At 72.4% G+C, this 56,209-nt stretch carries 52 protein-coding genes and 1 pseudogene (1 of these 53 cut by a window edge); 25 read left to right on the top strand and 28 right to left on the bottom strand.

Features of this window, described 5'->3' with window-relative positions; all coding sequences use genetic code 11:
- Both JF597_RS10370 and ligD read right to left on the bottom strand, forming a co-directional pair.
- A protein-coding gene (locus tag JF597_RS10370) for a LacI family DNA-binding transcriptional regulator (RefSeq protein WP_293992107.1) crosses the window boundary here: on the bottom strand, window positions 1–227 show its 5' end (the start). It extends 802 nt beyond the left edge of the window; 227 of the gene's 1,029 nt are visible here — the first part of the coding sequence; its start codon is at window positions 225–227; its stop codon lies off the left edge, out of view.
- 88 nt (window positions 228–315) lie between these two features.
- Window positions 316–1,335: a non-homologous end-joining DNA ligase gene (gene ligD / locus JF597_RS10365; RefSeq protein ID WP_293992105.1), complete on the bottom strand. Its 1,020-nt coding sequence runs from the start codon at window positions 1,333–1,335 to the stop codon at window positions 316–318.
- Between the two features lie 118 nt (window positions 1,336–1,453).
- Between ligD and JF597_RS10360 the strand changes: the two genes are divergently transcribed.
- Both JF597_RS10360 and JF597_RS10355 read left to right on the top strand, forming a co-directional pair.
- On the top strand, window positions 1,454–2,518 hold the full coding sequence (locus JF597_RS10360) for an ATP-dependent DNA ligase (protein WP_293992103.1): 1,065 nt from the start codon (window positions 1,454–1,456) through the stop codon (window positions 2,516–2,518).
- A 105-nt stretch (window positions 2,519–2,623) separates the two neighbouring features.
- A complete protein-coding gene (locus tag JF597_RS10355) occupies window positions 2,624–3,616 on the top strand; it encodes a DUF3048 domain-containing protein (RefSeq protein ID WP_293992244.1) in 993 nt (330 codons plus the stop codon).
- On the opposite strand, the gene JF597_RS10350 is transcribed toward JF597_RS10355, so the two are convergent.
- Window positions 3,613–4,077, bottom strand: a complete 465-nt coding sequence (locus JF597_RS10350) for a MarR family transcriptional regulator (RefSeq protein ID WP_293992101.1) — start codon at window positions 4,075–4,077, stop codon at window positions 3,613–3,615. The two genes, JF597_RS10355 and JF597_RS10350, sit on opposite strands and share 4 nt — an antisense overlap.
- A 184-nt stretch (window positions 4,078–4,261) precedes the next feature.
- On the opposite strand from JF597_RS10350, the gene JF597_RS10345 reads away from it, so the two are divergent.
- The 8 genes from JF597_RS10345 to JF597_RS10310 all read left to right on the top strand — a co-directional run bounded on the left by JF597_RS10345 (window position 4,262) and on the right by JF597_RS10310 (window position 11,650).
- On the top strand, window positions 4,262–5,017 hold the full coding sequence (locus JF597_RS10345; RefSeq protein WP_293992099.1) for a CoA transferase subunit A: 756 nt from the start codon (window positions 4,262–4,264) through the stop codon (window positions 5,015–5,017).
- The gene (locus tag JF597_RS10340) at window positions 5,017–5,661 is read left to right on the top strand and encodes a CoA transferase subunit B (protein ID WP_293992097.1); all 645 of its coding nucleotides are present in this window, start codon (window positions 5,017–5,019) and stop codon (window positions 5,659–5,661) included. The genes JF597_RS10345 and JF597_RS10340 overlap by 1 nt, the downstream gene beginning before the upstream one ends.
- Window positions 5,658–6,860 (top strand): thiolase family protein, encoded by a 1,203-nt coding sequence (locus JF597_RS10335; RefSeq protein WP_293992095.1) that lies wholly within the window; start codon window positions 5,658–5,660, stop codon window positions 6,858–6,860. Before JF597_RS10340 ends, JF597_RS10335 begins: the two co-directional genes overlap by 4 nt.
- A gap of 114 nt (window positions 6,861–6,974) precedes the next feature.
- Window positions 6,975–7,748 (top strand): protocatechuate 3,4-dioxygenase subunit beta, encoded by a 774-nt coding sequence (pcaH, locus tag JF597_RS10330; protein ID WP_293992094.1) that lies wholly within the window; start codon window positions 6,975–6,977, stop codon window positions 7,746–7,748.
- Between the two features lie 6 nt (window positions 7,749–7,754).
- Window positions 7,755–8,357: a protocatechuate 3,4-dioxygenase subunit alpha gene (gene pcaG, locus JF597_RS10325; protein ID WP_293992092.1), complete on the top strand. Its 603-nt coding sequence runs from the start codon at window positions 7,755–7,757 to the stop codon at window positions 8,355–8,357.
- Window positions 8,354–9,694 (top strand): 3-carboxy-cis,cis-muconate cycloisomerase, encoded by a 1,341-nt coding sequence (gene pcaB / locus JF597_RS10320; RefSeq protein WP_293992090.1) that lies wholly within the window; start codon window positions 8,354–8,356, stop codon window positions 9,692–9,694. Before pcaG ends, pcaB begins: the two co-directional genes overlap by 4 nt.
- A complete protein-coding gene (gene pcaD / locus JF597_RS10315; protein WP_293992088.1) occupies window positions 9,691–10,809 on the top strand; it encodes a 3-oxoadipate enol-lactonase in 1,119 nt (372 codons plus the stop codon). Before pcaB ends, pcaD begins: the two co-directional genes overlap by 4 nt.
- Before the next feature lie 49 nt (window positions 10,810–10,858).
- On the top strand, window positions 10,859–11,650 hold the full coding sequence (locus JF597_RS10310) for an SDR family NAD(P)-dependent oxidoreductase (protein WP_293992086.1): 792 nt from the start codon (window positions 10,859–10,861) through the stop codon (window positions 11,648–11,650).
- Window positions 11,651–11,745: 95 nt separating this feature from the next.
- Here JF597_RS10310 and JF597_RS10305 read toward each other — a convergent pair whose 3' ends face one another.
- Window positions 11,746–14,427 carry an AAA family ATPase gene (locus JF597_RS10305; protein WP_293992084.1) on the bottom strand — a complete coding sequence of 894 codons (2,682 nt, stop codon included), beginning with the start codon at window positions 14,425–14,427 and terminating at the stop codon, window positions 11,746–11,748.
- Between the two features lie 181 nt (window positions 14,428–14,608).
- Here JF597_RS10305 and JF597_RS10300 point away from each other — a divergent pair, with 181 nt between their 5' ends.
- The 3 genes from JF597_RS10300 (at window position 14,609) to JF597_RS10290 (ending at window position 18,441) form a co-directional block, all read left to right on the top strand.
- Window positions 14,609–15,889, top strand: a complete 1,281-nt coding sequence (locus JF597_RS10300) for an MFS transporter (protein WP_293992082.1) — start codon at window positions 14,609–14,611, stop codon at window positions 15,887–15,889.
- Between the two features lie 16 nt (window positions 15,890–15,905).
- Window positions 15,906–17,048 carry an anhydro-N-acetylmuramic acid kinase gene (locus JF597_RS10295; protein WP_293992242.1) on the top strand — a complete coding sequence of 381 codons (1,143 nt, stop codon included), beginning with the start codon at window positions 15,906–15,908 and terminating at the stop codon, window positions 17,046–17,048.
- Between the two features lie 310 nt (window positions 17,049–17,358).
- Window positions 17,359–18,441 (top strand): DUF2510 domain-containing protein, encoded by a 1,083-nt coding sequence (locus JF597_RS10290; protein ID WP_293992080.1) that lies wholly within the window; start codon window positions 17,359–17,361, stop codon window positions 18,439–18,441.
- A 163-nt stretch (window positions 18,442–18,604) separates the two neighbouring features.
- On the opposite strand, the gene JF597_RS10285 is transcribed toward JF597_RS10290, so the two are convergent.
- The gene (locus tag JF597_RS10285; RefSeq protein WP_293992078.1) at window positions 18,605–19,219 is read right to left on the bottom strand and encodes a TetR/AcrR family transcriptional regulator; all 615 of its coding nucleotides are present in this window, start codon (window positions 19,217–19,219) and stop codon (window positions 18,605–18,607) included.
- Window positions 19,220–19,442: 223 nt separating this feature from the next.
- On the opposite strand from JF597_RS10285, the gene JF597_RS10280 reads away from it, so the two are divergent.
- Both JF597_RS10280 and JF597_RS10275 read left to right on the top strand, forming a co-directional pair.
- Window positions 19,443–20,276 (top strand): phosphatase PAP2 family protein, encoded by an 834-nt coding sequence (locus tag JF597_RS10280; protein ID WP_293992076.1) that lies wholly within the window; start codon window positions 19,443–19,445, stop codon window positions 20,274–20,276.
- The gene (locus JF597_RS10275) at window positions 20,273–21,205 is read left to right on the top strand and encodes a hypothetical protein (protein WP_293992074.1); all 933 of its coding nucleotides are present in this window, start codon (window positions 20,273–20,275) and stop codon (window positions 21,203–21,205) included. Before JF597_RS10280 ends, JF597_RS10275 begins: the two co-directional genes overlap by 4 nt.
- A 122-nt stretch (window positions 21,206–21,327) precedes the next feature.
- Here the strand turns inward: JF597_RS10275 and JF597_RS10270 are convergent, their stop codons facing one another.
- The 3 genes from JF597_RS10270 to JF597_RS10260 all read right to left on the bottom strand — a co-directional run bounded on the left by JF597_RS10270 (window position 21,328) and on the right by JF597_RS10260 (window position 25,056).
- A complete protein-coding gene (locus JF597_RS10270) occupies window positions 21,328–23,376 on the bottom strand; it encodes a phosphocholine-specific phospholipase C (protein ID WP_293992072.1) in 2,049 nt (682 codons plus the stop codon).
- 202 nt (window positions 23,377–23,578) lie between these two features.
- Window positions 23,579–24,034: a hypothetical protein gene (locus JF597_RS10265; RefSeq protein WP_293992070.1), complete on the bottom strand. Its 456-nt coding sequence runs from the start codon at window positions 24,032–24,034 to the stop codon at window positions 23,579–23,581.
- Between the two features lie 86 nt (window positions 24,035–24,120).
- On the bottom strand, window positions 24,121–25,056 hold the full coding sequence (locus tag JF597_RS10260; protein WP_293992068.1) for a hypothetical protein: 936 nt from the start codon (window positions 25,054–25,056) through the stop codon (window positions 24,121–24,123).
- Window positions 25,057–25,451: 395 nt separating this feature from the next.
- Between JF597_RS10260 and JF597_RS10255 the strand changes: the two genes are divergently transcribed.
- From JF597_RS10255 to JF597_RS10240, 4 genes are all read left to right on the top strand, one after another.
- Entirely contained in the window at window positions 25,452–28,502 is a 3,051-nt protein-coding gene (locus JF597_RS10255) for a BTAD domain-containing putative transcriptional regulator (protein ID WP_293992066.1), read from the top strand.
- Window positions 28,503–28,681: 179 nt separating this feature from the next.
- Window positions 28,682–29,347: a M15 family metallopeptidase gene (locus JF597_RS10250; protein ID WP_293992064.1), complete on the top strand. Its 666-nt coding sequence runs from the start codon at window positions 28,682–28,684 to the stop codon at window positions 29,345–29,347.
- 118 nt (window positions 29,348–29,465) lie between these two features.
- On the top strand, window positions 29,466–29,948 hold the full coding sequence (locus JF597_RS10245) for a sigma-70 family RNA polymerase sigma factor (RefSeq protein ID WP_293992062.1): 483 nt from the start codon (window positions 29,466–29,468) through the stop codon (window positions 29,946–29,948).
- 87 nt (window positions 29,949–30,035) lie between these two features.
- Entirely contained in the window at window positions 30,036–31,172 is a 1,137-nt protein-coding gene (locus JF597_RS10240) for an NlpC/P60 family protein (protein WP_293992060.1), read from the top strand.
- Window positions 31,173–31,220: 48 nt separating this feature from the next.
- Here the strand turns inward: JF597_RS10240 and JF597_RS10235 are convergent, their stop codons facing one another.
- Window positions 31,221–31,799 (bottom strand): PadR family transcriptional regulator, encoded by a 579-nt coding sequence (locus JF597_RS10235; RefSeq protein WP_293992058.1) that lies wholly within the window; start codon window positions 31,797–31,799, stop codon window positions 31,221–31,223.
- A gap of 70 nt (window positions 31,800–31,869) precedes the next feature.
- On the opposite strand from JF597_RS10235, the gene JF597_RS10230 reads away from it, so the two are divergent.
- Window positions 31,870–32,265 (top strand): nuclear transport factor 2 family protein, encoded by a 396-nt coding sequence (locus tag JF597_RS10230; RefSeq protein WP_293992240.1) that lies wholly within the window; start codon window positions 31,870–31,872, stop codon window positions 32,263–32,265.
- A gap of 27 nt (window positions 32,266–32,292) precedes the next feature.
- Here JF597_RS10230 and JF597_RS10225 read toward each other — a convergent pair whose 3' ends face one another.
- On the bottom strand, window positions 32,293–32,733 hold the full coding sequence (locus JF597_RS10225; protein ID WP_293992056.1) for a pyridoxamine 5'-phosphate oxidase family protein: 441 nt from the start codon (window positions 32,731–32,733) through the stop codon (window positions 32,293–32,295).
- Between the two features lie 317 nt (window positions 32,734–33,050).
- Between JF597_RS10225 and JF597_RS10220 the strand changes: the two genes are divergently transcribed.
- Window positions 33,051–33,431 carry an STAS domain-containing protein gene (locus JF597_RS10220; RefSeq protein ID WP_293992054.1) on the top strand — a complete coding sequence of 127 codons (381 nt, stop codon included), beginning with the start codon at window positions 33,051–33,053 and terminating at the stop codon, window positions 33,429–33,431.
- A gap of 27 nt (window positions 33,432–33,458) precedes the next feature.
- Here the strand turns inward: JF597_RS10220 and JF597_RS10215 are convergent, their stop codons facing one another.
- The gene (locus tag JF597_RS10215; RefSeq protein WP_293992052.1) at window positions 33,459–35,843 is read right to left on the bottom strand and encodes a phosphoketolase; all 2,385 of its coding nucleotides are present in this window, start codon (window positions 35,841–35,843) and stop codon (window positions 33,459–33,461) included.
- A 41-nt stretch (window positions 35,844–35,884) separates the two neighbouring features.
- Between JF597_RS10215 and ppk2 the strand changes: the two genes are divergently transcribed.
- From ppk2 to JF597_RS10200, 3 genes are all read left to right on the top strand, one after another.
- A complete protein-coding gene (gene ppk2 / locus JF597_RS10210) occupies window positions 35,885–36,688 on the top strand; it encodes a polyphosphate kinase 2 (protein ID WP_293992050.1) in 804 nt (267 codons plus the stop codon).
- Between the two features lie 327 nt (window positions 36,689–37,015).
- A complete protein-coding gene (sulP, locus tag JF597_RS10205) occupies window positions 37,016–38,737 on the top strand; it encodes a SulP family inorganic anion transporter (protein ID WP_293992048.1) in 1,722 nt (573 codons plus the stop codon).
- A gap of 168 nt (window positions 38,738–38,905) precedes the next feature.
- Window positions 38,906–39,370, top strand: coding sequence for a cyclic nucleotide-binding domain-containing protein (locus tag JF597_RS10200; RefSeq protein WP_293992046.1), 465 nt, complete (start codon window positions 38,906–38,908; stop codon window positions 39,368–39,370).
- Window positions 39,371–39,734: 364 nt separating this feature from the next.
- Here JF597_RS10200 and JF597_RS10195 read toward each other — a convergent pair whose 3' ends face one another.
- Window positions 39,735–39,929 (bottom strand): hypothetical protein, encoded by a 195-nt coding sequence (locus JF597_RS10195; RefSeq protein WP_293992044.1) that lies wholly within the window; start codon window positions 39,927–39,929, stop codon window positions 39,735–39,737.
- Between JF597_RS10195 and JF597_RS10190 the strand changes: the two genes are divergently transcribed.
- Complete coding sequence (locus JF597_RS10190; protein WP_293992260.1) at window positions 39,844–40,167, top strand: hypothetical protein; 324 nt, start codon at window positions 39,844–39,846, stop codon at window positions 40,165–40,167. The two genes, JF597_RS10195 and JF597_RS10190, sit on opposite strands and share 86 nt — an antisense overlap.
- Here JF597_RS10190 and JF597_RS10185 read toward each other — a convergent pair.
- The 16 genes and pseudogenes from JF597_RS10185 to JF597_RS10110 all read right to left on the bottom strand — a co-directional run.
- Window positions 40,157–40,533 (bottom strand): annotated as a pseudogene (locus JF597_RS10185) (diaminobutyrate--2-oxoglutarate transaminase); the annotation flags it as partial. The gene JF597_RS10190 and the pseudogene JF597_RS10185 sit on opposite strands and share 11 nt — an antisense overlap.
- A gap of 51 nt (window positions 40,534–40,584) precedes the next feature.
- Window positions 40,585–41,085 carry a flavin reductase family protein gene (locus tag JF597_RS10180; RefSeq protein ID WP_293992042.1) on the bottom strand — a complete coding sequence of 167 codons (501 nt, stop codon included), beginning with the start codon at window positions 41,083–41,085 and terminating at the stop codon, window positions 40,585–40,587.
- The gene (locus tag JF597_RS10175) at window positions 41,082–41,585 is read right to left on the bottom strand and encodes a hypothetical protein (RefSeq protein ID WP_293992040.1); all 504 of its coding nucleotides are present in this window, start codon (window positions 41,583–41,585) and stop codon (window positions 41,082–41,084) included. Before JF597_RS10175 ends, JF597_RS10180 begins: the two co-directional genes overlap by 4 nt.
- A 134-nt stretch (window positions 41,586–41,719) precedes the next feature.
- Window positions 41,720–41,932 (bottom strand): alpha-hydroxy-acid oxidizing protein, encoded by a 213-nt coding sequence (locus JF597_RS10170; protein ID WP_293992238.1) that lies wholly within the window; start codon window positions 41,930–41,932, stop codon window positions 41,720–41,722.
- A gap of 96 nt (window positions 41,933–42,028) precedes the next feature.
- Window positions 42,029–43,060: a 4-hydroxyphenylpyruvate dioxygenase gene (gene hppD, locus JF597_RS10165; protein WP_293992038.1), complete on the bottom strand. Its 1,032-nt coding sequence runs from the start codon at window positions 43,058–43,060 to the stop codon at window positions 42,029–42,031.
- A 221-nt stretch (window positions 43,061–43,281) separates the two neighbouring features.
- Window positions 43,282–44,154: a hypothetical protein gene (locus JF597_RS10160; RefSeq protein WP_293992036.1), complete on the bottom strand. Its 873-nt coding sequence runs from the start codon at window positions 44,152–44,154 to the stop codon at window positions 43,282–43,284.
- A gap of 199 nt (window positions 44,155–44,353) precedes the next feature.
- Window positions 44,354–44,785 (bottom strand): cold-shock protein, encoded by a 432-nt coding sequence (locus JF597_RS10155; protein WP_293992034.1) that lies wholly within the window; start codon window positions 44,783–44,785, stop codon window positions 44,354–44,356.
- Window positions 44,786–44,808: 23 nt separating this feature from the next.
- The gene (locus JF597_RS10150; RefSeq protein ID WP_293992031.1) at window positions 44,809–45,639 is read right to left on the bottom strand and encodes a transcriptional regulator; all 831 of its coding nucleotides are present in this window, start codon (window positions 45,637–45,639) and stop codon (window positions 44,809–44,811) included.
- A 740-nt stretch (window positions 45,640–46,379) separates the two neighbouring features.
- The gene (locus JF597_RS10145; RefSeq protein WP_293992028.1) at window positions 46,380–46,913 is read right to left on the bottom strand and encodes a hypothetical protein; all 534 of its coding nucleotides are present in this window, start codon (window positions 46,911–46,913) and stop codon (window positions 46,380–46,382) included.
- A gap of 368 nt (window positions 46,914–47,281) precedes the next feature.
- Entirely contained in the window at window positions 47,282–48,364 is a 1,083-nt protein-coding gene (locus tag JF597_RS10140) for a prephenate dehydrogenase (RefSeq protein ID WP_293992026.1), read from the bottom strand.
- 57 nt (window positions 48,365–48,421) lie between these two features.
- Window positions 48,422–49,267, bottom strand: a complete 846-nt coding sequence (locus JF597_RS10135; RefSeq protein ID WP_293992023.1) for a 4-hydroxyphenylpyruvate dioxygenase — start codon at window positions 49,265–49,267, stop codon at window positions 48,422–48,424.
- 65 nt (window positions 49,268–49,332) lie between these two features.
- Window positions 49,333–51,306 (bottom strand): ABC transporter ATP-binding protein, encoded by a 1,974-nt coding sequence (locus JF597_RS10130; RefSeq protein WP_293992021.1) that lies wholly within the window; start codon window positions 51,304–51,306, stop codon window positions 49,333–49,335.
- Between the two features lie 45 nt (window positions 51,307–51,351).
- Entirely contained in the window at window positions 51,352–52,155 is an 804-nt protein-coding gene (locus tag JF597_RS10125; protein ID WP_293992018.1) for an alpha/beta fold hydrolase, read from the bottom strand.
- A complete protein-coding gene (locus tag JF597_RS10120) occupies window positions 52,143–53,096 on the bottom strand; it encodes a condensation domain-containing protein (RefSeq protein ID WP_293992016.1) in 954 nt (317 codons plus the stop codon). Before JF597_RS10120 ends, JF597_RS10125 begins: the two co-directional genes overlap by 13 nt.
- 171 nt (window positions 53,097–53,267) lie before the next feature.
- Entirely contained in the window at window positions 53,268–55,049 is a 1,782-nt protein-coding gene (locus JF597_RS10115; protein ID WP_293992014.1) for a fatty acyl-AMP ligase, read from the bottom strand.
- A gap of 609 nt (window positions 55,050–55,658) precedes the next feature.
- On the bottom strand, window positions 55,659–55,817 hold the full coding sequence (locus JF597_RS10110) for a hypothetical protein (RefSeq protein ID WP_293992012.1): 159 nt from the start codon (window positions 55,815–55,817) through the stop codon (window positions 55,659–55,661).
- Window positions 55,818–56,209 lie beyond the last annotated feature (392 nt).

Genomic DNA, 56,209 nt, shown 5'->3' with positions numbered 1-56,209 from the left:
TCCGGTTCGGCGATGACGACGGCGACGGCGTCGTGCCGTTTGGTGACAAGGCTGCGGGCGGCCTGGTTGGGGACGTAGCCGAGTTCCTCGACCGCCCGCCGCACCCGTTGGACGAGGGGCTCGCGCACGCCGTCCCCGCCGTTGACGACCCGGGACACGGTGGCCCGGGACACTCCGGCCCGCGCGGCCACGGCCTCCAGCGTGGGGCGCGACACTGCCTCGGACACCTCGGCCCTCCTCCTCGGCGGCTGGCGATCAGCATAGTCCCGGGCGCCGGCGGCCGGCCCCCGGCGAGGGCGTGACCGAGTGCCGCCGTCAGGAGGACTGTTCGGGCCGGGCCCGGCTCGGCTGGACGCGCTTGGGCTCGCCCGGCATCTTCGGGTACTCCGGCGGATAGGGCAGGTCGCCGAGACCGTGCTCGTCCTCGTCGCGGCGGGCGAGTTCGAGGAGGGCGTCGAGGGAGTAGGCGTGGTCGTCCATGTCGGCGTGCACGTCGCCGGCTTCGGCGAACCGGGCCGGCATCGTGGCCAGGTCGAAGTCCGCCGGCTGCACGTGGTCGAGCTCCTCCCAGCGCAGCGGTGCGGAGACGGGGGCGTTCGGGAGGGGCCGCAGGGAGTAGGCGGAGGCGATGGTGCGGTCGCGGGCCGTCTGGTTGTAGTCGATGAAGATGCGCTCGCCGCGCTCCTCCTTCCACCACCTGGTGGTCACCCGGTCCGGCATCCGGCGTTCCAGCTCGCGGCCCACGGCGATCGCCGCGCGCCGGACCTGGGTGAAGGTCCAGCGGGGTTCGACGGGCACGAAGACGTGCAGCCCGCGGCCGCCGGAGGTCTTGGGCCAGCCCCGCAGTCCGCCGAACTCGTCGAGGACGGCCCGCAGTTCGTGGGCGGCGCGGACCGCGTCGGCGAAGTCGGTGCCGGGCTGCGGGTCGAGGTCGATCCGGAGCTCGTCGGGATGGTCGACGTCCCCGCGCCGCACCGGCCAGGGGTGGAAGGTGAGCGTGCCGTACTGCGCGGCCCACACCACGGCCGCCTCCTCCGTGGGGCACATCTCGTCGGCGGTGCGGCCGCTGGGGAAGGTGATGTGGGCGGTGGGGATCCAGTCGGGCATGCCCTTGGGGGCGCGCTTCTGGTAGAACCACTCGCCCTCGACACCGTCCGGGTAGCGCTGGAGGGTCGTGGGGCGGTCGCGCAGGGCGCGCAGGATGCCGGGGGCGACGGCCGCGTAGTAGCGAGCGACGTCGAGCTTGGTGAAACCGCGCTCCGGGTAGAACACCTTGTCCGGGCTGGACAGCCGTACGGTCCGGCCGGCCACCTCCAGTTGCACCGCATCGCCCATGCGGCCACGGTAGGCGCACCACCCCCGCCTCGCATATCGGCTCGACACGGTCGCCGGGCCCGTAGCGGAGCGTGCCGCGTGACGAGCGGACGCCGGGGAGCGCTCGTAGAGTCATGGCATGGATCTGCCGGTGATGCCGCCCGTGAAGCCGATGCTCGCCAAGTCGGTGGCGACGATCCCGCCGGACATGCAGTACGAGGCGAAGTGGGACGGCTTCCGCGCGATCGTGTTCCGGGACGGCGCCGAGGTGGAGCTGGGCAGTCGTACCGGGAAGCCGCTGACCCGGTACTTCCCCGAGCTGGTGGTGGCGCTGAAGGAGCGGGTGCCCGAGCGGTGCGTGCTGGACGGGGAGATCGTGATCGCGCGGGAGGGCCGGCTGGACTTCGACGCGCTGACCGAGCGGATCCATCCGGCGGCCTCCAGGGTGCGCACGCTGGCGGAGCGGACGCCCGCCTCCTTCGTCGCCTTCGACCTGCTGGCGCTGGACGACGAGTCCCTCCTCGACGTCCCGCTGACCGACCGCCGCGCCCTGCTCACGAGGGCACTGGACGGGGTCACCCCGCCCGTGCATCTGGCGCCGGCCACGACCGATGTCGAGGTGGCCCGGCAGTGGTTCGAGCAGTACGAGGGGGCCGGCCTCGACGGGGTCATCGCCAAGCCGCTCACCCTGCGCTACCGGCAGGACGAGCGTGCCATGTACAAGGTCAAGCACGAGCGGACGGCCGACGTCGTGGTCGCCGGTTACCGCTTCCACAAGAGCGGCCCGGTGGTGGGCTCGCTGCTGCTGGGCCTGTACGACGACCGGGGTGCCCTCCAGCACGTGGGCGTGTCGGCCGCGTTCCCGATGAAGCGGCGGGCCGAGCTGGTCGAGGAGCTGGAGCCGCTGCGCATGGACGACGTCTCCGGTCACCCGTGGGCGGCCTGGGCGGAGGAGGCCGCGCACGAGTCGGCCCGGCTGCCCGGTGCGCCGAGCCGCTGGTCGGGCAAGAAGGACCTGTCCTGGGTACCGGTGCGGCCGGAGCGGGTGGCCGAGGTGGCGTACGACCACATGGAGAACGGGGCCCGTTTCCGGCACACGGCCCGGTTCCGCCGCTGGCGCCCGGACCGCACGCCGGAGAGCTGCACCTACGCCCAGCTGGAGGAGCCGGTGCGCTACGACCTCACGGAGATCCTCGGGTCCTGACCGTCCCCGATCTGGTTCGACCGGGTATGGCACCCGATGACCTGTTGAGTACACAATCAAGCAACAGCGTGAACGGGGTGGGACGAACGGGGGGCCGCGGTGGACATGCGACACGAGGCGCCGACACGCCGGACCGTACTGACGGCAGCACTGGCGGCGGTCGCGACGACGGCTTCCCTGACCGCGGGCTGCACCCGGCACGGCACGGCGGACGACGGCCGCCCACCACAGGCCACCCCGACGCCGGGCGAGGGGACCCCCGCGCCGAGCGGGCAGCGGGCCACCGGATCCGTCCTGGCCGTGAAGATCGACAACGTGGCCGCGGCCCGCCCGCAGACCGGACTGGACTCGGCGGACGTGGTGTACGCCGAACAGGTGGAGGGCGGACTCAGCCGGCTGATGGCGGTGTACGCCACCGGGCTCCCCGCGGTCATCGGCCCGGTCCGCAGCGTCCGTGAGTCCGACCTGGAACTGCTGCGTCAGTTCGACCGGCCGACGCTCGCCTTCTCCGGCGCCCAGAGGAAACTGCTCCCCCTGATCGGCCGGGCACCCCTGCGGCCGGAGTCGCCGGCGGAGACGTCCCGCGCCTACTACCGGGGCAGCGGCAGACCGGCCCCGCACAACCTGTACCTGCGTCCGGCCGCTGTGCTGCCGGACGGCGCGCCCGGCAGGGCGGCGCTCACCACCGGTTTCCGCTACGGTCCGGCCCCGGCCGGCGGCATGGCCACCGCCGCCCGCACCGTGCGGTACCCGGCGGCCCGCTTCACCTTCACCTGGTCCGGCGACCACAACCGCTGGCTGGTCTCGATGGACGGCACACCGGCCCGGACGACGGCCGGGACGCGACTCACGGCCCCGACGGTCGTGGTGCAGTACGTCAAGGTGACCAGGTCCGGATTTCACGACGTGCTCGGCAACTACACGCCGTACACGCACACGGTCGGGTCGGGACGGGCCGACGTGCTGCGGGACGGGCGAACGTTCCGGACCACGTGGTCACGTCCGGCGGCCACCGACGGCACGGCGTTCACGGGTGCCGACGGCGCTCCGGTGGACTTCGCCGACGGCCCGGTATGGGTGGTGTTCGTGAAGGCCTAGGTCCTGGAGGCGAGGGGCTCCGCGGGATTGCGCAGGTCCTCCGCCGCGTCCGAGACCCGGCGGATCAGATCGAAGAACTGCCTCTGCTCCTCGGCCGAGAGCGGGGCCAGGAAGACCTGGTTCATCCGCGCGGTGCGCACGCTGAGCTTGCGGTGGGTGCGCAGGCCGTCGTCGGTGAGGCGCAGCAGGAAGCGGCGGCCGTCCTGCGGGTCGCGCACCTTGTCGAGGAGCCCGCGCCGGCCCAGCCGGCTGATGACCTCGGCGACGGTCGACCGGTCCAGGCCCACCCGCTCCCCCACGGTCCGTTGGTCCAGTCCCGGCTCGGCGACGAGCGCGTTCAGTACCGCGAACTGCGGCGAGGTGATCTCTTCCGAGACCATCGTGTTCCACAGCAGGTAGTGGGCCTGCTGAAGCCGCCGGGCCAGGTGCCCGGGGTGGGTGGTGAGGTCCACCGCGGCCATATGCGCTCCCAGGGTCCGAATTCGTTGGTGCACTGAACGATACCCGCGGTCTTCCGTCCTGTCTGTACACCTGACCGCCAGCGGCCATGGTCTTGACTGGTGCCGACGCCAGTGGCAGCGTGGCAGATATCTCGCTGAAATACTCAGTGCCCTGATTAATTCGCTGAGAGATGAGGCTGCACGGATGGACAAGGTGGTCGCCACGGCCGCGGAGGCGGTGGCCGACGTGCCGGAGGGCGCGTCGCTGGCGGTGGGCGGGTTCGGGCTGAGCGGTGTCCCGAGCGCACTGATCGAGGCGTTGTACCGGCGGGGGGTGGGTGGCCTCGCGGTGGTCTCGAACAACTGCGGGGCGATGGACACGGGACTCGCCGTCCTGCTCGCCGCCGGACGGATCACCCGGGTGACCGGTTCCTACATCGGGGGGAACAAGGAGTTCGCGCGCCAGTATCTGGCGGGTGAGCTGGAGCTGGAGCTGATCCCGCAGGGCACCCTGGCCGAGCGGCTGCGGGCGGGCGGTGCCGGGATCCCCGCGTTCTACACCCCCGCGGGGGTGGGCACGCAGGTGGCGGACGGCGGACTGCCCTGGCGCTACGACGGCTCCGGCGGGGTGGCACTGGCGTCGCCCGCGAAGGAGGTGCGGGAGTTCGACGGCACCGAGTACGTGCTGGAGCGGGGCATCCGCACCGACTTCGCGCTCGTGCGGGCGGCGAAGGGCGACCGGCACGGGAACCTGGTCTTCAACAAGTCCACCCGGAACTTCAACCCGCTCGCGGCGATGGCCGGGAAGGTCGCGATCGCAGAGGTGGAGGAGCTGGTGGAGCCCGGGGAGATCGATCCGGACGCGGTGCACCTGCCGGGGATCTTCGTGCAGCGGGTGGTGGCGCTCACTCCCGAGCAGGCGGCGGACAAGAAGATCGAGCAGCGGACGGTGAGCAGCTGATGGCCTGGACGCGCCAGGAGATGGCCGCCCGGGCGGCCCGTGAACTGGAAGACGGGCAGTACGTGAATCTCGGGATCGGGCTGCCGACGCTGATCCCGAACTACCTGCCCGAGGGGGTGGAGGTGGTCCTGGAGTCGGAGAACGGCATTCTGGGCACCGGCCCCTACCCGAGCGAGGACGCCGTCGACCCGGACCTGATCAACGCCGGGAAGGAGACCGTGACCGTCCTGCCGGGCGCCTCCTTCTTCGATTCGGCGCTGTCCTTCTCCATGATCCGCGGCGGCCACATCGACGTCGCCGTGCTGGGCGCGATGCAGGTCTCCGCGGGCGGGGACCTGGCCAACTGGGCGATCCCCGGCAAGCTCGTCACCGGGATCGGCGGGGCGATGGACCTCGTCCACGGCGCCCGCCGGGTGATCGTGGTGATGACGCACACCGCGAAGGACGGCTCGGCGAAGATCCTCACGGAGTGCGCGCTGCCGCTGACCGGCAAGGCGTGCGTGGACCGGATCATCACCGACCTGGGCGTCCTGGACGTCACCGGTGACGGACTCGTCCTCGTCGAGGCCGCTCCCGGGGTCGGCGTCGAGGAGATCATCGCCAAGACCGACGCCAAGCTCACCGTCCCGGAGGATCTGCTGTGAACACGGTGTACATCGTCGACGCCGTCCGCACGCCGATCGGCCGCTACAACGGCGGTCTGGCCGGCGTACGCCCGGACGACCTGGCCGCCCACGCCGTCCGCGAACTCCTCGCCCGCACCCCCGACCTGGACCCGGCCCGGATCGAGGACGTCTACTTCGGCAACGCCAACGGCGCAGGCGAGGAGAACCGCAACGTCGGCCGGATGGCCGCGCTGCTGGCGGGCCTGCCGACGTCCGTGCCGGGCGTCACGGTCAACCGGCTGTGCGGCTCGGGGCTGGAGGCGGTCATCCAGGCCGCGCGTGCCATCGCCGTCGGGGACGCCTCCATCGCCGTGGCGGGCGGTGTCGAGTCGATGACCCGGGCGCCGTACGTGCTGCCCAAGAACGACCGGCCGTTCCCCGCCGGGCACGCCGAGCTGTACTCGACCACGCTGGGCTGGCGCATGGTCAACCCGCAGATGGACCCGCAGTGGACCATCCCGCTGGGCGAGTCGGCCGAACGCATCGCCGACAAACACAAGATCAGCCGCGAGCAGCAGGACGAGTTCGCCCTCGCCTCGCACCAGAAGGCCGCCGCCGCACGGGAACGCGGCCTGTTCGAGGCCGAGTTGGCCCCGGTGTCCATTCCGCAGCGCAAGGGCGAGCCGGTGGTGTTCGGTGCGGACGAATGTGTGCGTCCGGACGCCTCCCTCGCCGCGATGGCCAAGCTCAAGCCGTCCTTCCGTACGGAGGGCGGGACGGTGACCGCGGGGAACGCGTCGCCGCTCAACGACGGTGCGGCGGCGCTGCTGCTCACCGATGAGGAGGGGCTGCGGTCGCTCGGGCGGGAGCCGCTGGCCCGGGTCTCCGCGACCGGGGTCCACGCGCTGGACCCCGACTACTTCGGGCTCGCGCCCGTGGAAGCGGTGAACCGGGCACTCGCCAAGGCGGGCAGAGGCTTTGGCGACCTGTCGGTCCTGGAGCTGAACGAGGCCTTCGCCGCCCAGGTTCTCGGATGCGTCGCCGAGTGGCCCGAGTTCGATCCGGCGATCCTCAATCCGCAGGGTGGGGCGATCGCGTTGGGGCATCCGCTCGGTGCCTCGGGGGCGCGGCTCGCGGGGACCGTGGCGCACCAGCTGGCGCGGCGTGGCAGCGGTACCGGTGTTGCCGGCCTTTGCATCGGCGTTGGCCAAGGGCTCGCGCTTGTTCTTGAGCGGTAGACGAGCCGTGCGCACCTGCTGGTGCGTTGTGGCTGGTCGCGCAGTTCCTCCCCCAGCCTCCGGCCGGGGGCACCCCCAGTGCCCCTGACGGGGCGCTCACACCTAGGACTTTGTATGACACTCACCCAGGCTGATATCGACCTTGAGGTCGCCGCCGAGCACGCCGCCTATGAGAAGCGGGTGGCCGAAGGCGCCCCCGTCGAGCACCACCCCCGCCGGGACTACGCCCCCTACCGGTCGTCCGTTCTGCGGCATCCGAAGCAGCCGCTGGTCGGCATCGACACCAGCAAGGACCCGGAGCTGGTGGAGCTGCACTCCCCCGCGTTCGGGGAGCGGGACATCACCGGGATAGACAATGACCTGACCCGGCAGCACAGCGGAGAGCCCGTCGGCGAGCGGATCACGGTCTCCGGGCGGCTGCTGGACCGGGACGGCCGGCCGGTCCGGGGCCAGCTGATCGAGATCTGGCAGGCCAACTCGGCGGGCCGCTACGCCCACCAGCGCGAGCAGCACGACGCCCCGCTGGACCCGAACTTCACCGGGGTCGGCCGCACGATCACCGACGCCGACGGCGGCTACCACTTCACCACCATCCAGCCGGGCCCCTACCCCTGGCGCAACCACCTCAACGCGTGGCGCCCGGCCCACATCCACTTCTCGATGTTCGGTACGGCGTTCACGCAGCGGCTGGTGACGCAGATGTACTTCCCGAGCGACCCGCTGTTCCCGTACGACCCGATCATCCAGTCGGTGACGGACGACGCGGCCCGGCAGCGTCTGGTCGCGACCTACGACCACGGCCTGTCCGCGCCGGAGTTCTCGATGGGCTACCACTGGGACATCGTGCTGGACGGCCCCGCCGCCACCTGGATCGAAGAAGGACGCTGACCTGCCATGACGAAGATCGACACGAGCAGCCCGGAGAACGTCCTGCCCACCCCGTCGCACACGGTCGGCCCGTTCTACGGGTACGCGCTGCCGTTCCGCGGCGGGGAGGACATCGCGCCCCTGGGGCACCCTGACACGATCACGGTCCACGGATACGTCTTCGACGGCGCGGGCGACCCGCTTCCCGACGCGCTCGTGGAGGTGTGGGGTGCCGACCCGGACGGGAACGTGTCCACGACCGACGGTTCGCTCCGCCGCGACCCGGCGACCGGTGACCACCTCGGCCGCAACGGTGTGGAGTTCACCGGCTGGGGCCGGATCCAGACGGACACGAACGGACACTGGTACGCGCGGACGCTGCGGCCCGGCGCCCGCGGCGGCAGCGCGCCCTACCTCAGCGTGTGCGTGTTCGCGCGCGGGCTGCTGGTGCACCTCTTCACCCGGATCTACCTGCCGGGCGACGACGCGGCGCTCGCCGCCGACCCGCTGCTCACCCGGGTGGGCGAGCGACGCGACACGCTGATCGCCGCCGACGAGGGCAGCGGGACCTACCGTTTCGACATCCGCCTTCAGGGCGAGGGCGAGACGGTCTTCCTGGAGTTCCAGTGAGTTCAGTGGAGTACGGCGGTGGTGACGCCGGGCTGCTCGGTCCCGGGTGGTCCGGCTCCCCTGCCGCGTCCGCGACCGGCGACCGCGCCTGGCTGCGGGCGCTCCTCGACGCGGAGGCGGCCCTCACCCGCGCCCAGGCGGCCCTCGGGCAGGCCCCGGCCGGGGCCGCGACGGCCGCGACCGAGGCGGCCGATCCCGACCGGTTCGACGTCGGCGCCCTCGCGGAGCGCGGCCGCGGCGGCGGCAACCCGGTCATCCCGCTGGTCGCCGAGCTCACCAAGGCGGTCGGCGCGGAGTACGGGCCGTACGTGCACCGGGGCGCGACCAGCCAGGACATCATGGACACGGCGACGATGCTGGTAGCCGCCCGCACCCTGGACCTCGTGCTCGCCGACCTCGGGCGCACCGCACAGGCCCTGTCCCGGCTCGCCGCCGAGCACCGCGACACGCCGATGCCGGGCCGCACGCTCACCCAGCACGCCGTACCGACGACGTTCGGGCTGAAGGCGGCCGGCTGGCGCTCGCTGGTCCTCGACGCCCGGGACCGCGTGGCCCGGGTCCGGGAGTCGCTGCCCGCCCAACTCGGCGGCGCGGCAGGCACGCTGGCCGCCTTCGGGGCGTACGGCGCGGAGCACCCCGAGGAGCTTCCGGCGGCGTACGCCCGTGAACTCGGCCTCTGCGTACCCCCGTTGCCCTGGCACACGCTGCGCACGCCGGTCGCCGACCTCGCCGGGTGCCTCGCCTTCACGGCGGGCGCGCTGGGGAAGGCCGCCGCGGACGTGCTGATCCTGTCCCGTACCGAGATCGGCGAGGTCTCCGAGGGCAGCGGGGGCGGTTCCTCGGCGATGCCGCACAAGGCCAACCCGGTGCGCGCCACGCTGGTCGCGGCGGCCGCCCGGCGGGCCCCGCAGCTCGCGGCCGTCCTGTACGGCTCGATGGCCGCGGAGGACGAGCGGCCTGCCGGCGCCTGGCACGCCGAGTGGGAACCCCTGCGCGATCTGCTGCGGACCGTCGGCGGCGCGGCACGGGACGCGGCGGAGCTGGCGGAGGGGCTGCGGGTGCATCCGGAGGCGATGCTCAGGAACCTCGGCCTCACCAACGGGCTGATCGTCTCGGAGCGGCTCTCCGCCGGACTGGCCCCCGTGCTCGGCCGGGCCCGGGCCAAGGAACTGCTCACCGAGCTGGCCCGCCGCACCCACACCGAGCACCGGACGCTGCGCGAACTCCTCGCCGAGGAGCCCGGCCTTAAGGACGTCGACCTCGACGACCTGACCGACCCCGCCCGCTACACCGGATCAGCCGGTGTGCTCACCGACCGTGCTCTGGAGCGACGTTGACCGAGAATCTCCTCAACCACCGTGTCGAGGGCCCCGCTTCGGCTCCCCCGCTGCTCCTCGGACCCTCGCTCGGCACCTCGTACGCCCTGTGGGACGCCGTGGCGCCCGAACTGTCCACCGCCCACCGGGTGGTGCGCTGGAACCTCCCGGGCCACGGCGGCTCGGCGCCCGGCCTGATCAAGGCCGGGGCGACCGTGGGTGACCTCGCCGACCTGGTGCTCGCGCTGGCCGACTCACTCGGCATCGGGCGGTTCGCGTACGCGGGGGTGTCACTGGGCGGTGCCGTGGGACTGCACCTGGCCGTCCACCACCCGGACCGGCTGGAGAACCTGGCGGTGATCTGCTCCTCGGCCCACTTCGGCGGCTCCAAGTCCTGGGAGGAGCGGGCCGAGCGGGTGCGCCGGGAGGGCGTGGAGTGGCTCGCGGAGAACGCCCCCGGCCGCTGGTTCACCCCCGGCTTCACCGCACCGCGGCTGGTCGAGGACCAGCGGTCGGCCGACCCGGAGGCGTACGCCGCCTGCTGCGACGCGCTGGCCGCCTTCGACCTGCGCGACCGCCTCGGCGAGATCGCCGTCCGCACCCTGCTGATCGCCGGCCGGCAGGATCCCGCGACGCCGCCGCCGCACCTGCGGGAGATCGCGGACGCGGTCGCCGCGTCCACACTGGTCGAGCTGCCGGGCGCCGCGCACCTGGCGCCCGCACAGTGCCCGGAGGCCGTCCTGACCGCGCTCCGCTCCCACCTCGGCGGGGGCGCCAGGCGCGGGATGGCGGTACGGCGTGACGTACTCGGCGACGCGCACGTGGACCGTGCCCAGGCCCGGCAGACCCCGTTCACGGCCCGCTTCCAGGACTTCATCTCGCGCTACGCGTGGGGCGAGATCTGGACCGACCCCACGCTCTCCCGCCGCGAACGCAGCATGATCACCCTGACCGCGCTGGTCGCCCACGGCCACTACGACGAGCTGGCCATGCACGTGCGGGCGGCCCGGCGCAACGGGCTCACGCCGGAGGAGATCGGCGCGGTGCTGCTGCAGACGGCCGTGTACTGCGGGGTCCCGGCGGCGAACTCGGCGTTCGCGACGGCCCAGCGGGTGCTGGCGGAAGAGGAAGGGTGACCCTGCCGGGGACAGGCACAGGAGCGGGCGCTGTGCCTACGGTGGGGGCATGTCGACCATCCTGATCACGGGTGCCACCTCCGGACTGGGCCGGTACGTCGCCTTCGAACTGGTCCGCGCGGGCCACGTCGTCCTCGCGCACGGCCGGGATCCGGGCCGTACCGAGCGCCTGGTCGAGGAACTGCGCACCGAGGGCGACGCCGAGGGCTTCGTCGCGGACCTGGCCTCGCTGTCCCAGGTCCGCGAACTGGGCGCACGGGTCGCCCACGCCCACCCCGACCTGGACGTACTGATCAACAACGCAGGCGTCGGCGCCGGTACCCCCGGCTCGGGCCGCGAACTGAGCACGGACGGCCACGAGCTACGCCTGGCCGTCAACTATCTGGCCCCGGTGGCCCTCACCCGTGTCCTCCTGCCGGTGCTGCGCGCGAACACTCCCGCCCGCATCGTCGACGTCGGCTCGGCGGGCCAGGAGCCCCTCGATTTCGACGACCCCGAGTTCACCCGCGGCTACCAGGGCTTCGCGGCGTACTGCAGGGCCAAGTTCGCGCTGGCAGCCCACACCTTCACCCTGGCGGAGGAGCTGGCGGGCACGGGCATCGCCGTGAATGTCCTCCACCCGGCCACTTTCATGGACACGGCGATGGTGAGAGAGGGCGGAGTAGCGCCCTGGAGCACGGTGGCAGACGGCGCCCCGGGGGTACTGGCCCTGGCGACGCAGGACCGGGGCACGGGGGGCTACTTCGACGGCACGAATCCGGCAAGAGCACACGAGGCAACATACGACAAGGACGTACGAAAACGACTGTCAGCGGTAACTGACCAACTCCTGGCCCTCTAGCGCCCCTTTAGGGGCGCTGGGGGTGCCCCCGGCCGGAGGCTGGGGGAGGAACTGCGCGATCAACCCCCACCCACCCGCACCCCGCAACGCACCCGTCAACGCAGCCCTCTCCCGGTATCCAGCACCTCCCGAGCCTGCGCAACCAACCCATCCGCCCCACACGACCGAGCCAACGCCAGCCCCCTGTTCAACTCGGCCACCGACCGCGCAGCGATCCCGTACTCCACCCGCGCCGCCGCATGCTCGTACTGGCACGGCGAGGCCTCCAGATACGCCACCGCCTGCGAGGCCAGCCGCACCTGCCGCTGTCCGGTCTCCAGCGCGGCGGCGCACCGCAACGCCTCGCCGATCGCCGTGTCCGTGCCGAACCGCTCGGCCTGCCGCCGCGCGTCACCCGCCAGCTGGGCCGCCCGCACCGGGTCCTCGCTCGCGAGCGCCCGGGCGAGGTCGAGCGCCCAGGGCACGACCACGGGGTTGAAGTGGCCGCGCGCGGCGGCCGCCTTCTCCGCCGCCTCCAGTTCGTTCACCGCCTCGTCCGTGCGCCCGACGGCGAGCAGCAGCCGGCCGCGTACCGACCGCGGGTCGGGCATGACGATCGTGGAGGGGTACGGCGGTGCGAAACCGTACTGTTCGGCGGTCTCCCAGGCCTGCTGGACGTGGCCGCGGGCGAGCAGCGTGTCGACGAGGTTGCAGGTGGCGGTCCAGTACAGGGGCAGTCGGCGGCCGACCCGCTCGGCGATCCGCAGGGACTCCCGCAGCGAAGTCTCCGCGTCCCGGAGCCGGCCGCGCCTGCGGTGGCCGAGGCCGACGTAGGCATGGGCGAGGGCGAGGTGACCGCCGCTCCAGCCGGACGACTCGTAGGCGCGCAGGGCCTCGTTGTACAGGCTCTCCGCGCGGTCGAGGCGGTCGGTGTAGACGTAGGAGTTGGCGAGCATCAGCAGGAGTTCGATGCCCCACTCGGTGTCGGTCCAGCCGAGGCCGGGCGCGAGCCGGCCGTTGACGAGGGCGCGGTCGCACAACTCGACGACCTCCTCGGCGCTCTCGCCCTGGATCAGCAGGTCGAAGCCGCGCAGCATCAGCAGGGCGCGCTCGGAGTTGTCGCGGCCGGTACAGGTGGCGGCGAGGTCGGCGAGCCGTTCGGAGCGCCGCGGGGAGACGGCCTCGCCGGCGATGCCCTCCCACATGAACTGGACGGCCTGGAGCCGGAGCTTGGCGGGTCCTTCCTCGTGCCGGGCGGCCTCCGCCTCGACCGTGCGGACGGCTTCCTCCAGCTGGTCGTTGTGGAGGAGTGCCTGGGAGAGCCGGAAGACGGCGTCGACGCGTTCGGGGCCGGTGAGGCCGGCCATGCCGAGGGCGCTCCGCAGGTGGCCGATGGTGACGGCGGGTTTGGTGAGGAGGGTGGCGCAGCCCAGTTCGTAGAGGACGCGTGCGTGGACGTCGGGGAGGGGCGGTTCGCGCAGGGCGCGTTCGAGGCAGCGGCGGGCCGCGTCCGGGGCGCCGACGGCGAGGTGTTCCTTGGCCGCGTCCCGCAGCTGTTCGACGAGCTCCTCGTCGTCGTCCGGGTGCACCTTCAGCAGATGGCGGGAGGCCTCGGCTATGCCCCGGCCGTCGTCGATGACGATCTGGGCGGCGATGCCGTGCATGGCGGTGCACATCGCGGGCGGGATGGAGTTGTAGACGGCGGTGGCGATCAGCGGGTGGACGAACTCCAGGTCGCCCGTGTGGGACCGGGAGCCGGCCGGGTCGGGCTCGGTGAGGATACGGGCGTTGCACAGGAGTTCGGCGCAGCGCTCGGCGTCGTCCACGGCCATGCTGGCGAGCTGGGCGACGAGACCGACGGAGATGCCGGCGCCGAGGATGGCGGCGGCCCAGGCGAACCGGGTGGCGTCGACGCCGAGGCCTTCGAGGCGGGTGACGAGACCGCCGCCCCTGGCCGACCGGTTGAGGGCGCGCAGTTCGCCGGCCCGGGCCTCTACGGGTTCGACCTCGCTGTCCTGGACCTTGGCGAGGAGTTCGACGGTCTCGTAGGGGTTGCCGCCGGTGACGGCCCAGACCTCGCGGCAGAACGGGGCGTCGGCGTGCTCGCCGAGGGTGGCGCGGGTCAGGCCGGCGGTGGCGTCCGGGGTGAGGGGGCTGACGGTGCGGACGGGGCGGCCGGCCGCGGCGGCCACGGCGTCGAGGTGGCGGGCGCTGTCGCCGGTGACCTCGCCGGGGCGGCGGGCCACCAGGACCAGGACGGACAGGTCGTCGAGGCGCTCGACGAACGCGGCGAGCCAGGCCAGCGTCTCCTGGTCGGCCCAGTGCGCGTCGTCGATCAGCAGGACCAGCGGCCAGTAGCGCTTGGCGAGCCGGCGGACGGCGGCGACCAGGCCGTCGCAGACGCCCTGTGGGTCGGCCTGGCGGTCTCCGGGGTCGGTGATGCCGAGGGCGGGGCCGGCGACCTCGTACCAGTCGCCGAGGTACTCGCGGGCCTCCTCGGGCAGCAGGGAGACCAGGGCCGACTGTAACAGCTGCCGTACCACGTGGAAGGGCACGCTGCGCAGGGTCTCGACGCCGCGGGTGGACCAGACGGTGCAGCCCCGGCGTTCGGCGATGCGGCGGGTCTCGGCCAGCAGCGCGGTCTTGCCGAGCCCGGCCTCGCCGCGGATCACCAGCAGGTTCCCGGAGGTGGAACGATCGGCGCACAGGACGTCGAGCGCCTCTTCGACGGCGGCGATCTCCTCCTCGCGCTCCCAGAGGGGAGCCGAGGCGCCTCCCGGGGGCTGCTCCTCCGTCATCCTGCTACCTCCCCAAGTCGCCCGAACGACGTACAGACTACGAGCGTAGCCGTCCTGTTGGCTGTCCGGAGGCGGGTCCGGGCGGCTGTTGCCGTGACGGGTGAAAGCGGGTGCGCCCGGGCGACGCGGGACGGCTCCGACCTGCCGCTGTACAGCGAACGGACCGTCAACGGGCAGGGACATGAGGCTGACTTTCGAAGATCGGGCAGTGCGGGAGCGGAACCGGCCCCTCCGGGCGCTGGCGGCGGGCTCGGTCGGCAATTTCATCGAGTGGTACGAGTTCGGTGTCTACGGCTATGTCGCGACCGTCGTCGCCGAGCGGTTCTTCACCCCGGCGGGCGGGAGCGCGGCCGAGGGGCTGGTGCGCACCTACGCCTCGTTCGGGCTGGCCTTCTTCTTCCGCCCACTGGGCGCCGCCCTGTTCGGCCGGCTGGCGGACCGGTTCGGCCGGCGCCCGGTGCTGATCCTGGTGGTGGCGCTGATGACGGGGGCGACGGCGCTGATCGGCGTGCTCCCGACGTATGCGCAGGCCGGTGCGGTCGCGCCGTGGCTGCTGACGTTCCTGAGGGTGGTTCAGGGGCTGTCGGCGGGGGGTGAGTTCGGAGGCGCGGTGGCGATGCTGACCGAGTTCGCGCCGCCGGGGCGGCGGGGGCTGTACGGGGCGTGGCAGTCGTTCACCGTGGCGTTGGGGCTGCTGGGCGGGTCCGGGGTCGCGGTGGCGCTGTCCGCGATGCTGACGGCAGCTCAGTTCGGGTCTTGGGGCTGGCGGTTGCCGTTCCTGCTGGCGTTGCCGCTGGGCGCGCTCGCGCTGTGGCTGCGGATCGGTCTTGACGAGACACCGGAGTTCCGGGAGCCTGCCGCGGGCGCCGGGCGCGCCGTGCGGGTGCCGGTGCGGGCGATCGCACTGGCCGTCGCCCGGGTGATGGGCTGGTCGGCGGCCGGGTACACCTTCCTGGTGGTGCTGCCGTCGTACCTCCAGGCCGCGCTGCACACCGGCTTCCGGCAGGCACTGCTGGCGACCGTGGTGGCGAACCTGGGGTTCGCGGCGGCCATCCTGCCGGCGGGGCTGCTCAGCGACCGGGTGGGGCGGCGGCCGGTGATGCTGGCGGGCGCCGGGCTGGTGGTGCTGCTGGCGCTGCCGCTGCTGCACCTCCTCCGGGACCCGGGAACCGCGGCCGCCGTGAAGGGCGCCGCCCTGTGCGGCGCGGGCGCGGTGGTGGGGCTGATGGCCGGGCCGGGGCCCGCGCTGCTGGCCGAGATGTTCCCGGTGCGGGCCCGCTGCACGGGCCTCGGACTCGCCTACGCCCTGTCCAATGCCGTGTTCTCGGGCTGCGCGGGCCTCATCATCACGGAGGCGGTGCGGCGCACCGGGAATCTCGACGTGCCCGGCTACTACGCGGCGGCGACCTGCGCGGTCAGCGTGCTCGCGCTGCTCGGGTCGCAGCGCCTGCAGTCGGGTTGAGAGGCAGGTGGAGACGGTGCTGGTGATCGGCCTGATGTCCGGGACGTCGTACGACGCGGTGGACGCGGCGGCGGCCGAGTTGCGGCTGCTGGACGGCACGCTGCTGCTGAAGCCGCTGGGGATGGTGAGCACGCCGTACGACGAGGAGCTGCGGGAGGCGCTCGCGGGGGCGCTGCCGCCGGCCGCCGTGCCGCTGGCCCGGGTGTGTCTGCTGGACACCCGGATCGGGCAGGCGTTCGCGGCGGCCGCGGTCCGGGCCGACCGGGAACTGTGCGGTGGGCGGGCCGAGTTGGTGGCCTCGCACGGGCAGACGGTCTACCACTGGGTGGACGGCGGCCGGGTGCACGGCACGCTCCAGCTCGGGCAGCCGGCGTGGATCGCGGAGGCGACGGGGCTGCCGGTCGTCTCCGACCTGCGGTCGCGGGACGTGGCCGCCGGGGGCCAGGGCGCTCCGCTGGTGAGCCTGGTCGACCTGCTGTGGCTGCGCGGGCGGCCGGGGACGCCGGTGGCGCTGAACCTCGGCGGGATCGCCAACCTCACCGCGCCCGACGGCACGGCCTTCGACACCGGGCCCGGGTGCGCGCTGCTGGACGCGGCGGTCCGGGAGTTCACCGGCGGCCGGCTGGCGTACGACGTGGACGGGGCGCTGGCGGCGCGCGGCCGTCCGCACGGGCCGCTGCTCGAAGAACTGCTGGCGGAGCCGTACTACGCGCTGCCCGCGCCGAAGACGACCGGCAAGGAGCTGTTCCACGCCGGGTACTGGCGGGCGCCCGCCGGGATCTGCGCCGAGGACGCACTGGCCACCCTCACCCGGCTGACCGCCCGGACGGTGGCGGACGCGGTGCGGGGCGTGGCGGCGACGGAGGTGGTCGCCTCGGGCGGCGGCACCCGCAACCCGGTACTGATGCGGATGCTGCGCGGGCTGCTCCCGGAGGTCCCGGTGCGCGTCTCCGACGAACTCGGGCTGCCCGCGGCGGCGAAGGAGGCGTACGCCTTCGCGGTCCTCGGCTTCCTGACCGCACACGGCCTCGCGGGCACGTTCCCGGCCGCCACCGGCGCCCGCCACCCGAGCGTCCTGGGCTCACTGACCCCGGGACGGGACGGCCTGTGCCTGCCGCCACCGGCACCGGGGCCGCCGGTGCGCCTGCGGATCGAATGAGCCGTCCGCGCCCACCCCACCCGCAGCACGCCGTCCCACCCTGTCCGACCGTCCGGATGACGCCCACCCACCTCGTCCGACCGTCCGGATGACGCGGACTCGCCCCGTCCGACCGTCCGGATGACGCGGGCTCGCCCCGTCCGACCGTCCGGATGACGCGGGCTCGCCCCGTCCGGGCCGTACCGGATGACGCCGGCTCACCTCGTCCGAGGCGTGCCGGATCAGACATCCCGCGCGTACCGGATCGCCTCGTGCGAACATCGCCGGATCCTCTCATCCGACTTTCACCGATGCCTCATACGGTAGGAGCATGACGCAGGTGACTCCCCCCGGGTGGTATCCCGATCCCGGGCAGACAAGTGACGGTCCGGCCACCGAACGCTGGTGGGACGGCAAGGCCTGGACGGAACAGACCCGGCCCGCCGGGTCGGCCGCGGACTGGGGTCCCCCGCCGCAGCCACCGGCCGAGGGCCCCCAGCCGGCCGCCGGTGCCTTCCCGACGTACCCGGCGAACGGGCCCTACCCCGCCTACCCGGGCTATCCGGGGTACCCGGCGCAGCCGCCGGCCCCCGCCAGGCGCGGGCTGCGTACCGGCATCGCCGTCGGCGTCGCCGTGGCGGTCCTCGCCACGATCGGGGTGGTCGCGTGGGCACTCACCGACAACGGCAGCGGCGGCCGGCAGGCCTCCCAGCAGAGTTCGGGCGGCCAGGGCGGTTTCGGCCAGGGCGGCCCCGAGGGCCAGAACGGCGGGCAGAACGGCGGCCAGGGCTTCCCGTTCGGCGGGTCGGGCGGTGGCTCGGGATCCGGTGGCACCGACGGGGGTGCGTCGCCGTCGCCGGGGCAGTCCGAGGCGCCGAAGGTCAAGGGCGGCGGCACGGTGTCGGACTCGATCAACGCCATCAGCATCCCGGTGCCGGACGGCTGGACCGGGCAGGCGATCAGCTACGGCGCCAACGTCAGTTCCGACGACTCCTACAAGTGCCCGGGCGACACCTCGCAGACCTGCACCGCCGGCGGTGCCTACTCGGCGCCCGCGGTGGTGCTGGGCACCAAGGGGAACACGGCCGAGGAGGTCGCCAAGGCGGACATCTCGGCCAACGCCACGGAGTCGTACGGCGGCAAGACCTACGGCTCGATCACCTCGCACGAGGTGCTGGCCTCCAAGGCGGTCACGGTGGCCGGGCAGAAGGGGTACATGGTCCGCTGGAAGGCGATCACCAGCAAGGGCGCCGACGGTTACGTCGAGTCGCTGGCCTTCCCGTCGCCTGCGAACGCCCAGCAGATCGTGGTGGTCCGGTTCGGCGTCGACGTCGGCCAGAAGGAGTCGGTCATCGACACGATCACCAGCGGCATCAAGGTGTCCTCGGGCAGCGGCAGCGGTTCGAACGTCTGACCCGCACTCGCGTGCCGTTCCCGAGCACAGCAGTCGGCCGGGTGGGGTGCCCCTCCGCTCAAAGGGGCACCCCACCCGGCCGGGGGGTGCGCGCCGCCCCCGTCCCCACGGTGCGGCGCGAGCAGGTCGCCGTCCAGTCATCCCGTGGACGGCGGCCTGGGTCTCAGGTCAGTCCGAGTGCGGGCAGCACGACGGCCTCCACGAAGCGGACGAGATAGTCGGCGTCGGCGTACTCGCCGGTGAGCACGGGCCGCACCCGCAGCACGCCGAACATCATGGCGGGCACGTAGTCCAGCGCGGGATGGCCCTCGGGCACCTCGTCGCGCTCGACACCGCGGTACAGGATGTGCTGGAGCGCGGCGATCTCGGGTTCGACGAGTGCCTCGCGCAGCGCCTGCGCCAGTTCCTCGTCCGAGTGGACCGCGTGGCCCAGCGCCGAGAGCAGTTTGGTGTCCTTGCGGGACCAGTCACCCGCGACCCGCGCCACCTCTCGCAGGTCCCCGGCGAGTGAGCCGGTGTCGACGCCGGCGAAGCGCACCTCGCGGTTGGCCCGCAGCGCGGCCGCGACGAACTGCGGCTTCGTCTTCCACTGCCGGTAGAGCGTGGACTTGCTGCACCGGGTGCTGGCGGCGACCCCCTCCATGGAGACGGAGTCGTAACCGCACTCGCGGATCTGTTCGAGCACGGCGTCGAAGAACTCCCGCTCACGCTCCGGCGTGATCTTGGAGCGGCGCGAGGCTGCGACCGTCTCCGGTCCGTCCGCGGCCTGCGACGTCATGTGCTCTTCTCCTCACTCGCGCATCACTTGCGGATCACTTCCGCCCCGCCCGCCGTTCGGCCGGCGCGGAAACCTACAACCAGTGTGGCCTACGTCTATCGGTACGCCACTGTACCGGTACTCGACCGTATCGGTACAGTGGCGTATCGGTACGCTTCCGTATCGAAGAGTTCGGGCCACCGTCCGGGACTCGCACGCACCACCGTCAGTGAGGGGGCCTGGGATGAGATCCCAGTCCGAGCCGGCAGCAGCGGAGCCGGGCGCGATAGCCCGGCCGCCGCTCGTCCGTGAGCTCCTGCTCGTCGCAGGGCTCTTCCTCGTCTACAAGTTCGGGCGCCAGCTGGCCACCGGCCATACCGCCGAGGCCCTGCACAACGCCCACCGGATCTGGGACCTGGAACGGACGCTGCACCTGCCCTCGGAGGTCGGCGTGCAGTCCGCACTGCTGCACGGCGACACCCTCGTCCACCTCGCCAACACCTACTACGCCACGGTTCATTTCCCGGCCACGCTGGCCTTCCTGGTCTGGCTCTACCTGCGACGCCCCGCGCACTACGTCTGGGCCCGACGGGTCCTCGCCCTGGTGACCGCGGCCGCCCTGGTGCTGCCGTTCACCTTCCCGCTGGCACCGCCCCGCATGCTGGCCGCGACCGGCCTCGTCGACACCGCCCGGGTGTACGGTCCCTCCGTCTACGGCCCGCCGAGCAGCGACCACCTCTCCAACCAGTTCGCGGCGATGCCCTCGCTGCACTTCGGCTGGGCCCTGATGGTGGCGATCGGCCTGATCGTCGCCACCCGCTCCCGTCGGCGCTGGCTGTGGCTGCTGCACCCGGCGATCACCCTCCTCGTGATCGTGGGCACCGCGAACCACTACTGGCTGGACTCGATCGTCGCCACCGCGATGCTCGGCGCCGCCCTCGCCCTCATCCGCCCCCAGACTTCGTCCGGGGGGACCCCCCTCTCGCTTCGCTCGCCGCGCCGCACGGCCAGCACGGCCGGGCGCGGCACCCGGCACCTCGTCTCCGAGGAGCCCGTGCCGGTGGGGGCTGGCCGATGAGCGCCGCCGCCCTGATCGCCGTCGTCCTCTCCCTGGTCTCGGCCGTCGCCTACGCGGCCGCCGCCGTCGCCCAGGAGCGCCTCGCCTCGAGGACCGCCGGAGCGGGCCTGCTGCGGCTGCTCGGCTCCGGTGCCTGGTGGGCGGCGGTGGGCCTGAACGCCGGCGCCGCCCTGCTGCACGTCGTCGCCCTGAAGTTCGGCCCGCTGACCCTCGTACAGCCGCTGGGCGCGCTGACCCTGGTCGCGGCCGTGCCGATGGGCGCCCGGGCGGCGGGCCGCCGGGTCACCGCCAACGAGTGGCGGGGCACCGCGCTGACCCTGCTCGGCCTCGGCGCCCTCCTGATCACGGCCTCCGGCCCCGCACCCCACCAGGTGCTGAGCCTCACCGAGGCCCTCGCGGTGGCCGGTACGACGGCCGCCCTGATCGGCGTCCTGTCCCGCCCCGGCGCCCGCCCGGGCCTGCGGCACGCGACCGCGTCCGGCTTCGCCTCCGGCGTCGCCTCGGCCCTCACCCAGACGGTGACGGTGGCGGCGACCGACCGCTCGGGCCCGGCCCTGAGTGTCGAGGTGATCGTGGTGGCCCTGCTGGTCGCCGCGTTCGCGGTGGGCGGCCTGCTGCTCTCCCAGACGGCCTACCGCGGCGGCCTGGGCGCCCCGCTCGCGGTCGTCACCCTGTCCAACCCGGTGGCCGCGGCGGTCATCGGCCTGACCCTGCTCGGCCAGGGCCTCCAGGACGGCGCCTGGGGCGTCCTGCTCGCCCTGACCGGTGCGGCCCTCGCCTCCTGGGGCGTGGTCCTGCTCACCCGGGTGACACCGCCGGCACCGGTCATCGAACCGGACGACGAACACCCGGTGGCAGCGGTCCTGGCCCTGGACCCGACCCTGCTCCCCCGCCAGCCGACGGAACCGAAGAAACTGACGTCCCTGTAACGCCCCCCGAAGGGGTGCTGGGGGTACCCCCCGGCCGAAGGCTGGGGGAGGAACTGCGCGACCAGCCACGACCAGCCCGCAGCCGCCGCGCCCCCGCTCCCCGCACCCCCTCGGGCGCACGATCACACCGTGATGATCGCCGGGTCGCTGACCCCGGGCTCCCCGTTCTCGACATGCCCGGCGAACCGCCGCACGTAGCTCGCGTCGGCCTCGGACGTGACCGTCAGGTCGTACCACCGCTCGCTGTGGTTGAGGTGCACGATGTGCGTCACCACGGCCCCGGCACGCACGGTGAAGGTGCGGCCCCGGCCGCCGTACCCGTCGGCCACGGCCAGCTTCACCGTGCCGCTGCCCTTGTTGGTGAAGGTCAGCTCGATGTCGTCACCGTGCGGCCGGGCGGTGACCTCGGGGCCCGCCACCTTGCCGGGCCCCTGGAAGGTGCGCAGGAAGCCGTTCGGGCCGTGCACGGTCAGGTCGTACGCCCCGCCCGAGTACACCGTGTTCCAGGTGTCGGCGACGGACTTTCCGGCCTCGGTCGTGTAGCTCCACGGCCCGTCGCCGCGGTTGTTGGAGGTGACCAGGAAGGCGGCACCGGCCTGCGCGCCCGACGCGAACGTGAGCGTGAACTTCCCGGCCGCCGTGTCCAGCGCACCGTCCACCAGCGGGGCGTACTTGAGCGGCCTGGTCGGGCGTGAGCCGCGCTCCTGCCGGGGCAGCGCCGGGTTGGCGGGCGGGGTGGGCACGTAGTCGGGGTGGCGGTTGCCGTCCGGCGGCCGGTAGCCGTCCGTGGCCGGCAGCGCGACCGGCTTGGTGTCCTTGCGGGAGAAGTCGAACGCCGAGGTCAGGTCGCCGCTGACGGTGCGCCGCCAGGGCGAGATGTTGGGCTCGTGGACGCCGAAGCGGGCCTCCATGAACCGGATGATCGAGGTGTGGTCGAGCGTCTCGGAGCAGACGTAGCCGCCCTTGCTCCACGGGGAGACGACCAGCATCGGGACGCGCTGGCCGAGGCCGTAGGCGCCGGCCGCGTGGCTCGCGTCGCCCTTGAAGAGGTCGAGGCCCGGGTCGACCGTGGACTTGCCCTGCGCGGCGGAGGACGGCGGGAACGGCGGGATCAGGTGGTCGAAGAAGCCGTCGTTCTCGTCGTACGTGATGAACACGGCCGTCTTCGCCCACACCGCGGGGTCGGCGGTGAGGGCGTCGAGGACCTGGGAGACGTACCAGGCGCCGTAGTTGGCGGGCCAGTTGGGGTGCTCGGTGAAGGCCTCCGGGGCGACGACCCAGGAGATCTGCGGCAGCTTGCCGGCCTTGACGTCGGCCTTGAGCCGGTCGAAGAAGCCCTCGCCCTTGGTGGCGTCGGTGCCGGTGCGGGCCTTGTCGTACAGCGGGTCGCCGGGCTGGGCGTTCTGGTACTGCTTGAAGTAGAGCAGCGAGTTGTCGCCGTAGTTGCCGCGGTAGGCGTCCTGGATCCAGCCCCAGCCGCCGGCCGCGTCCAGGCCGTCGCCGACGTCCTGGTAGATCTTCCAGGAGACGCCGGCCTTCTCCAGGCGCTCCGGGTACGTCGTCCAGCTGTAGCCGGCCTCGTCGTTGCCGAGGACCGGGCCGCCGCCCTGGCCGTCGTTGCCCGTGTAGCCCGTCCACATGTAGTAGCGGTTCGGGTCGGTGGAGCCCATGAACGAGCAGTGGTAGGCGTCGCAGATGGTGAAGGCGTCGGCCAGCGCGTAGTGGAACGGAATGTCGTCGCGGTTCAGGTACGCCATCGTCGTGGAGCCCTTCGCCGGGACCCACTTGTCGTACTTGCCGCCGTTGACCGCGGTGTGCGTGTCGCTCCAGCCGTGCGGCAGGTCCTGGATGAAGGCGAGGCCCAGGTCGTCGGCGTCCGGGTGGAAGGGCAGGATGTCCTTCGTACCGTTCGACTGGTGCCACACGGACTTGTTGTTCTGGGTGACCGAACGCGGGTCGCCGAAGCCGCGGACACCTCTGAGGGTGCCGAAGTAGTGGTCGAACGAACGGTTCTCCTGCATCAGGACGACGATGTGCTCGACATCCTGGATCGAGCCGGTGCGGTGGTTCGCGGGCAGCGCGGCGGCACGCTGGATGCTGCTGGACAGCGCGGTGAACGCCGTCGTGGCGCCCGCGAGCTGAAGGAATCGGCGCCGGTTTACTTCGGTCATGAGTGGGCGACCTCTCATCCTGACGTACGGATGGCCGGAACAGGGCGGATTGTCTGCGGGTGCGAGTGTTCCAAGGGCATCGAACGTCAGGGAAGGGTCTGGTGTCGCGGATGTGAAACCCGGCGGTACGTGAGGTGGGTAGTCGGTAAGGGGACGGAGCCGGCCGCGGCGGGGGGCGGTGACCGCGGCCGGCCGCCCGGCGTCAGCTGATGAAGGAGCCCGCGGCGCAGGCGCTCTCCGTCACCCACTGGTGGGACAGGATGTTGTCGTTCATGGTGTGGCCGTCGGTGAAGTGGTCGCGGGTGAGGTCGTCCACGTAGAGCTCGCCCGGCTTCAGGCAGCCGTAGCCGCCCGAGTAGTTGGCGTAGTAGTAGAAGGCGACGACGTCCTTGCCGCCGACGTAGCCGCTGTTCATCACGGAGGAGGCGACGTTGCCGACGCCCTGGAAACCGCCGGCGCTGTCGGACCAGTTGGAGTCGTTGCCCGCGCTGACGCCGAGCAGGCCGCCCGCGCAGTCCCAGTCCCGCCAGGCCCGCACGTTGCCGTCGCGGCCCGGCCACGCCGCGTTGCAGCCGGCCGAGGCGTGGGCGTTGACGGGTACGGCGAAGCCGACGGCGGCGAGGGCCAGCGTGGTGAGGGCGAGGGTCATTTTGCGCATGATGAATTCCGTTCTGCCTCGTCGGAGGCGGTCGGTGTGGGAAGGACCGCGGCGGGCGCCGCGGAGTCATGGGGTGGCGGCAGGTCTCAGGTGCGGGCGGGCACGATCCGCTCGGCGCGCTCCAGCGCCCTGAGGCGCACCTGCCGGTAGGCGTCCAGCCGGGCGCCGTACTCGCCGTCCAGCCGGGCCAGGTAGTGGGCCTCGCGGTCCCGGCCCACGGACCTGAGGGAGACCTGGCGGGCGCAGGTGGCGTCGGCGACCGCGATCCGGACCTCGGCGGCGAAGTTCCTGGCCTCCTCCGCCCGGGTCTGGACCGCGGGGTGCTCCCGGGTGGCCTGCCGGGCCGCGTCCGGGTCCGGGTAGGGGTGGCCGGCGCGCTTCATGCAGGCGGACCACGCGTTGACGGCGGCGGTGAACCGCCGGTCGTGCAGCAGCTTGCCGACGTAGAGCGGGCGCAGGTTGCTCGCCGTGGTGTCGAGCCGGAACCAGGTCCGCGGATCGCCGTACAGCCGCCGCTCCGCCTCGGCGTCGCAGCCGCCGGTCCGCTTGGTGACCTCGCCCCCGCCGGGGACGTCGGTGCGCAGCAGTTCGGCCCGGCGGCCGCCGTCGAGAGCGGTGTCGTACGCGGCCTTCCGGGTGGTGGGGAGGCCCTTGCGGTAGGCGCTGTTGGGGTTGCGCAGCCGGGCGCGGTCCTCCTTCGCCGCGATCCGGCTGCCGTACCCGTAGGTACGGGCCCAGTGCACGTCGTCCTGGACGTAGCCGAGCGGCCTGCTCTCGGCCAGGCTCAGCGGGCGGTCCGTCCAGTAGCGGAACCCGTGGCGTCCCATGCACCCGGCGACCAGGCGCTGTTCGGCGTCCGAGATCCGCAGGTCCTGCGCGTATCCGAGGTCGCGGACCCGGTGCGCGGCGGCGGGGGCCGAGCCGTCGCCGGACGTCCGGGTGCAGCCGGTGAGGGCGAGCGCGGTCACGGCGGCGACGGTGCTCAGCCACGCGGTCCTTCGGCGGAAGGCGGTGCGCTTCATCGGGCGACTCCCTGGCGTACGGCGAACGGCTCGGTGCTTACGGGCCGTTGACGCCGCCGGCAGGGCGTTCGTATGACATGCGGCCGCGGGGAAATTCCGGCGCCGCGGATTCCGTCGCGGATCCGGGGGTGCGGTCATACGAGGGCCGGCCGCCGGCCGTCTCCCGCACAGGGGCCGCTATGGCCACCCACAGAAACCAGCCAACCGCGGCAGGAGGGAGAACGGCTCCCGCGGCGCCGACGGGCCCCGTCCCGTTCGGCACACCGGGCCTCGCGGCCATTCCGTCCGGCCGGTGGGACGGAACGGTTCCGGACACGAGGGCCCGGTCGTCGGCCTGCCCCGACGGTGGCCGCCGATATCGTTGTCGGCATCCGCGGGGCAGCGATCGGGGACCAATGTTCGAAGTACGTCTGCTCGGCCCGGTGGAGGTCTGGGAGGGCGGCAGGCGGGCCCCGCTCGGTGGCTCCCGGCCGCTGGCCGTCCTCGCCGCGCTCGTCGTCCACCTGGGCGAGGTGATCTCCACCGAGCGCCTGGTGGACTTCGTCTGGGACGAGGAGGCGCCGGCCACCGCGGGCGCCCTGGTCGCCACCCATGTATCGGCCGTACGCCGGGCCCTGGCCCGGGTCGGCACGGCCGAGGTGATCCGCACCCGGCCCCCGGGCTACGTCGTCGATCTCGCGCCGGACCGGGTCGACGCCCGCCGCTTCGAGGAACTCCTCGCGACCGGGCGGTCCCTGGGGCGTACGGAGGAGGCCGCCGACGTCCTCGCCGAGGCGCTGGGGCTGTGGCGGGGCCGGGAGGCCCTGGAGGGGCTCGGGCAGTCGTTCGCCCGGATCGAGGCGGCCCGGCTCGCGGAGCTGCGGCTGGTGGCCCAGGAGGAGTCCTTCGGCCTGGCCCTGGAGCTGGACCGTGCGGACGGGGCCATCGCGCCGCTGCTCGCCCATGTGGCCGCGCATCCGTTGCGGGAGCGGCCGCGCGGTCAGCTGATGACCGCGCTGTTCCGCACCGGCCGGGTCTCCGACGCCCTGCGGGTCTACCAGGAGGGCCGGTCGGTGCTCCGCGACGAGCTGGGCATCGACCCGGGGCCCGAGCTGCGGGCGGTGCACCAGGCCGTCCTCACCCATGACACCGGTGTGCTGGGGACCGCGCGGGCCGCCCGGCCGCCGGTACCGGCGCCCCGAAGCGGGCGGCCCCGGCCCGCTCCCTCCCATCTCCCGCCGGACATCGCCGACTTCGTGGGCCGGGCGGAGCAGGTCAAGTGGGCGACGGAGCTGCTGCGCGGCGTCGGCGACCCCGGCCGGACCGCACCGCCGATCGGGGTGATCTCCGGGCGCTCGGGCATCGGCAAGACCGCCCTCGCGGTGCATGTCGGCCACCGCACCGCCGACCTCTTCCCGGACGGCCGTCTCTTCGTGGACCTGCGGGCCGCCGACACCACCCCGCTGGAACCCGCCGACGCACTGGCCCGCCTGCTGCGGGCCATGGGCGTCGACCCCGACACCCTGCCCTCCGGCGTCGAGGAGCTGACCGGCCTGTACCGCACCCACATCGGGCACCGGCGGACCCTGATCGTCCTGGACAACGCGGCCGGCGAGGCGCACCTGCGGCCCCTGCTCCCGCCGGGCCCCGGTGCCGCGGTCCTGGTCACCAGCCGCCGCCGGCTGGTGGCGCTGGAGGGCGCCGCCCATCTGGACCTCGCCGTCCCGGACGAGGCCGGGGCCCTCGACCTGCTCCGCCGGGTGGCCGGCGCGGGGCGGACCTGGGCGGAGCCGGAGCAGGCCGCCGAGATAGTCGCCCTGTGCGGGCGGCTGCCGCTCGCGGTGCGGATCGCCGGCGCCCGCCTCGCCGCCCGCCCGCACTGGGCACCCGGCCGGCTCGTCGGCCGGCTGCGCGACGAACGCCGCCGCCTCAACGAACTCAGCGCCGGGGACCTGGAGTTGCGCGCCAGCCTGGAGCTCGGCTACTCGGACCTCGACCCGCAGGAACGCCGGGCCCTGCGCCGCCTCGCCCTGCTGGACCTGCCCGACTTCGCGGCGTGGATCGCCGCTCCCCTGCTCGACATAGGGACGGAGGAGGCCGAGGAGGCCGTCGAGCGGCTGGTGGACTGCCACTTCATCGACGCGGTCGGCGTGGACGGCACCGGCCTCGCCCGTTACCGCATCCACGACCTCGCCCGCGAACACGCCCGCGAGCGCTGCCTCGTCGAGGAGAGCGCCGAGGACCGGGCGGCCGCGGTGCTGCGGCTGGCGGCGAGCTGGCTGGACCTCGCCCGGAAGGCGGCCGCCCGGGGCCCCGGCGGCGCGACCCGCCACTTCCCGGAACCGGCCGCCGTCCGCCCGCTCGGCCCGGAGACCGAGGAGGCGGTCCTCGCCCGGCCCGCGGCCTGGTTCGCCGCCGAGCAGGCGGGGCTGCTGGCCGCGGTGACGCACTGCGCCGACCACGGCATGGCCCGCACCGCCCGTGATCTCGCCGGGGCGCTGATCGCGAGTTCCGCCGCGTTGTACAACCAGTTCGACGCCTGGTCCCGGGCGCACACGGCGGCCATGGCGGCGGTACGGCGCGGCGGCGACGTGGAGGGCGAGGCCTGGCTCCTCGCCGGACTCGGCCAACTCCGGTACGAACAGGATCGGTTCGAGGACTCCTACGCCTACTTCTCGGACGCCTTGCGGCTGTTCGGGGAAAGGCTGCCGGACGGGGCGGCCGTGGCCCTCGCCGGTATGGGCACCGCCCGCCGCGAACAGGCCCGTTACCCCGAGGCGTTGGAGCTGCTGGAGGCCGCGCTGGAGCGGTACGGCGACATGGGCGACGCCGGTGCCCGGGCGGGCGTGCTGTACGGCATCGGCTACGTGCACCGCGAGCAGGGGCGCGGCCCGCAGGCCCGGGCGGCGCTGTCCGGGGCGCTCGCGCTGTACCGGGCGGCGGCCGACCTGCACGGCGAGGGCCTCACCCTGCGCTCGCTGGCCCTGTGCGACCGGGCCGAGGGCCGGTACGCCGAAGCCGAACGGCTCTTCCTCGACGCGCTGCGGATCTTCACCGGCCTGCACGACACCTTCGGCGTGATGTACACCGAACAGGCCCTGGCCAAGGTGGAGTTGCGCACCGGCCGGCCGGCGGAGGCGCGGCGGCGGCTGATGCGCTGCCTGACCGTGGCCCGGGAGCGCCAGGACCGGTTCGGCGAGGCGCTGGTGCTGCGCACGCTCGGAGAGCTGCGGCTGGCGGCCGGTGACACCGACGCGGCCCGGGAGCCGCTGGAGGTGGCGGCGGCCCTCTGGGCGGAGTTGGGGCTGCCGCTGTGGCGGGCCCGCACGGTGTGGGACCTGGCCGGGGTGTGGTCGGCGGACGGCGAGGCGGAACGGGCCCGGGCGGAGCGGGCTCAGGCGCTGGAGGTCTTCCGGTCGGTTGGCGCGCGGGAGGCGTGGGAGCGCGCGGGCGACGAGGTGCCGTAGCCGCGTCCCGGCCGCGTGGGCGCCCGGCCGTGGCCCCCGGACCCCGGCCGCACGAAGGGCGAGGCGTGGGGCGGGGGACGCGTGGCACGTGGCGCCGGATCCGCGCTGCAGATGGCCTGGTGACGCGCTTGCAGGGAAGCTGCAGAGCAATTGCAGGGGCCCCGGGCACGCTGTTCTGCGTGACGGACATCATCACGCTCTCCGACTCCCGGGTCGCCGAGGTCACCGAGCAGGAGTGCGGTGAACCGCTGGTCGACCTGCGGGAGGCGCCCGGCCTGCGGATCGACCTCCGGCAGGCCGACGCCGACGGCAGCTACGCGCACCTGCGCCTCGGGGCGCTGCGCCGGCTGCTCCAGGCGCAGTCGCTGCTGCCCGCCGGGATCCGGTTCCTGGTGGTCGAGGGGTACCGGCCGCCCGATCTCCAGCGCCGCTACTTCGAGCAGTACGCGGCGACTCTGCGCGCGGCCCACCCCGACGCCGGTCCGGACCGGATCCGCGAGCTGGCCAGCGCCTACATCTCCCCGCCCGAGGTGGCCCCGCACGTGAGCGGCGGGGCGGTGGACCTGACCCTGTGCACCGCCGGCGGCACCGAGCTGCCGCTGGGCACGGAGGTCAACGCCACCCCGGAGGAGAGCGCGGGCGCCTGCCGTACCGGGGCACCGAACGTCGGCGCCGAGGCGCGCGCCCACCGCGCGTCGATGAGCCGGGCGCTGACCACGGCCGGCTTCGTCAACTACCCCACCGAGTGGTGGCACTGGTCCTACGGCGACCGGTACTGGGCCCTGCTGAGCGGGGCACCGGCCGCCCGCTACGGGCCCGCCGCCGCACCCGTCCGGCCCGCGTGACCGACGGACCGGGCACCTCTCTCACGACCGACGAAACCAACGGGGGACGACAGTGGAAAGCCATGGCGGCACGTGTACGCAGGACCCGCGCGACGATGCGAACGGCGTCGTCGAGTCCATGAGCCCGGGAGAGTTCGACGCCTCTTTCACCGCCGACATGCCCAGACTGCGCAGACGGCTGCTCGCCCTGACCGGCAACCCGCACGACGCCGACGACCTCCTCCAGGAGACGTATCTGCGGCTCTCCAGGCGGGCCCGGGCCCAGAACCTGACGCCCCAGCAGCATCCGTACGCCTACGCCTGCACGGTCGCGCTGAACCTGCTGCGCGACTCCTGGCTGCACCCCTCCCGCCGGGAGCGCACCACCGACCGGCTGCCCGAGGCCGGCTGGGACGGCGGACTGGGCACGTACGAGGCCTCCGCCACCGCCCTCGCGCTGCTGAGCGTGCTCTCGCCGAAGGAGGCCGCCGCGGTGATCCTCGTCGATCTCGAGGGGCTCACCCACGACACGGCCGGGGAACGGCTCGGCGCCCATCGCGGCACCGTCCAGCGCAACCGGATGCGGGCGCTGGCGAAGATGCGCGCGGCGCTGGCCGGCTGAACTCCGGGTGCCGCGCCCCCACGGGGGTGGGGCGCGGCACCCGGTGGATCCGCCCGACCCCCGCACCCGGCTCCACGTCGACGAAGGATGCAGACCTTGAACCTCACCACGCCCGTCAGGACGCTCGCGGTGGCCGCCGCGCTGGCCATGGCCCCGCTGCTGCCCGTCACCGCGCACGCCGCCGCCCAGGACACCTCGTGCGGGGTACTGGCCTCCGGCGCCTCGGCCACCGCGCAGGCCGCCGTCCAGGCCGCCTGCTCCCAGATCGGCGTCTGGTACAGCTGGGGCGGCGGCCACGGCGCCACGCCCGGTGCGACGTACGGCTACTACGACGGCTCCGACCCGGACAGCCTGCACGACAACGAGCGCATGGGTTTCGACTGTTCGGGCCTGATGCGGTACGCGTACTACCGGGCGACCGGCACGGACCTGCTCAACGGCACCGCCGACGACCAGTTCCACAGCCCGCAGGCCTCGGCCCGCTTCTCGGCGGGCCAGGGCACGGCTCCGCTGGTCCCCGGTGACCTGATGTTCTGGGGCAGCGGGTACGTCCACCACGTCGCCATGTACCTGGGCGCCGGGCAGATGGTCGAGGCGTACGAGTCCGGCACCCACATCCGGGTGACCCCGGTCCGCACGGGCGGCGACTACGCGGGCGCGATCCGCATCAACCCGTCCGGCACGCCGGTGCCGCCGCCGGCGAACGGGGGCTCGACCTTCCAGACCTGGGGCACGGGCGTGCACACGCACTCCACGCCGAGCGTGCACGCCTCGGTCGTCGACACCTTCGCCGGCCCCACGCAGGTCTCCGTGCAGTGCCAGGAGCACGCGGAGGAGGTGAGCGCGGAGGGCTACACCAACGACATCTGGGCCAAGCTGGCCGACGGCTCCTGGATGACCAACATCTACATCAAGGGCCCGGCCGAGCTGCCCGGCATCCCGGACTGCGGCGGCGACAGCCCGACGCCGCCGGGCGGGGGCAGCACGGCGTTCCAGACCTGGGGCACGGGCGTGCGCACGCACAGCGAGCCCAACGTGAACGCCGGTGTCGTCGACTACTTCGCCCAGCCGACGACGGTGAACGTGGTCTGCCAGACGCACGCCCAGAGGGTCACCGCCGAGGGGTACGTCAACGACGCCTGGTCCAAGCTGACCAACGGCGCGTGGATGACGAACATCTACATCAAGGGCCCGGCCTGGCTGCCAGGGGTCGCCACCTGCTGACCGGGTCCCCTGCGGGGCGCCCGGCGAGTCGGGCGCCCTGTGGGCCGTCTATTCACTGTGTTGTATATGCCGAGCCGCCCGCTGCGCCAGCCTCCGCAGGGCCAGATCCCCCCACTGGAGGTTCTCCCGCTCGTAGGACATCCCGCGCAGCAGGGTGAGGTACGGGCCGACGCGGTCCGCCTCGGCGAAGTACGCCTCCTCGGACCGGCCGGCGAGGAGACGCTGCCGGATCCGCTCGTAGCGGGCGAGTTTCGCGGTGGCCCACTCCATGCGTTCGGCGACGGCCGTCCGGACCGCCTCGATGTCACCGGCGTCGGCGCACTGCACCTTGACCAGCAGCTCGTCGCGGACCACCGCGGGCCGGCCCGGGGGCTCGGCCGTGTAGGCGCGTACCGCCTCGCGGCCGGCGTCCGTCAGCGAGTACAGCCGCTTGTTGGGCCTGCGCTCCTGCTCGACGACGCGGGCGGCGACCAGTCCGTCCGCCTCCATGCGCTCCAGTTCGCGGTAGAGCTGCTGGGGCGTCGCCGTCCAGAAGTTGGCGACCGTCGCGTCGAACCCCTTCGCGAGGTCGTACCCGGATGCCTCGCCCTCCAGGAGGGCGGCCATCAGCGCGTTCCGCAGAGCCATGTGAGCACGCTAGCATGCACCTACTCAACTTTTTGACTAGGTGAGGTGGACCATGCATTCCGCGCACCCCGTGCACCCCTTCCGCGAGGCCGTCGAGAACGGCGACATGGACGCGGTGGCCGCCCTGCTCGCCGACGACGTCGTCTTCACCAGCCCGGTCGCCTTCAAGCCGTACCCGGGCAAGGCGATCACGGCCGCGATCCTGCGCGCGGTGTCGCAGGTGTTCGAGGACTTCGCCTACATACGGGAGATCGCGAACCCGGACGGCCGCGACCACGCCTTCGTGTTCACGGCCACGGTCGCCGGCAAGCAGCTCCAGGGCTGCGACTTCCTGCACTTCGACGAGGACGGGCGGATCGACGAGTTCACGGTGATGGTGCGCCCGCTGTCGGCCGCACAGGCGCTGTCCGAGGCGATGGGCGCCCGGTTCGACCAGATCGCCCAGGAGGCCTCCGCCGCGCGGTGACTGCGACGACCGCGGGGCGCGGCGGGGTCACGAGATCGGATCCAGGCCGTACCGGGTGCGGCCGCCGGTCAGTTCCCGTCCGGTGACCAGTTCCGGCTCAATGCGGACGAAGACCTCCCGCGGGGACGGAACCCAGGACCTCGGGCCCTCCCGGACGAGCCGCGCGTGTTCACCGGGGTCCCTGACCACGGCCGCGCGGCCGGTCACGACGACGCTCCAGCCGGCCTGTGCGACGGCGTCGACCTCGTCGGCCTCGAACGCGACGACCGAACCGTCGACGGCCCGCACCAGCTCCGAGGCCTCGGACGTGCGCAGGACCACCGCTCCGTCGCGGTCCACTCCGAAGTTGACGGGCAGCACGGCCGGCAGCGCCCCGCGCGTGTGGACGATGCGGCCGACCGGCACGCCGCCGAGCAGCCGCAGGCACTCTTGCCGGTCGAGTTCACGGAATCCGTCGTTGGCATACATCGGCCGTCTCGTCTCCCAGCTCTCCCACGACGGCGTCCACGCGTACGACGGCGTCGGCGGGCTTCTTGATGATCCGCTGCGGGGACCGGCGGCCGGCGGGCCCCGGGTAAACGCCGGGACCTCGACGGTACCGCCCCGCCCGTCCACTTTGTCCCGGACCGGTGGGGTCCGCTTGGGCCGTTCGGCCCCAGTCCGCCGCCGGACGGGCCCTCCCGCGCCGGCGCCCGGCAAGACGGGCCGTTCGGGCCCGCCGCCGGGACGTCCAGGGGGCCGAACGGCCCTTCCGCGCGACCCGCCGGCTGGTCTTCGCTTTCCCCATGGCCGACAACCACACGAGGTCCGCGGCGTACCGCACGACCCGTACCGACGGGGGCACGACCGTCGTCACCCTGCAGGGCGACCTCGACCTCCGGGCGGTTCCGGCTCTCTGCGCGGCCCTCGACCACCTGACGTCCGGTACCGAGCCCGATCTGGTGCTCGACCTGAGCCCCGTCTCGTTCATCGACTGCTCCGGCCTCGGCCTCCTGTGCCGGGCCCGCAACCGGGTCCGGTACCGCGTCGGCAGACTGCGCCTGGTCACGCCGGAGGACGACTTCCGCCGGCTGCTGCACCGGACGGGGCTGGGCGACGCCTTCGAGCTGTATCACGCCCTCCCCGACGCCCTCGCCGCCCCGGACGCGTCCGGGGCGGTCGCCTGACCGGGACGGGACGGAGAGCAGGGGCGTTCAGCCGTTCCAGGTCCAGTCGGCGACCTCGGGCAGGTCGGTGCCGTGCTCGCGGATCCAGGCCTGGTGGCGGGTGCGGGCGTCGGCCATCTGCTGGCGCAGGGCGGCGGCGCGGACGGCGAGGCCGGGGACACGGTCGATGACGTCCATGACCAGCCGGTAGCGGTCCAGGTCGTTGCGGACGACCATGTCGAACGGCGTGGTCGTGGTCCCGGACTCCTTGTAGCCGCGCACGTGCAGGTGCGGATGGCCGGTACGGCGGTAGGCGAGGCGGTGGATCAGCCAGGGGTAGCCGTGGTAGGCGAAGATCACCGGTTTGTCGGCGGTGAACAGGCCGTCGTACTCGAAGTCGGTCATCCCGTGCGGGTGCTCGTCCTTCGGCAGCAGCCGGGTCATGTCGACGACGTTGACCACGCGTACGGCCAGCTGGGGCAGGTTGCGGCGGAGCAGCTGGGCGGCGGCGAGGATCTCCTGGGTGGGCACGTCACCCGCGCAGGCCAGCACGACGTCGGGCTCGCGGGTGCCGTTCTCGGTGCCCGCCCACTCCCAGATCCCGGCGCCGCGCGCACAGTGCACGCGGGCCTGCTCCATGGAGAGCCAGTCGAAGCAGGGCTGTTTGCCGGCCACGATGACGTTGACGTAGTCCCGGCTGCGCAGCGCGTGGTCGGCCACCGAGAGCAGGGTGTTGGCGTCCGGCGGGAGGTAGACGCGCACGACCTCGGGGCTCTTGTTGAGGACGTGGTCGACGAAACCGGGGTCCTGGTGCGAGAAGCCGTTGTGGTCCTGGCGCCACACGTGCGAGGTCAGCAGGTAGTTGAGGGAGGCGATCGGCGCCCGCCAGGGCAGCTGCCTGGACGTCTTCAGCCACTTGATGTGCTGGTTGACCATCGAGTCGACGATGTGCACGAACGCCTCGTAGCAGGAGAACAGCCCGTGCCGGCCGGTGAGGAGGTAGCCCTCCAGCCAGCCCTGGCAGGTGTGTTCGGAGAGGATCTCCATCACCCGGCCGTGCCGGTCCAGGTGCTCGTCGACCGGCAGCAGCCCCGCCTGCCAGGCCTTGCCGCTGGCGCCGTAGACGGCCTGCAGCCGGTTGGACGCCGTCTCGTCCGGGCCGACCAGCCGGAAGTCTCGGCGCGCCCCGGTGTCCTTCATGACCTGAGCCAGGAGGTCGCCGAGCACCCGGGTGGGCTCGTGCAGGGCCGTACCCGGCTTGTCGACGGGGACGGCGAACTCGTCGAGGTCGGCCAGGGGCAGGTCGTGGACGAGCAGCCCGCCGTTGGCGTACGGCGACGCACCCAGGCGCCGTGCCCCCTCCGGGACACAGGCGAGCACGTCGGCGACGGGCCGGCCGCCGGCACCGAAGAGTTCCTCGGGCCGGTACGACCGCAGCCACGCCTCCAGTTGCCGCAGGTGCTCCGGATTCTCCCGGACGCCGGCCAGCGGGACCTGGTGGGCCCGCCAGGTGCCCTCGACGGGAACCCCGTCCACCTCGGCCGGACCGGTCCACCCCTTCGGCGTACGCAGCACGATCACCGGCCAGTGCACGCGCTCGGCGACCCCCTCCTCGCGCGCCGACCGCTGCATCACCGCGATCCGGTCCAGCGCGTCGTCCATCGCCGCCGCCATGGCCCGGTGCACCTCGCGCGGGTCGTCGCCCGTGACATGGATCGGCTCATGGCCGTAGCCGCGCAGCAGTTCGTCGAGTTCGGACTCGGGCAGGCGGGCCAGCACGGTCGGGTTGGCGATCTTGTAGCCGTTGAGGTGCAGGATCGGCAGGACGGCGCCGTCGTGGACCGGGTCGAGGAACTTGTTCGAGTGCCAGGAGGCGGCCAGCGGCCCGGTCTCCGCCTCACCGTCGCCGATCACACAGGCGACCAGCAGGTCCGGGTTGTCCAGGGCCGCGCCGTAGGCGTGGGAGAGGGAGTAGCCCAGCTCGCCGCCCTCGTGGATGGAGCCGGGCGTCTCCGGGGCCACGTGGCTCGGCACACCGCCGGGGAAGGAGAACTGCTTGAACAGCCGTGCCATGCCGGCGGCGTCCCGTGAGACATCGGGGTAGGTCTCGCTGTAGCTGCCCTCCAGCCAGGAGTTGGCCAGCACCGACGGGCCACCGTGACCCGGCCCCCACACGCACAGCGCGTCCAGGCCACGCGCCCTGATCACCCGGTTGAGGTGGGTGTACACCAGGTTCAGACCCGGCGACGTGCCCCAGTGGCCGAGCAGCCGGGGCTTGATGTGCTCGGGCCGCAGCGGCTCGGTGAGCAGCGGGTTGGACATCAGGTAGATCTGGCCCGCCGCCAGGTAGTTGGCGGCACGCCAGTGCGCGTCCAGGGTGCGCAGTTCCTCGTCGGACAGTACGGTGGCGTCCTGGTGTTCGACCTTGGACATCGGATGGCTCCATGGGTAGGTCATCGGGCGGTGGAGGCGGCATGGCCGGCAAGCGGGCGGCGGAGCTGCCGCGCAAGGTGTACGAGGCGGAACTGCTGCGGTTGCAGACCGAATTGGTGAAGCTGCAGGAGTGGGTGCGGGCCACGGGCGCACGTCTTGTTGTGATCTTCGAGGGACGGGACGCGGCCGGCAAAGGCGGAACGATCAAACGGGTGACCGAGCACCTCAATCCGCGCATCGCCCGGATCGCGGCGCTGCCGAAGCCCACCGAGCGCGAGCGCACCCAGTGGTACTTCCAGCGGTACGCGGAACACCTCCCGGCGGCCGGGGAGATCGTGCTGTTCGACCGGTCCTGGTACAACCGGGCCGGCGTCGAGCACGTGATGGGTTTCTGTACGCGGGAGGAGTACCAGCTCTTCCTGAGGCACTGCCCGATCTTCGAACGGATGCTGGTCGAGTCCGGGACCCTGCTGCGCAAGTACTGGTTCTCGGTGAGCGACACCGAGCAGCAGGAGCGGTTCCGCAAGCGCCTGGACGATCCGCTGCGGCGCTGGAAGCTCTCGCCGATGGACCTGGAGTCGATCACCCACTGGGAGGCCTACTCCCGGGCGAAGGACGAGATGCTGATCCACACCGACGTCACCGACGCGCCCTGGTACATCGTGGAGAGCGACGACAAGCGCCGGGCCCGGCTGAACATGATGGCCCACCTGCTGTCGACCGTGCCGTACCACGACGTGCCACCGCCGGTGCTGGAACTCCCGAAGCGGCCGCCGTCGACCGGCTACGAGCGTCCGCCGAGGGATCTGCAGACCTACGTCCCCGACCACGCGTCGAGCCTCTGAGAGAGCGGGCCGCCGGCCGAGGACGGCGGGTGGGACTCGGCGCGATGGCCGAGGCCCGGGACGGCGGTACGCGGCACGATCTTCACCTCCTGGGCCGTGGGGCCCCAACGGGACTTCTTCGACGGATCCGTCTCCAGCGTCGTGTCCGGGGCGTTCCCGGGGCAGGGGCCACTGGTCCCGGACCGGGGCCGCTCGGCCCATGCCCGGGACCGGGGCGGCACGGTCCACGGCTCCGGACCGGCTCCGGAGGCCGGATCGCCAAGGCCGGCACCGACGGGTTCCGGGACACCGGACGCACATACCGGGACACCGGACGGAAGGCGACGCATGACCCACGGCAGCGGCGGACACCCTGGGTGGCACCGGCTCGTGCCCGGACTCGTCTCGCTGCTCGGCTACCGGCGCGCCTGGCTGAAGGGAGACCTGCTGGCCGGGGTGACCGTCGCCGCGTACCTGGTGCCGCAGGTCATGGCCTACGCCGGGGTGGCCGGGCTGCCCCCGGTCGCCGGACTGTGGGCGATCCTGCCCGCCCTGGCCCTGTACACGGTGTTCGGCTCCTCGCGGCTGCTGTCGGTCGGCCCGGAGTCGACGACCGCCCTGATGACGGCCACCGTGGTCGCCCCGCTCGCCGCCGGCGACCCCGGCCGGTACGCGGTCCTGGCGGCCGGCCTCGCCGCCACCGTCGGACTGCTCTGCCTGGTCGCGTGGGCCGTCCGCCTGGGCTTCCTGGCGGACCTGCTCTCCCGCCCCGTCCTGATCGGCTACCTGGCCGGCGTCGCCCTGATCATGGTCGTGGACCAGCTGCCCAAACTCACCGGAGTACCCGGGACGGGAACCGAGTTCTTCCCCCAACTCTGGTCGTTCTTCACCCACCTGGGCGACGCCCATGCGGCGACCGTGGTCTTCTCGGCGTCGGCGCTGCTCTTCCTCCTCGTCGTCACGCGGTACTTCCGGGTGCTCCCCGGCCCGCTGCTGACCGTGATCCTGGGCACGGCGGCGGTGGTGGCGTTCGACCTCGACGGCCGTTACGGCATCAAGGTCATCGGCACCGTCCCGGCGGGGCTGCCCGCCCTCGCCGTGCCCGACCCGACCGAGCTGCCGCGCCTGGTCCTTCCCGCCCTCGGGGTTCTTCTGGTGGCGTACACGGACTTCATCCTCACCGCCCGCGCGTTCGCCGGCCGCGGCCCCGACGAGGGGCCCGGGCTCGACGCCGACCAGGAGTTCCTGGCCCTCGGCGCGGCCAACCTCGGCGCGAGCGCCCTGCACGGATTCCCGGTGAGCAGCAGCGCCAGCCGTACCGCGCTGGCCACCTCGGCGGGGGCCCGCAGCCAGGCGTACTCGCTGGTCGCCGGCGCGCTCGTCCTCGCGGTCCTGCTCTTCCTCAGCCCCCTCCTCACCCGGACGCCCGCCGCGGTGCTCGGCGCCCTGGTGGTCTACGCGGCGACCCGCATGACCGACCTGGCCGGCTTCCGGCGCCTGGCCGCCTTCCGCCGCCGCGAACTGCTCCTCGCCCTCGGCTGCCTGGCCGGGGTCCTCGCCCTGGACATCCTGTACGGCGTACTGGTCGCCGTCGGCCTGTCGGTCGCCGAACTGCTCACCCGAGTGGCCCGGCCGCACGACGCGGTCGAGGGCCTGGTGCCCGGCGTGGCCGGCATGCACGACATCGACGACTACCCCACCGCCCGCACGATCCCCGGTCTCCTGGTCTACCGCTACGACTCGCCCCTGCTCTTCGCCAACGCCGAGAACTTCCACCGCCGGGCGCTGGCCGCCGTCGACGAGCAGACCACGCCCGTCCGCTGGTTCCTCCTCAACACGGAGGCCAACGTGGAGGTCGACATCACCGCCCTCGACGCGGTGGACGCGCTGCGCCGCGAACTGATCGCGCGCGACGTCGTGTTCGCCCTCGCCCGGGTGAAGCAGGACCTGCTGGACAGCCTGGAGGCGTACGGCCTCGCGGACGCGGTCGGCCACGACCGCATCTTCCCGACCCTGCCGACGGCGGTGACGGCGTACCGCGCATGGCTGGCGGAACGGCCGGATCGGTAGGACGGGGACCGGGCACGGCTGTGCGGGGGCCGGGGAGCGGGCCGCCCGGTCCGAGGCCGTCCCGAAGGTCCCGGGCCCGGGGACCGCTCGGCCCATGGCGGGCGCCGTCCCGGCACCGCACGCTGGCAGTGGTGGCCCGTACCCACGTCCCGTCCCGGGAGGCATGCCATGGACACCCCGTCGACCCCCAGCACGCTGCGCGCGCTGTCCGCCGGCCATCAGCGGCAGCTGATGCGCCACGCCCGGGAGGTCGCCTTCCCGCAGGGCACGCGGCTCTTCGAGGAAGGCGGTCACGCCGACCGGTTCTGGATCATCCGCACCGGCCGCGTCGAACTCGACATGCACGTCCCGGGCCGCCGGGCGGCCGTCATCGAGAGCCTCGGGCACAACGAGCTCATCGGCTGGTCCTGGCTGTTCGCGCCGCCCGTCTGGCACCTGGGCGCCGAGGCCACCACGCCGGTCCGCGCCTACGAGTTCGACGCCGCGACCGTCCTGGCCCTGTGCCAGGAGGACCCGGCGCTGGGCAACGCGATCAGCCAGTGGGTGGGCCAGGTGCTCGCGCACCGCCTGCGCGCCTCCCGCAAACGGCTGCTGGACCTGTACGCCCCGTACGGCGCCGGCGCGAGCGTCTGAAGGCGGCGCACCTGAACACCGGCGGCGGGCTCACCCGGAGCAGCCGCGACTTCCGCCGCTGCTGCCCGACCGGCTCTTCCTCGGCAAGGACGAGCAGTTGGTACGTGCCTTCGGCGCCGACGTCGTACTGCCGCGCGGGAGCGGCTTCCCTGAACCGGTGCGCAAGGAGGCTCCCAACGGCATCGGCGGGCTCGTCGAAACCCGCGGGGCGGGTCCTGCCCGGCAGCGTGATCACGGCCACGGCCGCGGGAGCCGGTGAGGGGCGGGTCGTGACGAGGCTCCCGTCACGACCCGCCGAGGGAGTCACGGGCGAGGCGCCCGGGGGATTCGACGCCCCTCCCGCACTCCCCGCCCAGGTGCCGGATCAGGCCTTTCCGGCCTCGTTGAGGGATCCGGCGGGCGCCGCGGGGGGTGCCGCGGCGGCCGCGGCCGCGCTGCGGTGCTCGGCCACGGCGAGGAGGATCGCCGGCAGAGTGGCCGCGACCCCGATCGCCAGCACCCGGCCGAAGGTCACTCCGAAGCCCTGCGCCTGGTCGCCCGGCGAGTGGGCGGCCTGCAACTGCTACTGGAGCACGACGGCGAGGGAGCCGGGCTTCGCATCGTGGGAGGCGTTCAACCGACGTGCCTGGCAGGAGTCCGTCGATCTCCTCCAAGAGGAACAGCCCGCGATCAAGGGCCAGTTCGATGACGCCGAGTCCCGAAGCCAGGTGCTGCGCCGGGCCCGCTACGTCGAACTGCCGTCGTCGGACCACCTCGTGTGGGAGATGGCCGTGCTGCGCAGGTGTGGCGGCCGGTGACCTTCCGGGCGAGCTTGAGCGCGGCTTCGACGGCGCTGGTGCCGCCGGGGCCGCGGAACTGGACGCGGTAGTCCAGGCTGCGGGGGTGAGCACCAGGTCGCGCAGGCGTTCCAGGAAGACGCGCTTGGCGGTGGTGTGCATGTCGAGTCCGTGGGTGACGCCGTCCCCGGAGAGGTAGTCCATTGGCGTGGCCTTGACTTCGGGCGGATTGCGCCCGCAGTTGAGGGCGCCGGCACCGGCGAAGAAGTCGGTGAAGGACCGTCCGGACTCGTCGCGCAGGACGGCGCCGCGTCCGGTGGTGAACACGGTGGGCCAAGCCCTGCTGTAACTGCGGACCTCTGATTCCACGGTGCCGTAGATGCTCATGCTCGAATCCTGTCCTGGTGCGTGCGGGTGGGACAGGTGGCGTGGCCGGGGTCAGCCGGCTACGGCGCGCTGGTGGCGCTGGTAAAGCACCAGGGCCGCGGCGGTGGGGTCCTGCGCGGTCCACAGGACCCGGCCGATCAGCAGGGTGTGGTCGAGCACGGTGGGCGCCTGGTCGAGGCGGCACACCACGGTTGCGGCGGTCGCCGTCAGGACCGGGCAGCCCTGCTCGTGCCGGTGGGGGACGCCGTCGAAACGTTCCGCCGCGGGAAGCCGGGCGAAACGGTGCATCAAATCCCTTTGCTGCCAGCTGAGGATGTTGACCGCGAAGCGGCCGTATGTGCGGGCGTGCCGTACGGTGCGGCCGCTGGTGGCGAGCGAGACGAGCACCGAGGGCGGTTCGGTGGACAGGGAGAGCACCGCGTTGGCGGTGCAGCCGACCGGGCCGTCGGGTCCGGCGGTGGTGATGACCGCGACGCCGGTGGCGAGCTGCGCCATGGCGGAGCAGAACTCCTCACGGCCGGGCAGCGCGGTGGGGGTGGTGGGCGCGGTCACGTCACCGGGTTCCTTCCGGGAGGCGGGTGCGGTGGATGCCGGTGGCGGGCGGGCCCTTGGGGGCGGGGCGGGCCGGACACGGCTGGGCGGGCGGTGTTCAGGGTGGCCTGGACGGCCTTGCGGTCGGTCTTTCCGTTGAGGTTGAGGGGCAGTTCGGGCAGGCGCAGCAGGGTGTGGGGCACCCCGTAGGCGGGCAGCCGCTCCTGCAGGGCCGCGAGCAGCGGGGTGGGGTCGGGGGCGTCTCCGGTGTAGACGGCTTCAAGCAGTTCGACGCGGTAGCCGCTGATTTTGACCTGGGTGTCGAGGCGGCGAGCAGCAGCCGCAGCAGTGCCCGGCCGGCCAGGTGCTCGCGGGCCCGCCAGGCCGCCATGCCGGCGGCCGAACGGTATTCCTCGGGGCGCGCCGCCACACGGCCGCGGGCGTCGCCAGCACGGCGTCCACGGGTGACAGGGCGACGACGACGCCGGGAGCCGGTGTCCACAGGCGGGCCCAGGGCGCACCGGGCGGGCCTACGGATCGGGCGCCCAACTGGCGCCGGGCGGGGGCGCGGCGGCCGACGGGAGAGGGACGGTGTCAGGCAAGGGGGGTCTCCTGGTCCAGCAGGCTGAGCGAGCCGTTGGCCAGATGCAGCCGGTCATTGCCGTAGTTCAGCGAGGCAGACCGCAGATCGCGCAGGGCGCGCTCCAGGCCGAGCGCTGGTGGCGCAGGTAGCCCGGTGACGACCGAGAATACGGGTCGCGATGACGGGAGTACCGGCGTCGGTAAGGACGCCGGGATGCAGCCAGAGGCGGTCGTACGCCTCGGTGTTGGCGCACAGCGTCCGCTCCTCGCCCGGCCCCCCCTCCAGGAAACCCCAGGTCTCCGGGGCCAGCCGGGCGCGGGCGAGGTGCGAAGTCGTGCAGGGTGAAAGCGTCCTCGGCCACCGGTCCCGGAGCCGCGCGGGTCATTCGGCGTTCAGCCGGTCGCGCTCCACGGCCTCGTAGAGGGCCCTGATGTTGGAGCTGCCGAAACCGCGGGAGCCGCGTCGCTGGATGAGTTCGTAGAAGAGGGTGTTGCGCTCGTAGGGCGAGCGGCTGAACAGCTGGAGCAGATAGCCCCATTCGTCCCGGTCGGCGAGAACGTGGGCGGCCCGCAGGGAATCGATCTCCGAGTGCAGCCCATCGTGCCGTTCGAGGAGCATGTCGTAGTAACTGGCAGGCGTGTTCAGGAACTCCACGCCCCGGCCACGGAATGCGTGCACGGTGGGCACGATGTCGTCGACGAGGAACGCCAGGTGCTGGACGCCCGGGCCCGCGTTGCGTTCCAGGTAGGCGTCGAGCTGTCCGGACCCGAGGCGGGGGTCCGGCGCGACGAGGGTGAAGGTGACACGGCCCGACGCGCTGCGGACGACGATGGAGTCCATGGCCTGTCCTCCGACGTCCACGTACTCCGAGGAGTAGCGGGAGAACCCGAAGGCGTCCCGGTAGAGGTCGGCGTACGCCTCCAGGGTGCCGCCCTCCAGGCAGACGGCGACGTGGTCGAGCAGGCGGATGGGGTCAGGGCGGGACTGCCGTGTGCCCGGGGTGGGCTCGGGTATCCAGGGACGGTCGTCGGGCAGGGCCGGACCGGCGTTTTCGGCTACGGGCAGCAGGGTGTGGCAGACGTCCCCGAATCCCGAGACCACCGTGGGACTTCTCGTTCCCGGCGTGACGATCCTCGCCCCGGCCGCCGCTGCCGCCTCCCGGGTACGTACGACGTCGTCGCAGCGCAGGGCGATGTCCGCGACGCCGTCGCCATGGGCGTCCAGGAACTTCCAGGTCGCCGGGCCCGAGGAGACGACGAGGCGTACGTCTCCCTGCCGCAGGAACACCGAGCTTCGTTCGGGCTCCGTGGACCTGGCCACCTGGCTGAAACCCATCGACGCCTGGAAATAGCCGACGGTGTCCTGTTCATCGCTGGTGAGCAGTTCGACATAGGCGATGTCGCGCACTGTCATTTTGAGAACCCTCTCGAAAGCAGAATGGCCAGGAGCGGCCCGCCCGAGCAGCGGCGATTCCTGTGCCGTGAATTCAATCGGAGCGGCTTCGTCCCTCATGCTCGGCGGATCGGACCGGCGGTCGACAGCAAAATACAGCGCACATCCGGGTCTCAATTGACCGAAGAATGGGATCGCTCAAGAGGAATACCCGACCACTATCTCGGGAGTGGCGCCGTTAATCAACGGCGTGGGCGGCTGGCAACTCCCGGCCAGCCGCCGGCGCTCGGCACGCGCCGTCCCGTTGACGCACTCCTCCGGTTCCGGCGCAAAAGCGCTCCATTTCCTGGCGTACTGGTGCGCGAGTTGCGCGGTAAGGGCGCGCCAGTGCGGTGGCACCGCGGCGATGAGCCGGGACCGTTCCCGCAGGACGACGGCGTTGTACCGGAGCAGACGGCACGAGGCCATCCGGGACGCGCGCGGCTCTCCCGCGCCGCCGGGCCCGCCGCGGCCGCTGCCGGCTCCGCCCTCCCCGTGCCGTCCGGGACGGTTCCGTCCTCGTCCGCGTCTGCCGCGGGCCCGGCCGGGTGGTGCTTCGGTCCGGCCGGCGGCAGGCCGGACGCGAGGCGTCTGCGGACGTCGCTCACGGTCGCCCAGGAGAGCCCGACCAGTGCGGCGATGTGGCGCAGCGAGGCGTCGGGGTGCTCGGTGATGAGTTCCGCCGCCCGCAGCCGGGCCTTGGCGGCGTCCAGGGGGCGCATCCGGCCGTCCCGGCCGCGTCCGGCGTTCAACTGCGGCTGGCCCTCACTTGAACGAGCGCGCAGCGCGGCCACCGCCTTGGCGCTGAGACCCGAATGCAGGCGATCGCCCGGTCCGACAGGTGCGGATGCGATGATCCTCTTCGCCGCGATCCACCGGTCCTTGCGGGACAGCGGCAGTCCGTGGTCCACGTTCGCCGACACGGCGAGCAGGAAGGCGTCCTCGCCGGTTCCGTCGAAGAGTTCCGCCTCGATCGTCTGCCGGCCCTGCGCGACGGCGGCGAGCATGCGGTGCGTCCCGTCGATGATCTGCATCGTGCGCCGGTTCACCAGGATGGGGGTAAGCGGCTGGTCCACGGTCACGAGTCTCGCGACGTGTTCGGCGTCGTTTCCCTGGGAGCGTGGGGACTCGCCCGGCAGCAGTGAGGCGAGGAGCCGGACGACCACGGGTCCGGGCGAGTGTCTGCTTCCCGCAAGAAGACCTCCTGTGGAACCGACGCGCCGACTTTCGTCTCGTTCGGGGCAGGGTCGAGCCGCCGCTGTCAGCCGGTTGAGCTCAGCCCTCGACCCAGCCGTGCTTCTTGACGAAGGCCGTCAGCTCTCGCCTGATCTCGACAATCTGAACAGCCGTCAGTGATGGTGTCCGGAGCAGGAGTTCAGTAAGTTCCACGGTGAACTCGTCCTCGCGCACGACGTCGTCGATAACGTTGTCTCCCGGCGAGTTCCGTGCCACCGGAACAGGCGATTCGGCCCCCTCTGCCAGCCGCACCGAGGACGCCTTCGGCCCCCTGTCACCGACGTCGATATCGAATTCCACCGCGAGGCCGGACCTCAGGTAAACCTCGGGAATGAGGAGGTCGTTGGCGTGCAGAAAGACGTCCTCCTCACCGTTGTCCGGGGCGATGAATCCATAGCCTCGAGCACCGTCGAACCTCACCACACGACCGGCGACCACACCAACCTCCGAGAAGTCGTCTCTGTATGCCACAACAGCGGAGCGCACTGATCCCGTCACTCTCCCGCGGCGGGACGGCGGGCCGACTGCACCTTCTCGTCGAGCTTCTGGGCGAACTCCAGCCACGTCTCCGCGTACTGCCGGGCGAGGTTCACCACCAGCGCACCGCAGTGCGGTGGGACCGCGGCGGTGAGTTCTGAGCGCTGGCGCATTCCGATGGCGTTCTGGTGCAGCAGGCGCAGCAGGTTCCTGCCCTCCTCCTTGTGCCGCAGGGAGGGGTCGCGCAGCAGCTTCTCCAGCACGGTGATGGGATCGGCGTCGAGCAGTTCCTCCTTGCGCTCGCCGCGCAGCCTTCGCACCCGCATGGGTGCGTCGGTTGCCTTGCCCTCCTGCGCCGGCTGCTCGCCGGAGACCACCGGGGGCTCGCCGGCCAGCAGGCGCCTGCGGACGTCGCTGACCGTCGCCGGGGAGATCCCCGCCAGCCGCGCGATCTCCCGCAGTGAGGCGTCCGGGCGCTCGGCGATCAGTTCCGCCGCGCGTCTGCGTCCTTCATCACTGCTGAGCGGACGGACCTTGCCGTCCCTGCCGACCCTGGCGTGCAGCTGCACCACCCCGTCGGCCTGGCGGCGGATCGAGGCCACCATCTTGGCACCCAGGCCCGCGGCACGTGCGATGGCCCGATCGGACAGGTGCGGGTGCGAGGCGACGATCTTGGCCGCGGCGGCCCGACGGTCGGCCCGCGACAGTGGAAGACCATGCGTCACGTTCGCCTGTACCGCATGCAGGAACGCGTCCTCGGTGCTGCCCTCGAAAAATTCCACACTGATCATCTGGTCGCCTCGAACGAAGGCGGCCATCAGGCGGTGCATTCCGTCGATCACCCGCATGGTGCGGCGGTCGACGAGAATGGGCGGAAGAGCGTCTTCGATTTCGGCGAGGCGGGCGACGTGTTCCGTGTCCGGCCCTTCGGACCGGGGCGAAATACCGGGAAGTAGAGTCGATATGGGTACACACTCGGGGCTTGGCCGCTCCTGGGGCGGCAGCGATCCGGACTCCGATGTTCCGGATCCATCGCCACCGGTGCCAGTGCTGTGGGCATCGGCGGCCGATGGAGGGTTGACGACAGCGTGAGGGACTCCGACTGGGACTGGCTGATGCAATCTGCTCACCCCGTTGGTTGACTGCTCAGGACCTGACGCTCGCGGGATCTCAGGGCAGGGGAATTCCACCTCACCGCCGGGCCACGCCGTCCCGACCATCGACAGTAAGCATTGGGTCGGCCGTGAGGATCAGACGAAACAAAGGGTTCCGGTCACATTGTGCCTGAGTAGGAAAAACTACTCATGATGCAGGTCAAAGCGACAAGAATCGACCTGACGGATACCCTGTCCGGGCCTGACACCCGGGATCACCAGCACCTTTCACCGAGATCATCGCCCCCGTCCCGCTCTACGATGTTGCCGGTTGGTTACAGCAATGATCACGTGTACCGCATGTCACTGTCGAGCCCTCAAGCCTCAATCGGCGAAATTCTTAGGGATCCATATACCGATTTTTGAGGGGCCCATTCCGCGTTGGCCAGTGGCGCTCCGTGCCGCCGACAGTTTTTTGATCAACGATTCAGTTTTCACGGTGGGCCCGTCGGAATCTCGAACAGGTACTTTCCCTCGTCCCGCACAGCGGACGTGACCGGCCGCCAGCCCCCTCCCTGCCAGCGGTACACCTCGTACGCCAGGGAACGAGTGAGGCTGCTGACGATGTCCGGCTCGCATCGGCCCCGGCGGACCGGTCCGCCGGGGCCGATGCGCAGCAGCAGGGCCGGCCGGTCGCGCAGCAGCGTGACGAAGGCGTCTAACAACAGGCCTGGTTGGGCTTTGCGGACGTCGGCCTTGATGAAGTCGACCTTGGGCAGTTCCGCCTGCTCGCACACGGCGTCCACCCCGTCCGTGGACCCGTGCACGACAACGTCGGCTCCGCCCAGCATCGGGGCCATCGCCGACCACCGGGGGGGCCGGTCCGGCGAGTCGAGACAGTGCACCTGGCCGCCGGTGCCGGCGAGCACCGACAGCGCCGCCGTGCAGATGTCACAGGCACCGCCCACGACCAGGCAGACGGCCCCCGGGCGCACCGCCCCGGCCAGCCCCGCGGCCTCGGGGTGCATCAGGTTCCACCATGCCGCCGCCCACGGCGCGACGGCGGACTGCGGAGCGGAGTGCCGATCCAGCGGCCGCCCCTGAGAGAGGGCGCGCCGTAGCAGTCGGCCCCGGTCGCGCTCGCCGCGGATCACGGCCGCCCGGCCGGCGGTCTGTCGGTAATACGCCGGGCCGGGGTTCGCTGGGGTGCCACGCCACATCAGTCCTTCCGATCCGTCCAGCCCTGCCGCGGTGTTCCCCACCGACGGCGCCCGACGGTACGAGGCCTGGACCGGCTGTTGGCCCGGCGCGTCCCCCACGAGTCCTTCGGATCATCCCGCTGCCCGCGGTCCGGTGCCGTTTCATCCCGTCGACGTACGTCCGTGGGCCGAGACCCTCACTGAATGCGCCACCCCTGGGAGTGGAGCGCGTCCTGCAGAGCAGGTGCGGCGCGCTGGTCGACGCTCAGCCGGACCACGCCGGTGAGCCGACCCGTGGAGTGTTCCAGATGGATGTCCTCGATATTGACGCCGGATCGGTCGGCGTCGGCGAACAGCCGGGCCAGCTGGCCGGGTTGGTCGCCCACCACCACACCGAGCGTCCGGTAGCGGGCGGGCCGGATGCCGTGCTTGCCGGCGATGCGCCGACGGCCCGACCTGCCCTGGCGCAGCAGGGCGTCGACGCACTGTCGGCCGGCATCGCGTTTGGCCTCGTCCGTGGCCGCCGTGGCGCGCAGGGCGGCCACAGCGTCCCCCAGGTCGGAGCCCAGCTCTTCCAAGATGTCGGCGACGACACCCGCGTTGGCCATGAGGATGTCGACCCACAGGTCCGGGTCACCGCCCGCGATCCGGGTGAGGTCCCGCACGCCCGGCCCGGCGAGGCTCACCGCCCGTTCCCCCGCCTTCGCAAGGCGTTTGGCGACCAACGCCGCCACGACGTGCGGGGCGTGGGAGACGAGGCCGACCGCGCGGTCGTGCTCGGCGGCCGCCATCACGACGGGGGTGCCCCCGCAGGTCGCCACCAGCTCCAGGGCGGTGTTGAGCGTCTCCGTGCCGGTGTCCGGCGTCGGTGTGAGCACCCAGGTGCAGCCTTCGAACAGGTCGGCGCGGGCGGCGGTGGGTCCGCTGACTTCTCCCCCGGCCATGGGATGACCGCCGATGTAGCGGGCGGTGTCGCAGCCGAGCACGACGACGTCCTCCCGCGGCTCCGCCTTGACGCTCGCCACGTCGGTGTAGTGGCGGGCGATCCCGGCCGTCTGAGCGTCGGCCAGGACGCTGCCGACCAGGGCAGGAGGCACCGCCAGCACGGCCAGGTCGACAACCGCGGGCGGGGCCTCCACGGTCCCGGCGCCCAGGGAGGCGGCGATGCCGGCCGCCTCGGGATCCGCATCCCGCAGGTGCACCGCCACGCCCTGGGCGCTGAGCGCGAGCGCGACGGATGTTCCGATGAGTCCGGTGCCGACCACAACTGCGGAGCGCATGACAGCTACTTCCTTCTCCGGCGGTCCGGTGGCCGGTGTCGAAGGCGGCGGGCGGGATCATCCGGCAGTCAGCCGGTGGTGGTTCCCCGCTTTCCGCGGGGCCAGGACCTGTGCGACATCGCCGCCGGACCCGCCCCGCTGGACGAGTTCGATGGAGAGGGCGCCGCTCAGGCGGGGAGGTCGTGCGACGGCGATGTCATCGACCAGGAAGGACAGCTGCCGCACGCCGGGCCTGTCATCGTCCCCGGCGTGTGAGGTGGACTCCCCTGCCAGAGGGCGTGGTTGATGCCGGAAGAGGGTGAGGGTCGTGCCACCGTCGGCGCTGTCCAGGAGGACGGCTGACGGTTCCTGCGCAGCCCCGGACGCGTTTCCCGGCCGCTGCCGGACGAACCCCAAGGCGTCCACGTAGAGGGGGAGGTAGGCCTCCGGATCCGGCCCGTCGACCGCGATGCTCACCCGGTCCAGCAGCCAGTTCCCTTCAGCCGACGGCCCGAGATCCTGGGGCAGTTCGACCCAGCGGTGGCCCGCCGGCAACAGGTTCGCGGTCCGCGTGGCCGGCAGCAGGGCGTGGGTGAGTCCACCGGCCCCGGACAGGATCGGGTTGCCACGTATGGAAGCGGTCAGACCGGCGCCGGCCCGCACGGCCCGCTGCGCCGTCGCCGTGACGTCGGCACAGAGCAGGGCGATGTCCGCGACGCCCTCCCCGTGCGTGTCCAGGAACTTCCAGGTCGCGGGACCCGAAGTGATGACGAGGTGGGCGGCGCCCTGCCGAAGCAGCAGGGAACTGCGGTCCGGCGCCACCGAGTCCGCCACGCAGGTGAAACCCAGCGAGACAAAGGAGTGGGCGGTCTGCTGCTTGTCCTTGGCGTACAGCTCGACGTAGGCGATGTCGCGCGCTGCCATGCCTTTCCTTCCTGCGAGCGGTGGGGCGGAGGCCGGCGGGCCGGGCGCTCCGGGGGATCCGCTGTTCAACTGTGACCGTGCGGCAGTTGAACAGGCGGCACGAGATCGGGCTGGGGCACCCCGGACGCGACGTCGGTGTCCTCGGGCGCCTGCTCGGCGAACTGGGTGCGGTACAGGTCGGCGTACAGCCCGCCCTGGCTGATCAGCTCCGCATGGGTTCCGCGCTCACGGATCCGGCCCGCCTCGACCACGAGGATCTGATCGGCCTCGCGGATGGTGGACAGGCGGTGGGCGATCACGAGTGACGTACGGCCGGCCAGCGCGGTCTTCAGAGCTCGCTGGATGGCGGCCTCCGACTCGGAGTCGAGATGGGCGGTGGCCTCGTCGAGGACGACGACGGCCGGTGCCTTCAGCAGCAGCCGGGCGAGGGCGATGCGCTGCTTCTCCCCGCCGGACAGCCGGTACCCCCGGTCGCCGACCACGGTGTCGAGGCCGTCGGGGAGCGCCTGGACGGTGTCCCAGATCAGGGCTGCCCGGCACGCCTCCGTCAGGTCCTTCTCGTCGGCGTCGGGCCGGGCGTAGAGCAGGTTGGCGCGCAGTGTGTCGTGGAAGAGGTGCGCGTCCTGGGTGACCACGCCGACGGTGTCCCGCAGCGACTGGAGGGTCAGGTCGCGGATGTCGTGGCCGCCGATGCGCACCCGGCCCTCGTTGGGGTCGTAGAGGCGCGGCACCAGGTGGGTGATGGTGGTCTTGCCCGCTCCTGACGGGCCGACCAGGGCGGTGAGCTTGCCGGCAGGAGCGCGGAAGGTCAGTTCGTCCAGGGTGAGGACGTTGTCGGCGCGTTCCGGCCTGCGCAGTGCGATGGTCTCCAGGGAGGCGAGGGAGACCTCCTTCGCGACGGGATACCGGAATGAGACGTGGTCGAACTCGATGTCGGGCGCGGAATCGGCGGCGGGCAGCGCGCGCGCCGTGGGGCTTTGGCTGACGATGGGCTTCAGATCCAGTACCTCGAACACCCGGTCGAAGCTGACCAGGGCGATCATCGCGGTCGACTGCATGGTCGTCAGCTGGTTGATCGGCCCGTACAGTCGAAGCAGCAGCGTCACCATGGCCACCAGGGTGCCGATCTCCAGCGTCCCGTCGATGGTGAGGACGCCTCCGAGGCCGTAGACAAGAGCCGTGGTCATGGCGGTGAGGACGCTGACGATGATGAACAGGAGCCGCCCCCACACTACGCCGACCGCGGCGACGTCCCGCACCCGGGCGGCCTTGCCCGCGAACATCGCCTCCTCGTCCGTCGAGCGGCCGTAGAGCTTGGCGAGCATCGCCCCGGAGACGTTGAAGCGCTCGTTCATCATCGAGCTCATCTCGGCGTCGAGCTGCATCGTCTCCCGGGTGAGCCGTTGCAGGCGGCGGGCGATGAGCCGAACCGGCACGAGGAAGAGCGGAATCATCACCAGTGCGGCGACGGTGATCTGCCACGACAGGTAGAACATCGCACCGAGCACGAGGACCAGCGTCAGGAGCGTGGAGACCGACTGGGACAGCAATGTGGTGACCGCTTGCCGGGCACCGATGACGTCGGCGTTGAGCCGGCTGACCAGCGCACCGGTCTGTGCCCGGGTGAAGAAGGCCAGGGGCTGCTCCTGCACATGGGCGAAGACCTGGGTGCGCAGCTCGTAGACGATGCCCTCGCCGACCCGGCCCGAGCACCAGCTCTGGACGTACACCGCCGCGGCGTCGACCAGCGCCAGTCCGGCGACCGCCAGGCACAGCCCCACCACCAGTGAACGGTCCCTCGGCTCGATGCCGTCGTCGATGATCATTTTCAATATCAGCGGGGTGGCGACCGCGGTGCCCGCGTTGACGACCGTGGTCAGCATCAGCAGCAGCAGCGACCAGCGGAACTTCTTCGTATACGGGATGATCCGGCGCACCGTGCCCGGCCTGATCCGTTGCCGGGTGATCGACTCATCGTCCAGCCGCAGCCCTGCCGGGCCCAGTGCCGGGCCTCCGCCACCCATCATCGACACGGACATCCGCCTCGCTTCTCATGCAGCCGCGCATGGCGCGCCGCCGCGTGCTCAGTACTTGTCGAAGAACTCGATGACGGCCGCGTTGACCTCGTACGGGCGTTCCAGGTAGCCCAGGTGGCCGCAGTCCGGTATCTCCACGAAGTCGCAGCCGGGGATGGCGTCGGCCACCTCGGCGACCAGGTGGGGTGGGCTGATCAGGTCGTCGGCGAACGCGATGGCCCGGCACGGCACGGTGATGCCGCCCAGCGCCTCCCGGCGGTCGCCGAGCCGCTCGACGACCGCTGCCTGCCCCGCGGCGGTGTTCCCGCCTCCGGCCAGCTCGAAGAGTTCCAGCATCGGGCCGACGGCGGCGTCGTCGTTGAGCGTCGCCGGCGAGAACATCTCGGCGACCGTCTTGACCGCCTCGTAGTCGGCGGGCAACCGCACCCCGCTCTCCCGCAGCGCCTTGTCCGCGGCGAGCTGGGCCCGCCGGAAGGTGTCCGACCGGGCCCTGCTGGCGATCAGCACCGCCGAACGGACCAGTTCGGGCGCGGCGAGCGCCAGCTCCTGGGCGACCATGGAGCCCAGCGAGGTTCCCACAAGGTGGCAGGGTCCCAGCTCGAGCCGCTCGATGAGGCCCTTGGTGTCGGCCACCAGGTCGGCGAGCGCGTAGTCGCCCGAAGGCGCGTCGGACGGGGGAACGCCCCGGTTGTCGAAGGCGACCGTCTCGTACCCGGCACGATTCAGGGCCGGTGTCTGGTGCAGGGTCCACACCCGGCCCGAGGCCGAGGACCCCATGATCAGCAGGACGGGCACACCGCTCCCCGACCGCTGGTAGGAGAGCCGGATGCCGTTGGTGCTCACGACTGGCATGACGAGCCCCTTCTCGTAGGGGGCGACACACACGCCCCGCGCGGCGCGGGAGCGGTCCCGGGTGGCCGCTTCGCCGGTGACCTCGCTCCAACTCTGCTTCCCAGACGGCCTGTTGTGCGCGGCTCACCCCTGCTGCGCCGCGGCTCACGATGGCATCGCAGCGCTGCGGCGATCAAGCGTCGCCGACCGCGGACACCCGCCCCGCGGGTGTTCAACCGCCGCAGGGACGCAGTTGAGCACACACCGGGCGACACCCTTCCGTCCATGGGATGACGGCGGCGTTCCGTCCGGGGGATGACGCTTCGGCAGCGACCTACGCCGCACTGCGGCCAGCATCTTGATCGCCGCAGGCATCCTCCTCGCCGTCGTCTCCAAGACGCCGCGAGCCAGGCCCGCAGCGGCACTTCCGCGGCCAGGTCGAGCGTGTACGCGGTTGCCCGGGCCACCGCGCCGACCAGGTCCGCAGCGTCGACCGTCCCTCCCGGAAGCTTCGCCGGGACCTCTGCGGCGGCAAGGTCGAGCGCTGCCGGTTCATCCGGCTCGCCTGACTGTTCCGGGTCGACGACCTCGACCACCGGCAGCTCCCACAGCAGGGCGTCGAGCTCCACGATCTGTTGGCAGGGGCGGCCGTCGACCAGTGGGAACGTGGTGCGCAGCACCTCGTGACGCCCCATCACGTCCCGCAGGGCCGTGCTGAGCGCCCGATGGTCCAGCTTGCCGGTCAGGCGCAGCACCATGCGGTTGTCGAAGGTCGCGTTCGGTCCTTGGAGCTGCGCAAGGAACCAGAGCCGGCTCTTTGCGAGAACGACAGCGGTATTACCGGGCTCCTCCTGCTTGCGCATCGGTCGCAGCGCGGGCCTGGCCTTCTTCGGACCGACGGTCTGATCGGCAAGCCAGGCGGCGAGCCCGGCCGGGGTCGGCATCTCGAACAGGGTGGGCATCGGCAGGTTCACTCCGAGGTCGCCGCGCAGTCGGCCCCCAGTCGCGTGACCAGCAGCGAGTGACCGCCGAGAACGGTGTCTTCCGCAGCACTCGATCCGCGCCCGTGAGCCCGTACTCGGCCTGCATCCACGCCAACCGGTTCACGATCCCGCCTGCGGTGCCGGTGGGCGTCACAGGGTTTCGGGCCCTGCGGTCAACTGCCGTACTGCTGGTTCGAGTTCGGTGTGCAGGGCAGTGATCTCGCCGGCCAGGAAGCGGTCGCGCATCGCGGCGCGCTGGATCTTGCCGCTGGTGGTGCGGTCGACGCTGCCGCGCCGCACCAGCAGGACGTTGCGGACCGGCGCACCGGTGGCGGCGGTGAGGCGGCGGATGACGGCTGCCGCGGCGGCGCGCAGTTCCTCGGCCGACACGGTCGGGCTGACCTCGTGCACCAGCACGATCCGCTCGTCGAGTGCCTGGACGCCGAAGGCGGCGCCGACGAACCTCTCCAGCGCGGGGTGGGCGGCGCGCGCCTCGTGTTCGAGGTCGTGCGGGTAGAAGTTGCGGCCGTGGACGATCATCACCTCCTTGAGCCGACCGGTGATGAACAGCTCGCCGTCCACCAGGGCGCCCAGGTCGCCGGTGCGCAGCCAGCCGGGTTCGGCGTCGTCAGCACCGGCGGGGCGGGCGTGGAAGGCACGGGCGGTGAGGTCGGGTCTGCCCCAGTAGCCGCGGCCGACGCTGTCGCCGCGCAGCCAGATCTCGCCGACCTCGCCGGCGGACAGGGGGCGCAGGGTGGCGGGGTCGACGATGAGGGCGTCGAAGGCCTCGGGGCGTCCGACGCCGGTGATCTCCTTGCCGCGGCCGTCACGGGCGGGAACCAGCGCGGGGTGGTCCGCGTCAGCGAGGCGCTGGGCGTCGACGACCAGGACGGTCGGCGGGAGCGGGATGGGGGTACCGCTGGCGTAGACGGTGACCTCGGCCATGCCGTAGCCGGCCACGACGGCTTCGGGACGCAGGCCGATCTGCGCGAATCGCTTGGTGAACGCGGCGATGGTGGGGGCGTGGATCGGCTCGGAACCGTTGCTCAGGAAGCGCAGCGGTGACAGGTCGAGCCCTTCGAGGTGTTCGTCCTTGATGAGGCGCAGCGCGATGCCGTACGCGAAGTTGGGGGCGGAGCTGGCGGTGGTCCGGAGTTCACTCATCATCCGGAACCACTCGATGGGCCGGCGGGCGAACACCGTCGGCGGCATCAGGACCGATGTTGCGCCGAAGAAGAGTGCGCCGCTGAGCTGACAGAAGAGACCGAAGTCGTGGTGCAGCGGCATCCAGCTGCCGAACGAGTCGTCACCGTTCAGGCCCATGACCGAGTGCAGGGCCGCGAGGTTCGCCTGGACGTTCCCGTGGGCGAGCATCACGCCCTTCGGGGTGCCGGTGGAGCCGGAGCTGTACTGGAGGACGGCGAGCGAGTCATGGTCGGCGTGGCGGCCGCGGAGCGCCGCTGGGGCCGCCTCACCGGCCGGCACAGGGGCGGCGGCCCGGACGGGGACGCGACCCAGGCCCTGCGCGTGGAAACGCTCGGCGAGCGTGTCGAGGTCCCCGGCGTCGGCGAACACCAGTCCTGGGGTGCAGTCCGCGGCGATCGCGGCGACGCGCTGGGCGGCGCTGCTGGAGCCGGTCGCCGGCGGGGCGGGCACGGCGATGACACCGGCCAGCAGGCAGGCGAGGTAGAGCTCGACGAACTCGGTGCCGGTGGGCAGCGCGATGAGGACGCGTTCGCCGGGAACCAGGTGCTGCGCCAGGTCGGCGGCGCGCAGGCCGGCCCGGCGGGCGAGTTCGGCGTAGCTGAGGCTTTCGTGCGCGGCCTCGGCGGAGTCGCGGTAGATGGTGATCGCGGTCTTGTCGGGGTGTTGGGCGACGCGCGCGGCGAACGCGTCGCCGAGGTTCCGGTAGCCGGTCAGCTCGAAGGCCATTGTGTCCCCTTGGGCTTGGCGCTGCGTCGGTCTGGGCGGCGCGCGGACATGCACGGCGGCACGCGCCGCGCGGCTGAGTGGTGTCGTTCTCGACTGCCGCGATCAGGCAGTTCGGCCGCAGCTCTGCCCGCGGTTCCTCGATCCGGTCCAGGCGTCCTGGCGTCCTGACATCCGGCCTCGCCGAACTCCGTCGGTTCCTGGCGGCGCAGTTCACTATGCCCCAACCCACTGGTGATGGTGCGGGCGTTCAACGCGGTGCAAATGATCAGCACGGGTGTTCAACCGTCGCCGTGCGCCAGTTGGACGAGGACCGTCGGAGGTGGCTGCCGCGCCCCCCGGCACGGGGGTTTTCCGGGAGCGCGGCGGTCTCACCCCAGGCGACGGGGTGGAGCCCATGTGTCCTCCCACCGGACGACTGCAGGGCCGTGGCCTCCGTCGCAGGGATGCGGTCGGACGGCCAAGGGCGGCCGGGCCCGCGCGCGAAGCGGGTGCGGGGGCGGCGAGTGGCGCGGAAGGCGGTCTGCAGCCCGGTTGGCTGATCCCGGAGCCTCGGGGCAATCGGCCGCAGCAACCGGGGCGTTCGGGGGACCGACCACGGCTCGTGGCGCATCATCCCTGACGCTCGATCCGCAGCAGCAGCCGCAGGTTGTCGGAGGTCATGCCGGGGACGGCGAGTTCGCACGGTCCGGAGCGTCCGACGACGGGCACGCCGATGACGATGTCGTGCTGTCCGGTGAGGCAGTCCCGGTAGACGGCGGCGCAGGCCATCAGGCCGGTAAGGCTGGTGCGCAGGCGGCGCGACCACCGTTGAACGCACTTTACCGCCCTGGTAGGCCGGTCCCAGTTGTACGGCCCAGGGCCCCGCGCGTGGGTCAAGGACTGGAACGAGAACCCCAAGCCGTTCATCTGGACCAAGACCACCGAAGAGATCCTGGACTCCCTCGCCCGCTTCTGCCACGAATCTCTGACACAGGACGCTAGTAGCCCTTCACGGCGCCAAGGCCATCAAGTCCTCTCAGGCCGACGGCAGTTCGGCCACCAGGCCGGCCAGGTGAACGGTCAGAGCCGCAACCGTGTCGACGTCCCACACCAGGGTGGGCTCCACGGTCACACCCAACGTGTCCTCGATGTCCCCGCACAACGCGAAGGCGTACACCGAC

It is taken from the genome of Streptomyces sp. (assembly GCF_019510245.1).
Lineage (GTDB): Bacteria > Actinomycetota > Actinomycetes > Streptomycetales > Streptomycetaceae > Streptomyces.
This window is presented reverse-complemented; position numbering and strand designations above follow the sequence as displayed.

Bases quoted from the DNA above. Each gene is read 5' to 3' on its own strand.
- ppk2 (WP_293992050.1), top strand. From the start codon at position 35,885: ATGGCCGGCAAGCGGGCGGCGGAGCTGCCGCGCAAGGTGTACGAGGCG.
- JF597_RS10125 (WP_293992018.1), bottom strand. From the start codon at position 52,155: ATGCCAGTCGTGAGCACCAACGGCATCCGGCTCTCCTACCAGCGGTCG.
- JF597_RS10215 (WP_293992052.1), bottom strand. From the start codon at position 35,843: ATGTCCAAGGTCGAACACCAGGACGCCACCGTACTGTCCGACGAGGAA.
- JF597_RS10270 (WP_293992072.1), bottom strand. From the start codon at position 23,376: ATGACCGAAGTAAACCGGCGCCGATTCCTTCAGCTCGCGGGCGCCACG.
- JF597_RS10150 (WP_293992031.1), bottom strand. From the start codon at position 45,639: ATGCGGGTGATCGACGGAATGCACCGCCTGATGGCCGCCTTCGTTCGA.
- JF597_RS10200 (WP_293992046.1), top strand. From the start codon at position 38,906: ATGGACACCCCGTCGACCCCCAGCACGCTGCGCGCGCTGTCCGCCGGC.
- JF597_RS10260 (WP_293992068.1), bottom strand. From the start codon at position 25,056: ATGAAGCGCACCGCCTTCCGCCGAAGGACCGCGTGGCTGAGCACCGTC.
- JF597_RS10235 (WP_293992058.1), bottom strand. From the start codon at position 31,799: ATGGCTCTGCGGAACGCGCTGATGGCCGCCCTCCTGGAGGGCGAGGCA.
- JF597_RS10255 (WP_293992066.1), top strand. From the start codon at position 25,452: ATGTTCGAAGTACGTCTGCTCGGCCCGGTGGAGGTCTGGGAGGGCGGC.
- JF597_RS10305 (WP_293992084.1), bottom strand. From the start codon at position 14,427: ATGACGGAGGAGCAGCCCCCGGGAGGCGCCTCGGCTCCCCTCTGGGAG.
- JF597_RS10360 (WP_293992103.1), top strand. From the start codon at position 1,454: ATGGATCTGCCGGTGATGCCGCCCGTGAAGCCGATGCTCGCCAAGTCG.
- JF597_RS10345 (WP_293992099.1), top strand. From the start codon at position 4,262: ATGGACAAGGTGGTCGCCACGGCCGCGGAGGCGGTGGCCGACGTGCCG.
- pcaH (WP_293992094.1), top strand. From the start codon at position 6,975: ATGACACTCACCCAGGCTGATATCGACCTTGAGGTCGCCGCCGAGCAC.
- JF597_RS10145 (WP_293992028.1), bottom strand. From the start codon at position 46,913: ATGCACCCCGAGGCCGCGGGGCTGGCCGGGGCGGTGCGCCCGGGGGCC.
- JF597_RS10130 (WP_293992021.1), bottom strand. From the start codon at position 51,306: ATGTCCGTGTCGATGATGGGTGGCGGAGGCCCGGCACTGGGCCCGGCA.
- pcaG (WP_293992092.1), top strand. From the start codon at position 7,755: ATGACGAAGATCGACACGAGCAGCCCGGAGAACGTCCTGCCCACCCCG.
- JF597_RS10340 (WP_293992097.1), top strand. From the start codon at position 5,017: ATGGCCTGGACGCGCCAGGAGATGGCCGCCCGGGCGGCCCGTGAACTG.
- ligD (WP_293992105.1), bottom strand. From the start codon at position 1,335: ATGGGCGATGCGGTGCAACTGGAGGTGGCCGGCCGGACCGTACGGCTG.
- JF597_RS10115 (WP_293992014.1), bottom strand. From the start codon at position 55,049: ATGGCCTTCGAGCTGACCGGCTACCGGAACCTCGGCGACGCGTTCGCC.
- JF597_RS10275 (WP_293992074.1), top strand. From the start codon at position 20,273: ATGAGCGCCGCCGCCCTGATCGCCGTCGTCCTCTCCCTGGTCTCGGCC.
- JF597_RS10280 (WP_293992076.1), top strand. From the start codon at position 19,443: ATGAGATCCCAGTCCGAGCCGGCAGCAGCGGAGCCGGGCGCGATAGCC.
- JF597_RS10225 (WP_293992056.1), bottom strand. From the start codon at position 32,733: ATGTATGCCAACGACGGATTCCGTGAACTCGACCGGCAAGAGTGCCTG.
- JF597_RS10240 (WP_293992060.1), top strand. From the start codon at position 30,036: ATGCAGACCTTGAACCTCACCACGCCCGTCAGGACGCTCGCGGTGGCC.
- JF597_RS10135 (WP_293992023.1), bottom strand. From the start codon at position 49,267: ATGGCAGCGCGCGACATCGCCTACGTCGAGCTGTACGCCAAGGACAAG.
- JF597_RS10245 (WP_293992062.1), top strand. From the start codon at position 29,466: ATGAGCCCGGGAGAGTTCGACGCCTCTTTCACCGCCGACATGCCCAGA.
- JF597_RS10140 (WP_293992026.1), bottom strand. From the start codon at position 48,364: ATGCGCTCCGCAGTTGTGGTCGGCACCGGACTCATCGGAACATCCGTC.
- hppD (WP_293992038.1), bottom strand. From the start codon at position 43,060: ATGACAGTGCGCGACATCGCCTATGTCGAACTGCTCACCAGCGATGAA.
- JF597_RS10120 (WP_293992016.1), bottom strand. From the start codon at position 53,096: ATGCCCACCCTGTTCGAGATGCCGACCCCGGCCGGGCTCGCCGCCTGG.
- JF597_RS10310 (WP_293992086.1), top strand. From the start codon at position 10,859: ATGTCGACCATCCTGATCACGGGTGCCACCTCCGGACTGGGCCGGTAC.
- JF597_RS10110 (WP_293992012.1), bottom strand. From the start codon at position 55,817: ATGGCCTGCGCCGCCGTCTACCGGGACTGCCTCACCGGACAGCACGAC.
- JF597_RS10285 (WP_293992078.1), bottom strand. From the start codon at position 19,219: ATGACGTCGCAGGCCGCGGACGGACCGGAGACGGTCGCAGCCTCGCGC.
- JF597_RS10290 (WP_293992080.1), top strand. From the start codon at position 17,359: ATGACGCAGGTGACTCCCCCCGGGTGGTATCCCGATCCCGGGCAGACA.
- JF597_RS10265 (WP_293992070.1), bottom strand. From the start codon at position 24,034: ATGCGCAAAATGACCCTCGCCCTCACCACGCTGGCCCTCGCCGCCGTC.
- JF597_RS10220 (WP_293992054.1), top strand. From the start codon at position 33,051: ATGGCCGACAACCACACGAGGTCCGCGGCGTACCGCACGACCCGTACC.
- JF597_RS10355 (WP_293992244.1), top strand. From the start codon at position 2,624: ATGCGACACGAGGCGCCGACACGCCGGACCGTACTGACGGCAGCACTG.
- sulP (WP_293992048.1), top strand. From the start codon at position 37,016: ATGACCCACGGCAGCGGCGGACACCCTGGGTGGCACCGGCTCGTGCCC.
- JF597_RS10300 (WP_293992082.1), top strand. From the start codon at position 14,609: ATGAGGCTGACTTTCGAAGATCGGGCAGTGCGGGAGCGGAACCGGCCC.
- JF597_RS10350 (WP_293992101.1), bottom strand. From the start codon at position 4,077: ATGGCCGCGGTGGACCTCACCACCCACCCCGGGCACCTGGCCCGGCGG.